The organism is Allobosea sp. 01N443 (assembly GCF_056399325.1).
In genome coordinates this window covers 1-57,337 of the sequence record NZ_JBFTRC010000012.1, presented here as the reverse complement: position 1 = coordinate 57,337, position 57,337 = coordinate 1, and the positions used below count along the sequence as shown (strand labels likewise).

Genomic DNA, 57,337 nt, shown 5'->3' with positions numbered 1-57,337 from the left:
TCTGCAGGCCGACGAATTCGGGGCCTCCGCCGATCTTCCAGTCATGGCCCGACATATAGAGCGTGAACAGCCACGGGAAGACGATCACCCCGAGGATGACCAGCACGGCGGGCAACGAGAACAGCCAGTAGCGCGGCGTAAAATCCGCTGAATGTCTCGCAGGCAGCACCTTGGGCGTCGCGAGATCCGCTGGCATGGCGGTTGAGTTGGTCATGCTCTGCGCTTTGCTGAAAACGGTTTGTCATGCCCGCCCTGTGGCGGGCATTCGCGTCGTGAACATCGCCCTCCCCGAACGGGGAAGGCCATCATGGCCAGGGCATGCCCGGCCATGATGGTGATGGTCGTCAGCCCTGTTCGCTCTTGACCAGGACCGGCGCGAAGGTTTCGGTCGCCTTCTTCAACTCCGCAGCGACATCGGCACCGCCGAGCGCATTGGTCAGCGCCACGCCGAAGACATCGCGGAATTCGGTCACCGGAACGATCTGCGGCAGCGCAGCGCGGGCGACCTTGGCTGAACCCAGCAGACACTCGAAATATTGCTTGCCGAATTTCGACTGCGAGATGGTCTCGGTGTCGAGATAGGCCGAGGCACGCCCGGGCGCTCCGGCGCCGGCCTTGAGCATCGCGATCTGCTGCGCCTTGCTTGTCATGAACTGGAGATAGAGCCACGCGGCCTGCTTCTTCTGCGAGCCGCGCGAAATGCCCATGCCATCGGCGAACATCCCGGCATGATGCGCCTTCGGCCCGGGCGGCGTGATGCCATAGCCGACCTTGCCGACGATACGCGACTTCGTCGGGTCCTCGAGCGGCGTGGCAAAGCCGATGCCGTCGAGCCACATCGCGGCGCGACCCTGCATGAAGGTGGTCTGGCATTCATTCCAGTTGAAGCCGACCTGACCGGCCGGGCCGGTCTCCTTGTTCAGCTTCTTGTAGAGTTCGCCGGCCCAGGCCGCCTCGGGCGTATCGGTGAGCAGCTTGCCCTGGGGCGAGGTGGTCTCGATGCCCTGGCCCAGCAGCAGGCTGGCCCAGACCGGGACGTTGGCGTTCTTCAGGCCGCGCGAGACGAAGCCTGCGATGCCCTTGGCCGGATCATGCAGCTTGGCCGCGACCGTGGCGATCTCGTCCATCGTCTTGGGATAGGCCACGCCCTTCGCGTCGAAGAGCTCCTTGTTGTAGTAGATCATCCAGTAATCGACGAAGAACGGGATCGTATCGAGCGATCCGTCGGCCTGGCGCGCATAGGCGACCGGTCCCGCGCCAAAATCATCGAAGTTGAAGTCCGGCGAGGTCAGCGAGGCGTCCTTGATGAAGGGCGTCAGATCCTCGAACCACTTGCCCTTGGCGGCCATGCGCTTCTGCACATGCAGCGAGATGCCGCTGACGTCGAAGCTCGGCTTGCCCGAGGCAAACTCGATTACCGCCTTCTGGCGCTGCTGCTGCTCCGGCACCTGTTCGGCCGAGACCTTGATTCCGGTGAGCTCGGTGAACTCCTTCTCGGCCGCCTGCATCAGGTCGGAACGCGGGTTCTTCACCAACAGCACATCGATCGTCGTGCCGGCAAAGCGCTTCCAGTTGAAGGCGGCCTGCGCATGGGCTTCGCGCAGAACCATCGGCGAACCGACGGCGCCCGCCGCGCCCAACGCTGCGGCCCCGCGCAGAAGCGCGCGCCGGCTCGGCTTCAGAATGCTGTCTGTCATGACTGTCCTCCCTGTGGACGCGGATTGCGGCCCGTTGACGAGCCTGCCTGTTTATCCGGCTGTGCGCCGGTCCCGTCGAGACTTTGCCCTTCGGATCCGGCGCTGACGCTAATCGCGTTCGAGGTCGGTTGCAAGCTGACATGTTGGCGTGCACATAGTCACTGCAGCACATTCCTGGACCCGCATCCATGCCCGCAATTGCGCCGCCCCTCCCCTCGCGAAACCTTGGCCGCACCGGACTGAAGGTCTCGATACTCGGCTTCGGCGGGGCGCCCCTCGGTGATCTCTATGCACGGCTCGACGAGGCTCAGGCCGTCGCAACGGTAGAGGCTGCCGTCGCCAGTGGTGTCACTCTGATCGATACCTCGCCACTCTATGGTCACGGATTGTCCGAGCATCGCATCGGTGCGGCATTGCGCCGGGTCGACCGCGAGAATGTGCTGCTCTCCAGCAAGGTTGGCCGCGTCGCACAGCCCTTCATGGGGCGCGGCAACGGCTCGGGCTATCTGGGCGGCCTGCCGCATGGCATGCGTTTCGACTATTCCTATGACGGGACCATGCGCTCGCTCGAACAATCCGCCCTCCGGCTGGGCATGGACCATATCGATATCGTCCTGATCCATGACGTCGACATCTGGACCCATGGCGCGGACGCCATCGAGAACCGGTTCTTCGAGGCAATGGCCGGCGCCTACCGCGCGCTCGACAAATTGCGGGCGGCCGGTACGGTCAAGGCGATCGGAGTCGGGGTCAATGAAGCGGAGATGTGCGAGCGCTTTGCCCATGCCGGCGACTTCGACACGATGCTGCTGGCCGGCCGCTATTCGCTGCTGGAACAGCCGGCGCTCCTATCCTTCATGTCGATCGCGCAGAAGAAGGGCATTGGCCTGATGCTCGGCGGCGTCTTCAATTCCGGCATCCTGGCCACCGGCCCCGTCGCTGGCGCCAAGTACAATTACAAGCCGGCTCCGCCCGAGATCCTCGCCCGGGTTGCCGCCATCGAGACGATCTGCCGGCGCCATGAGGTGCCACTGCGCCGTGCGGCGCTGCAGTTCCCGCTGGGCCACCCCGCCGTTTCCAGCGTCGTCATGGGAGCGGTCTCACCCGCGGAGGTCGCCGACCAGCTTGCCGAAATCGCCGCGCCGGTTCCGTCCGAGCTCTGGAGCGCGCTCAAGGCCGAAGGCCTGCTCGGCGCTGACGTTCCTGTACCGGAATAGCCCGATGCGGATCGACGCCCATCAGCATTACTGGCGGCTCTCACGCGGCGACTATGGCTGGCTGACCCCGGCACTGGGCCCGATTCATCGCGACTTCGGTCCACCGGACCTGGCGCCGCTGCTGGCACGGCACGGCATCGCGCGCACCATCCTGGTCCAGGCCGCGCCGACCGAGGCAGAGACGGCATTCCTGCTCGGCATCGCAGAGCACGACCAAAGCGTCTCCGGCGTCGTCGGCTGGTGTGATTTCGATGCGCTCGATGCGTCCGAGCGGATTGCCCGCCTGAGCGGCAATCCGCTGCTGGTCGGGCTCAGGCCCATGGTCCACGACATTCCCGACGAGAACTGGCTGGCCCGCCCTTCCCTTGCGCCCGCCTTCGCAGCGGTGGCAGCCCATGACCTCGTCTTCGACGCGCTGCTGCGACCGCAGCACATTGCGCCACTATTGGCCGTTCTCGATCGACATCCGACGCTCGCCGTCGTTGTCGACCATGCCGCCAAGCCGGATCTCATCAGTGGGGAGATCGCGAATTGGCGCGAGGATATCGCCGCAGTCGCCGCGCGGCCCCAGACCTTCTGCAAGATCTCCGGCCTCGTCACCGAAGCCTCGGCCGGCTGGACGACCGAGACCCTGCGCCCGGCCGTTTCGCATCTGCTCGCCGTCTTCGGTCCCGATCGCCTGATCTGGGGCAGCGACTGGCCCGTCGTCACCTTGCGAGCCGACTATTCCCGCTGGTTCGAAACCGTCGCGGAATTGCTGGCGCCCCTGCCCGAAGCCGATCGCGCCGCGATCATGGGCGGCAATGCCCAGAGGCTCTATCTCTCCCACCGAGGACGCAACTGATATGCTGAAGGGCATCGACCCTCTCTTGAGCGCCGATCTGCTCTGGGTTCTGGCCGCGATGGGCCATGGCGACGATCTGGCCATTGTCGATGCCAATCATCCGGCCGATACCGTTGCCAGCGCGACCGCCAGCGGAAGGCTGATCCGACTGCCCGGCCTTTCGATGGCCCGCGCGACCCGCGCCATCCTCTCCGTCCTGCCAATCGACGATTTCGAGCCCGGCTCGCTGCGTCGCATGGAGGTTGTCGGCAAGCCTGACGAGATCCCGCCGGTCCAGGCCGAGGTTCAGGCCGAAATCGACCGCGCCATGGGAGAGCCCGTGCCATGCCTCGGCATCGAGCGTTTCGCCTTCTATGCCGCGGCGAAGGCGAGCTTCGCTGTCGTCCAGGTCGGCGACCCCCGGCCCTATGGCTGCTTCCTGCTGCGCAAGGGCGTCATCGCGGGGCTTCCAGGCTGAGCCCGCACGAGGGTTGGCAAGCACGCCTGCACCGCTCAGGATCGTGACGCCGTCGGCGCAGCTTCGACAGACTGCGCTGACGTGCCTGGAGGATGGCTTCATGGCCCTCGCGAACGCCCATATCGGCACGACGAATTTTGCGACGACGATCAGAATGGGCGGCCGGACGCTGGTTGCCGACGAACCGGCTGCCTTGGGCGGAGCCGATGCCGGGCCAGCGCCCTATGACCTGCTGCTCGCCAGCCTCGGCGCCTGCACGGCCATCACCTTGCGGATGTATGCCGAGCGCAAGCAGTGGAGCCTTCAGGCTGTCGATATCGATCTGCACCACGTCAAGGTCGAGAATCGTTCGAAGATCGAACGTGTCATCACGCTGACGGGCGATCTGTCTGAGGATCAGCGGATGCGCCTCGCCGATGTCGCCGAGCGTACACCCGTGACCCTGACGCTGAAGGCCGGCGCCGATATTGCGACAAGACTGTCGGACGGTTGACACCCTCGTTTGTCCGTTTCCGTTCCGGCACCCACGCCGCTAGAAGAACCACGCTGAGCGATCGGTCACGCCCGTGCGCCCATGGCACGATCCGATTCAACCGAGCCCCKCCTGCTGCGAGCCTGCCCATGCCTGACACTCTCCTCTATCTCGCCGAAGCCGACATCGCCGGGCTCGAACTCGATCCGGCGCTCGCCCGCGCGGCGGTGAAGACGATCTTCAAGGCTCATCACGACGGCCAGACGCTGAGCAAGCCCAAGCTTGCGCTCGATATCGGCCCCGGCCACGCCTTCCAGTCGCTTTGCGCGGCCTCGCCCGCGATCGGCATGGCAGCGACGAAATGGCTCGGCATGGCGCCCGCCGCGAATGAAGCGGGCACGCCCGGCATCCACGCCATGATTGCACTCAACGACTATGCATCCGGCACGTTGCTGGCCATCCTCGATGGCAACCTCGTCACGGCGATCCGCACGGCGGCCATGTCCGCGGCCGCGGGCGCGTTCCTGGCACGGCCGGAAAGCCGCACCATCGGCTTCATCGGCTGCGGCCTGCAGGCTCGCTCGCATCTTGCCGCGTTCAAGTCCCTGCTGCCCGGCCTGACCGAGCTTCGCGCTTTCGGCCGAAGCCGCCGCACCACCGACGTCTTCATAGAGCACGCCCGCGACCAGGGCCTTGCGGCGAAGGCCCATGATGACGCCAGCGACGTCGTTCGCAGCAGCGACGTGATCATCACCTCCGTGCCCATGCAGCCCGGTTTCGCGCCCTTCCTCGATCCTGCCTGGTTGAAGCCGGGGGCCTTCGTTGCGGCCGTCGACGTCGCCCGCAGCTGGCTGCCGGATGGCTTGCGCAAGCTCGACCTCTTGGCCACCGACGATCACCAGCAACAGGCGGAGAGCCCACCGATCGCTCGGGATGTCGGCCCGCTCGGCACCTTCGATGCCGACCTGACGGAACTTGCCGGCGGGGTCCGGCCCGGACGCCTCGACGCGGAGCAGCGCGCCATGTTCATTTTCCGCGGCTTCGCGCTCGCCGATCTCGCCGTGGCGGCTACCGTCTATCGCGCGGCCGTGGCCAGGGGAGCCGGCCTGCGCCTCCCGCGCTGAGACTGCGTCTGCAAACAGGAAGACAAGGCAACGGAGCTCTGCTAGCGTCACATATTCATCCATAGGAATATGTGAGATCTTCAATGCTTGACCGGCGCGCCTTTACTCTCGGAGCCAGTCTGACGGCGGCGGCCCCGTTCTGCGGCGGTGCGGCACGAGCCCAGGTCGTGGCGCGGGCCGGGCTCGGCAAGGCCGAGATCCTGGTGCTGAGCGATGGGGGCTTCCAGCTGCCGCTCTCGATGATCGCGCGCGATACGCCGCTGCCCCAGCTCGAGGCGATGACCGGCAGCAAGGGGCCAGCCGAGACCGTGCTGAACGTCACCTGCCTGAAGCGCGGCAGTGAGACGATCCTGTTCGATTGCGGCGCCGGCGCGCACTTTCTTGCCGGCAGCGGCAAGCTCGCGGCAAGCCTGGAGGCCGCCGGTAYCGCGCCCGACAGTGTGAGCCATGTCGTCTTCACCCATTTGCACCCGGACCATCTCTGGGGGGCGCTCGACGAGTTCGACAGCCCGGCATTCCCGAATGCGACCTGGCTGGCGGCCCGCGACGAGGTGGCGTTCTGGACTGATGCCAAGGTCTATGAGCGTCTCTCCGAAGACCGGCACGCCTTTGCAGCCGGCGCACAGCGCGTCCTGAAGGGTCTCCAGGACGGGCTGAAGACCTTCGCCGCAGGCGAGGAAGTGCTGCCGGGAATCGCGGCTGTCGCGACGCCCGGCCATACGCCGGGACATGTCTCCTTCGAGATCAAGGACGGCAGCGACAGGCTGCTCGTGCTGGGCGACGCGGCGACGCATCCGGTCGCATCCTTCGCACATCCGGAATGGCGCCCAGCGTCCGATCATGACCCGGATCAGGCGGTCCAGACCCGCAAGACCGTGCTTGGCCGGGCCGCCGACGAGAAGCTGCGGGTGATTGGCTATCATCTGCCAAAGGGCGGGATCGGTACGGTCGAGCGCACCGGGCAGTCCTTCCGCTTCATCCCGTCCGCGGCCTGATCGGCGGAAGAACGCTCAATCGCAGCGACGGCGGCGCGCGAAGCGTTCGGCCAGCATCTCGCGCACCGAGCCCTCGACGAGAACTGCGATACCGATGCGGGCGCCGAGCATCATGCCGGCGACCGCCAGCGGCCAGGACAGCGCCATCAGCGAGCCGGCCGTGACGCCCTGCCCGATGGTGCAGCCCCCGGCGAGAATGCCGCCGAATCCCATCAGCGCACCGCCCGCCAGATGGCGGCGCATCTCGTGGTGATCGTCGAAGGCCTCCCAGCGGAACTCGCGATCGTAGAGCGCCGAGGCAAAGGCTCCGAGCATCACCCCCAGAATGGTGCCGACCCCGAAATCGAGGAACCCGATGGGGTGGGTCAGGACCGCGTAGAGCGCCCGGCCGATTGGCGAGACGAAGGTCAGGCTCTGCGGGCGCGGAAACGCGGCGAATTCGTCGATCGCCACACCTGTCGCCCACCAGCCTGCAACGACGCCGAACCCCAGCGTCAGCCCGGCCAGCAGCAGCCGCGGCGAACGCCGCAACCGAGGGTCAGCGAGCACAGCCAGTATCAGCACCAGGGCGGCGACGAGAACGATGGCAAGCCGCCAGTCGCCGAGACCGAACCAGGCGAGCAGTGAAGGCAGATCACCCTGCACTCCACCAGGTATCGGCAGGGCGACCGTCTCGAGCACATCGATTCGAAAGGAAGCCAGCATGCCGCGGAGCGTGGCATAGGCGACGGCACCGAAGACCATCATCACGATMAGGCTGCGCAGGTCGCCGCTGCCGAGACGAACGAGAGAGCCAAAGCCGCAGGTGCCGACCAGCGCCATGCCGATCCCGAAGACCGTGCTGCCGAGCAGGATCGAGAGCCAGGGCAGGGCCGAAGGCACATAGGTCGAGAGCCGGGGCGAAAGCCAGCCGAAGCCGACCAGAAGCTGCGTGCCCACGAGCGCAACGGCGAGCGCAAGCCCGAAGATGCGCAGGCGGCGCGTATCGCCACCCATCCAGGCGTCCTCGATCGCCCCGAAGGAGCAGAGCCGGGCACGCCGGGCAGTGAAGCCGCAAGCCGCGCCGATGACGACGCCGATCAGCGTCACGGCCCAGGTCGGCAGAGGTTCCATGATCGTCAGACGCCCCTGCCGGCCCCCATTTCAATCACGCAAGCGGTCCGTGCTCTCGGGACGGTTGCAGAAGATGTCGTAGATCACCGAGATGACCTGACGCACATCGTCATTGGCGAGGCTGTAATAGATCGCCTTGCCGTCGCGGCGGGTGGTGACCAACTGGTCGAGCCGCAGCCGCGCCAACTGCTGCGAAACCATCGGCTGGCGCAGCGAGAGGATGTTCTCAAGTTCCGTTACGGTGCGCTCGCGCTCGGCCAGCAGACAGAGCAGCAGGAGCCGGTTTTCGTGGGACAGGGCCTTCAGGAAATCGCTGGCCTTGCGGGCCTTGCGCATCAATTGATCGAGCTCGGCCGAGAATTCGGCACCGTCGCGCAGCTCGGCTTCAAGGGCCTTGGAGACAATCGCGCTCATTTTCGTTCCATTGTCGCGGACTGGCCGCGGGTTCGATGGCTGGGACTGTCCATGCCAGCAAGCATCTTGCCAAGCAAACCCCAGAATGCGTCGTCGCCGATATAGCCGGTGATCCGGCCGACCTCGCGCCCTTCATCCATCAGGACGAAGGTCGGCGTGAAGCGGACCGGTGCAGCAAGTCCAGGCTCATCAGCGCGGGTGGAACCGAGATCGACCCGCCTCAGCGGTGCTGCCTTGCCCTCCGGCGTGTTGGCATAGACAGGCGCGACCTCCCGGTCCCAGCGGGCGCACCAGATGCAGCCGTCGCGTTCAAACATCACCAGCTCTGCCGCCCGCAACGGCAGGGTGACAAGCGCCAGCCCCACCAGTGCTGCGAGGCCGGCATGCCAGCTCAGCCATTTCGCGATTGCTTTCATCCGACAAACATAGTCGTATTCATATGTTTAAACAATTGGCGGGTTGAACCTTGTTCGACATCTCGATCGCAGGGGCTTTCGCAGCAGGTCTGCTCTCCTTCCTGAGCCCCTGCGTGCTGCCCCTGGTGCCGCCGTATCTCTGCTTCCTCGCGGGTGTCGGCATCGGCGAATTGTCCGGCTCGGACGGCGCGCTGACGGCCGCGCAGCGTCGCCGCATCATCGCCATGGCCGCCGTTTTCGTGCTCGGTTTCGCCACCGTCTTCGTCGCACTCGGCGCCACCGCCTCGACCATCGGGACCTGGATCACCGCGCATTTCGACACGCTGTCCATCGCCGCCGGTGCAATCATCCTGGTCATGGGCCTGCATTTTCTCGGATGGCTGCGGATTCCTCTGCTCTACCGGGAGGCCCGTTTCCAGACATCCGCACGTCCCGCCGGCCTGCTCGGCGCCTATCTCGTCGGGCTTGCCTTCGCGTTCGGCTGGACGCCCTGCGTCGGGCCTGTGCTGGCGACGGTGCTGATGGTCGCGGGCGCCGAGGGCAGCGCCTCGCGCGGCGCGCTTCTGCTCGCATCCTATGCGCTCGGCATCGGCCTGCCCTTTCTGCTGGCGGCGGTCTTTGCCGGTCCCTTCCTGACCTGGCTCTCCCGCTTCCGCCGGCACATGGCCGTCATCGAGAAGACGATGGGCGCCGCACTCGTCGTGACAGGCTTGCTGTTCATCACCGGAATGATGCCGGCGCTCGCCGGCTGGCTGCTACAGACCATCCCGATCCTCGGCACGATCGGCTGAAGGGAGAGTTTCCATGCTGACCCGACGCAGGCTTCTCGGCTCTGCCCTCGCCGTCTCCTTCGCGCCTCAGACCCTCGCCGCCGCCAGACTCGGCGAGGACGGGCTCTACCAGCAGGACTGGTATCTCGAGAGCTTCCTCGACCTTTCCGAAGACATCGAGACCGCGACCCGCAACGGCAAGCGCCTCGCGATCATGTGGGGTCTCAAGGGCTGCCCGGCCTGCCGGCGAATGCATGAGGTACATCTCGCCGATCCCAAGATCGAAGGTTACATCAAGGCCAATTTCGAGGTGCTGCACCTCAACCATATCGGCGCCCGCGAGGTCACCGATTTCGACGGACGCAAACTGGGCGAGAAGGCGCTGGGCGAGGCCTATGGCGTGCGCTTCACTCCGACGATCCAGTTCATGCCCGAGAGCGCGGAAGGACTTGGCCAACGCAAGCCGCAAGCCCGCGAGGTCGCCCGCATGCCGGGACTGCTCGAACCACGCGATTTCCTCGCCATGTTCCGCTTTGTGCGGGAGAAGGGCTATGAGACAGCGCCCTTCCCGGAGTGGCTGAAGCGGCAAGGCGCCTGACGTTGGTCACCTCCAAACGCAATCATCCCGGCCACGGAAGAACCGAGGCCGGGATGACGTTTACTGCCGCTGGGCCTTGCCGCTACTTGTTCACCGGCGATTCCGGGTCGAACAGATAGGCCATCACGTCCTTGATCTGCTGTTCGCTCAGCACCTTGTTGGTGCCGAAGCGGGGCATGTTCGAACAGGGCACCACGGCCTGTGAATTATAGATCTTCGTGTAGGCGTCCTTGATCGCCTCGGCGTCGTATTTCCGGTCCTTGCCATAGGCGGCGAGGCTCGGGCCGAGCGTGCCGTAGCTCAGCTCCTTGGGATCGAGCTGGTGGCAGGCGAAGCAGTTGCCGCCGGCAATAGTGTCCGGTGGATCGGAGAACTGACCGCCGCGGCCGTTATTGGCGACCTTGTAGCCTTCCTTCCAGTTGCCGAGGAATTTGCCGTCGGCGGGATAGCTGACCCTGGCGAGTTCGCGCTTGGTGATGGCCTCCGCATCCGCGGACGAAACCTGATTGCGATGGACGTTGCACGCCGCCAGCGATTCATCCGGCGTGATGCGCGCCTGCCATTCCGCCGGCGCCTTGCCGAAAGTGGACTTCACATAGGCCTCGATCGTCGCCTGGCTGGGCTTGGCCGGCTTGTCCTGCGCAAGGGCTGGCGCACAGAGCACGAAGCTGCCCAGGGCGAGGGAGGCGAAAGCTGATCTGATCATCGGTTCAGTCCCCTCAGCGCTTGATCGAAGGCACATTGAGTTCACCGCCGGCCGCCTGCTTGTTCAGGAAGACGGTGAGCGCGGTCAGACTATCCGAGCCAAAATCCGGCACCGGCCAGCGCTGCTGCCGATAACAGTCCCAAAGGCGGTGCTGCATCGTGCGAAGCGCGCTCTGGGAGACCCGATAGGTCGGCCAGGTCGCCATCGTCGCCTGGGCAGYGGCCCCCGGCACGGACAGGTTGGGCAGGCCCTGAAGGCGGATGCGCTTGCCTTCCTCGGCGTGGCAGGTGGCGCAGGAGAAGTCCATCACGCCGCCGCGGCGATAGAACAGCTCCTCGCCGACAGCCGCCATTTCAAGTTCCTTGGCGTGCTTGAGCTGCGGCTCGAGCTTCATGCCGTTCGACTTGTTGGCGATGAAAGCCGTCAGGTCCTCGAGATCGGATGCCTTTCCGGGAGAGGAGAAGCGTCGCGACAGCACGTCCTTGGTGTCGAGCCCCTGGACCTTGTCCATGCACCAGAGCAGGCGCTGCTCCAGATCCATGACCTTGTCGGCATCCGCGAAATGGCGCGGCAGCCGCGCATAGGCTCCCTCCAGCTTGCCGGCGCCCTCGCCGAGATCGCAACCTTCCAGCGAGACATTCTTGGTGCCGCGCTTCGTCGTCCAGATCTCTTCGCCGCGATCGACTGCGAGATAACCCGGGTTGGAGAATGGGTCCGAGAGCATCTGGCGATAGCGCTCGATCTCCTTCTCGCTATCGTCCTGCGGCGGCGATTGTGCGGTCAGATGCCCGGCCGCGAGCGTCATGGCCGCGGCAAGAACTGCCGCGCCGATCACAGTGAGCTTCATGCCCTGCCCTTTCGTTTCCCCAGCCGGCCGCTTCATGCGACCTTCATTCCCGGCTTTCTTGATTTGAAAGCCTTTACATTCACAAAAAACAATATCACGATATGTCGAAATGATGTGCGACGGACGGTCGCGTCGTCAARAGCTAACCAGAATAATTCCAGGGAGGATGTCCGAATGGATTTTCAGCAAGCGGGGCTGTCGCGCCGTCACGCTCTCAAGGCGGGTGCCTTCGCCGCCGTGGCCAGCCTTCTCGGCGCCAAGCTCGCCTTCGCGGATGAAAAGACGGTCGCGGACGAACTGAAGAAGCTCTATGGCGACAAGCCCTTCGCCACGGGCAAGATCAAGCTCGATGTTCCCGAAATCGCCGAGAACGGCCTGGTCGTCCCGATCAATATCGAGATCGAAAGCCCGATGACGGACGCCGACTACGTCAAGGCCGTGCATGTCTATGCCGACGGCAACCCGCTTCCCGGCATCGTCAGCTACAGCTTCACGCCAGCCTGCGGCAAGGCCTCGGCCGCGACCCGCATGCGCCTCGCCCAGACCCAGAACATCGTCTGCGTCGCCGAGATGTCGAACGGCGCGCTGCATATGGCCAAGGCCAATGTGAAGGTCACGATCGGCGGTTGCGGCGGCTGAGACCTGCGCGTTCCAGCCCCGACAACGACAAGATCACGGTGAGGATACCCCATGAGCACCAAGCCCACCCCGCGGGTCCGCGTTCCCGCCAAGGCCGCCGCAGGCGAGATGATCGAGATCAAGACGCTGATCTCGCACGAGATGGAATCCGGCCAGCGCAAGGACGCCAAGGGCGAGACGATTCCGCGTAAGATCATCAACAAGTTCAGCGCGAGCTTCAACGGCAAGCCGGTTTTCTCCGCCGATTGGCATCCCGCGATTTCGGCCAACCCGTACCAGTCCTTCTTCTTCAAGGCGACGGAATCGGGTGAATTCACCTTCACCTGGAAGGATGATGACGGTTCCGAATACACCGCCAAGAACAAGCTGACGGTCGGCTGATGTCTCGCCGGCCGCGACCCGGCCGGTTGCTCGCATCGAACGGACAAGCGGGGCGAAACGTCCCCGCATGAGGGCGGCTGCGCGCCGCCCAAGGGTGGATCATGATCTCACGGCGCGATTTTCTTCAGGCAACATCGGCTGCTGCGGCCATCACGCTGGCTTCCGGATTGGGCCCGCTCGGCCGCGCAGCCGCGCAGCAGCGCCTGTCCCAGGCCGACATCCTGCGCTTCGACCCGCTCGGCACCGTGACGCTTCTCTACGTCACCGATATCCACGCCCAGCTCGTGCCGCTGCATTTCCGCGAACCCTCGATCAATCTCGGCGTCGGCGAGGCCAAGGGTCAGCCGCCGCACCTGACCGACGCGGAGTTCCGGGAGCATTTCAAGATCGCCACGGGCTCGGCCGACGCCTTTGCCCTGACCTCCGACGACTTCACCTCGCTTGCCCGTCAGTACGGCCGGATGGGCGGGCTCGACCGCATCGCGACGCTGGTCAAGGCGATCCGCGCCGAACGCGGAGACGATAAGGTTCTGCTGCTCGATGGCGGCGACACCTGGCAGGGCAGCTGGAGTTCGCTCCAGACCAGGGGCCAGGACATGGTCGACGTCATGTCGGCCCTGAAGACCGATGCCATGGTCGGCCATTGGGAGTTCACGCTCGGCGCCGAGCGCGTCAAGGAGATCGCGGAGAGCGCATCCTTTGCATTCCTCGCCCAGAACATTCGCGACAAGGAGTGGAACGAACCCGTCTTCAAGCCGCGCAAGGTCTTCGAAAAGGGCGGCGTCAAGGTTGCGGTGATTGGCCAGGCGCTGCCGCGTACCGCCATCGCCAATCCGCGCTGGATGTTCCCTGACTGGGAGTTCGGCATCCGCGAGGAGGAGATCCAGAAACAGGTCGAGGAGGCCCGTGCCGAGGGCGCAGCCATCGTCGTGCTGCTCTCGCATGACGGTTTCGACGTCGATAGGAAACTGGCCGCGCGGGTCAAGGGCCTCGACATCATCCTGACCGCCCACACCCATGACGCGATGCCCGGTGTGGTGCGCGTCGGCAATACCGCCCTCGTCGCCAGCGGCTCGCATGGCAAGTTCCTGTCGCGGCTCGACATCGCGGTGAAGGACGGCAAGGTCGCCGATATCCGCTTCAAGCTGATGCCGGTCTTCTCCGAAGCGATCACCCCCGATACCGAAATGGCGGCGCTGGTCAGGAAGCTCCGCGAGCCCTTCGCCGCCGACCTCGCCCGCGAGATCGGACGGACCGAGTCGCTGCTCTACCGGCGCGGCAACTTCAACGGCACCTTCGACGACCTGATCTGCGACGCCATGATGAGCCAGCGCGACGCCGAGATCGCACTCTCCCCCGGCTTCCGCTGGGGCGGGACGCTGCTTCCCGGCGAGCCGATCACCTGGGAGGCGATCACCAACGCGACCGCGATCACCTATCCCAACTGCTACCGCATGGAGATGACCGGCGCCCAGCTCAAGGAGATCCTCGAGGACGTCGCCGACAATATCTTCCACCCCGATCCCTATTTCCAGGGCGGCGGCGACATGGTCCGCATCGGCGGCATGGGCTACGCCATCGATATCGGCAAGCCGATGGGCAGCCGCATCTCCGGGCTGACGCATCTGAAATCCGGCAAGCCGATCGATGCGTCCCGGAAATACGTCGTCGCCGGCTGGGCCAGCGTCAACGAGGGCACGCAAGGGCCGCCGATCTGGGACGTGGTCCGCGACCATGTCGCCCGCACCAAGACCGTTTCGATCACGCCAAACGACGCCGTCAAGGTGACCGGCGCCTGACCCGCGCCATCCTCCCTGAACCCTCCCAATCCAGAGGAATCTGCCGCCATGACCTCCCCCCGCAACCGCGAAAGCCTGAGCAGGCGCCGCTTCCTCGGCGCGGCCGGAATGGCTGGCGCGGGGCTGGCCGCCTCGGCTACCGGTGCCCGCGCCGGGGCTCCCGACCCGCTGATCACCGACGTCCAGGACTGGAACCGCTATCTCGGCGAAGGCGTCGACAAGCGGCCCTACGGAATGCCCTCGCGCCATGAGAAACATGTCATGCGCCGGGACGTCTCCTGGCTGACGGCATCCCCGGAATCCTCGGTCAACTTCACGCCACTCCATGAACTCGACGGCATCATCACGCCGTCCGGCCTGTGCTTCGAGCGCCATCACGGCGGCATCGCCGATATCGAGCCGGCCAATCACCGCCTGCTGATCCACGGCCTGGTCGAAAAGCCGCTGGTCTTCACCATGGAGGACATCCGGCGTATGCCGCGGCAGAACCGCGTTTACTTCCTCGAATGCGCCGCCAATTCCGGCATGGAATGGCGCGGCGCGCAGCTCAATGGCTGCCAGTTCACCCACGGCATGGTCCATAACGTCATGTATACGGGCGTGCCGCTGAAGGCCCTGCTCGAAGAAGCGGGTGTGAAGTCGACCGCCAAATGGCTGATGCTGGAAGGTGCGGATTCCTCCGGCATGAACCGTTCGCTCGCGCTCGAGAAGGCGCTGGGTGACGTGCTCATCGCCTTCGCCATGAACGGCGAGGCGCTGCGGCCCGAGCAGGGCTATCCGCTGCGCGCCGTCATCCCCGGCTGGGAAGGCAATCTCTGGGTCAAGTGGCTGCGCCGCATCGAAGTCGGCGACAAACCCTGGATGGCGCGCGAGGAAACCTCGAAATATACCGACCTTCTTGCGGATGGCCGCTCGCGCCGCTTCACCTTCATCATGGACGCCAAATCCGTGGTGACCAATCCCTCGCCGCAGGCGCCGCTGAAGCACAAGGGGCGCAATGTGCTGTCCGGGCTGGCCTGGTCGGGACGCGGCACGATCAAGCGTGTCGACGTCACGCTCGACGGCGGCAAGAACTGGCAGAGTGCCCGCATCGACGGCCCCGTTCTCGATAAGTCGCTGACCCGCTTCTATGTCGATTTCGACTGGGCCGGCCAGGAACTGCTGATCCAGTCCCGCGCCATGGATTCCACCGGCTATGTCCAGCCGACCAAGGACGAGCTGCGCAAGGTGCGCGGCGTCAATTCCATCTACCACAATAACGGCATTCAGACCTGGCTCGTCCGGGCGAATGGGGAGACCGAGAATGTCGAGATCGCCTAAGCTCGCCCTGCTTGCGGGTTTCGCGGCGCTCGCCGTCGTCGCAGCCGGCCCGTTGATCGCGCAACCTCAGAAGCAGGCCCAGCCCAAGCCCGTGCCGCATGCCGCCGGCCAGCCCGCGCACGCGAAACTCAATCTCGGCCGCCTGGCGCTGCCGGAAGAGATCAAGGCCTGGGACATCGACGTGCGGCCCGACGGCATGGGCCTGCCGCCCGGCAAGGGCACGGTGAAGCAGGGCGACGAGATCTTCCAGACGCAATGCGCGAGCTGCCATGGCGAGTTCGGGCAGGRCAATGGCCGCTGGCCCGTGCTGGCAGGCGGCCAGGGCAGCCTGACCTCGGACCGTCCGGAGAAGACGATCGGCTCGTTCTGGCCCGATCTCTCCACCGTCTACGACTACATCCGCCGCGCCATGCCCTATGGCAATGCGCAGTCGCTCTCACCGGACGAGATCTACGCCCTGACAGCCTATCTGCTCTACCTCAACGACATCGTGAAGGACGAGGAGTTCGAGCTGTCCGATAAGAATTTCACCAGCGTCAAACTTCCGAACGCGTCGACCTTCTATGACGATGACCGCGAAACCACCGAGAAGGCGTTCTGGGGCAAGGAGCCTTGCATGAAGGACTGCAAGGCCGAGGTAAAGATCACCGGGCGGGCCGCCGTGCTGGATGTGACGCCCGATTCCAAGACCGCCCCCAAGGTGGATTGATGGGGACAGGCTGCGCCACCGCAAAGTGCGCATCCCGGGTGGCCCTGGCCGCCCTGGTCGGTTTTGCGGCGCTGATCCCCGTGATGTCCTGCGCACAGGCGGCCGGCGATCGCGCGCTCGGCGAGTATCTTTCGTCGGAATGCACYGCCTGCCACCAGACCAGCGGGCGCCATGATGGAGGAATTCCTGCCATCGTCGGCGTCCCCGTCGACCAGTTCATCGCACTGATGAACAGCTACAGGGACCGGCAGCGAGAGAACCAGGTGATGCGCACCATCGCCGGGCGCCTGAGCCAGGAAGAGGTCGAGGCGCTGGCAAGCTATTACGGCAGCCTCAAACCAGCTCCATAGACCGGAAGCCGGCGAAACCCGAGGGAGGGCCAAATGTCACATTCATTAGCGGACGCCACTCGTCGCAGCATGCTTCTCGCAGCGGCCTCCGGCCTTGCCGCAGCAGCAACACAAGCAGGGGCAGCGCCGCGTGACCTCAAGCTGACCGACCTTCAGAAGGAAGCCGATGTCGCCTGTGTCTATCATTGTGATTTCGGCGATCCGCAGCGCTTCGTTCAGATGCTGACCAACATCGCAAACCATTACTCTGCCTATGGTGCCGATCCGTTCGCCCTGCAGTTGGTCGTCGTCGCGCATGGACAGGGCGTGAAGTTCTTCCTGAACGACCTTACCGACACCAGCTGGCGCGACGAGGCCATGGTGCCCAAGATTTTCGAGCGGATCGAGGATGTCGCAAAGAACGGTCTCAAGGTTCATCTCTGCGAGATCACCTTCGATCGGCTGAAGCTCGACAAGGCCAAGGCGCGCGATGCCGCGTTTATCAGCTTCGTGCCGTCGGGCGTGGCAGCCGTGGCTGCGCTGCAGGCCAAGGGCTTTGGCTACATGAAGGTTGGATAGGCCCGCAGAAGGCCTGCCGGGATCAGGGATCACCGGGTTCACTGACGATAATGGGGAGAGAGAGATGCTGATCGATCGCCGTTCATTGGTTCTGTCCGGGCTGGCGCTCTCCGGAGCGACAACCCTTGGCGCCCCCGCAGTGCTCGGCCAGGCGAAGCCGCGCGTCGTCGTGGTCGGTGGCGGCGCGGGCGGTGCGACTGCAGCCCGCTACATCGCCAAAGACAGCAATGGCGCCATTGCGGTGACGCTGGTCGAGGAGAATGAGCGCTACCAGACCTGCTTTCACTCCAACCTCTTTATCGGCGGGTTCAAGAGCTATGACGAGCTCGTCCATGGCTATGACGCGCTGACGAAGAACAACGGCATCACGCTTGCGCGCGCCCGCGCCACCGCGATCGACCGCGACAAGAAAGAGGTCGTGCTCTCCACCGGCGAGCGCCTGCCCTATGATCGGCTCGTGCTCTCCCCTGGCATCGACCTCAAATATGATTCCGTCCCGGGCTGGTCGAAGGAGGCCGAGGAAGCGATGCCGCATGGCTGGAAGCCCGGCCGCCAGACCCGGCTGATCAAGGAGCGGCTCGATGCGGTGCCGGATGGCGGCCTGATCGTGATGATCACCCCGCCCAATCCCTATCGCTGCCCGCCAGGTCCCTATGAGCGTGCTTCGATGTTCGCCCATGTCCTGATGCAGACCGGGCGCAAGCAGGCGAAGATCGTCATCCTCGATCCGAAGGAGAGCTTCTCCAAGCAGGGCGTCTTCCAACCCGACTGGGAGAAACGCTACGGCACGATGATCGAGTGGCTCGGCCCCAAGGTGCATGACGGCATCAAGTCGGTCGATCCCAAGACCAACACCGTGGTGACCGGCTTCGAAACCTACAAGAACTGTGCCTTCGTCAATGTCATCCCGGCCCAGATGGCGGGCGCGATCGCGCGCGAGGCTGGACTTGCGCCCGCCGGCGGCTATTGCGCCATCGATCCCGCGACGATGAAGTCGGCAGCCGATCCCGCCATCTTCGTCCTCGGCGATGCCTGCATCGCTGGCGACATGCCGAAATCCGCCTTCTCGGCCAACAGCCAGGCCAAGGTCGCGGCCATGGTCATCCGCGGCGAATTGTCCGGGTCGCGCACCTTCCCGCCGCGCTACGTCAACACCTGCTGGAGCCTGGTCGACACCGACGACGCCATCAAGGTTGGCGGTCGATATGAGCCGAAAGACGGCAAAATCGCCGCTGTCGAGACCTTTGTCTCGCAGCCCGACGAGAGCGACGAGCTGCGCAAGCAGACCCAGGCCGAGAACATCGGCTGGTATGCCGGCATCACCGCCGACATGTTCACGTGATTGGCCCAGGCGCCGATTAGAAGCATTCTGAATTTCCCGCCGCGCGATTCCGTGCGGCCCGCTGCCGATGAAGGAACCATGATGAAAGCGATTGCCTGCGCCACGATCCTGATCGCTGCCGCGATCTTCGGGAATTCAGCCCAAGCCCAGGACGTCGCCGCCGGCGAGCGCTCCTGGAACAAGTGCCGCGCCTGCCACCAGCTTGGCGAAAGTGCCAAGAATACGGTGGGGCCCATCCTGAACGGTCTCTTCGGTCGGCATTCCGGCTCCGTCGAGGGCTACAGCTACTCCAACGCCAACAAGAACTCCGGCATCACCTGGGACGAGACCGTCTTCGCCGAGTACATCAAGGATCCGCGGGCCAAGATCCCCGGCACCAAGATGGTCTTCGCCGGCATCAAGAACGAACAGGAGATCAAGGATCTCACCGCCTTTCTCAAGCAGTACGACAAGGACGGCAAGAAGATGTGAGCTGAGGCCAGCCTCGATCAGGCCGGCCCACGCCTGCGCGACGACGGGATCAGCCCTGTCGTCGCGTTGCTTGTTCCGTCAGGCGTATTTTGGCATGAGCGCTCGCAAGCGTTCCGAGCCCGGAACGGATTCTCTGCTCGCAAGCCAAGGCTCCCGCCATGTCGGACACGAAGCGCCCCCGCATTGCCATCACCTACTGCACGCAGTGCAACTGGCTGCTGCGATCGGCCTGGATGGCCCAGGAACTGCTCTCGACCTTCGGCCCCGATCTTGGCGAAGTCGCGCTCCTGCCGGGTACAGGCGGGACCTTCCGGATCCATTATGACGACGTGCTGATCTGGGACCGCAAGAATGATGGCGGCTTCCCCGACGTGAAGGCGCTGAAGCAGCGCGTGCGGGACCGCCTCGACCCCGGCCGCGACCTCGGCCATCTCGACCAGAGCCACGGCTGAGCGATCCTGCTCGAGCGAGCCTCACGATCCCGGCGCCCGGCCGGGTATCACCTGTCGGGCGCGCTCTTCCTCTGCCCCGCCCTACCGACCGGAGCCCGGCAAGTTGAAGCTCAGGACCGCGAGCTCTGTCCTGTTATGCGCACCGAGCTTGCGCATGACATTGCGGACATGAACCTTGACGGTGCTTTCCTTCAGGTCGAGTTCATAGGCGATCACCTTGTTCGCCTTTCCATGCTGCACGGCCTCGAGCACTGCCGCCTGCCTGGGTGTGAACATCTGCCGGGGCCCCACCGGGTCTCCCGGCTTGCCGGCGCGACGCGACAACAGACTCCCCGACGGAATGAACACTCCGCCCGAACGCACCAGGCTCATCGCGCCGCGTGCCACGTCGAGGCTAAGCGTTGTCGGGATATAGCCTTTCGCGCCGGTCGCGATGGCCTCCAGCATCTCGTCGACGTCCTCGGTATCCGAAAGCAGGACCAGCGAGACATCGCCATCCGCGGCAAGGTCCTCGATCTCCCGCTCGATCTCCTTGCGGCAGCGCGGACCGCTCACATAGCGCAAAACCACCGTTCCCGGTCTCGGCGGGCTCGACCGCTCGCGACGCCATTCCGCCAGCGACGAAAACGTCTCGACCTCGTAATCACGACTTTGAGAGAGCAGGGATGAAGCCAGGCAATCACGGATCAATTGCCTGGCTTCGATGATGACGATGGCGGCAGGCTGCTCTCGGAGACGCGAAATCTCTTCGGCTCCCGAGCGAGTCAAGGATGGCCGCCGATCGGCCATGAGCGGCAGATTCTCACGTATATTTTCGAATATCATAACAATATCCTTGAATTAAAAGCGCATCGCCCCATAATTTTGCCAGAAATAAGTCTAAAAGGAGAACTGCCGCCGCTTTCTCCATGTATTAAATTTTACATCAATTCTAAGCCAGCCAAAGAAAATTATTCGGCGAACCAAACAAATGTTACCTTTTCAGCTCACCCTCCAGGACAAAAAATCGTGAAGACCTCATCAGAGGACTGTCTCTGCCTCTGCACCATTGACGGAGAGACCAGCCATACGGCGTAGCCGCTCCATGTCGTAAATGCTGAACTGGCCGGTCGCGAAGGACATCACCCGCTCAGCCTGCAGGAATTGCATGACGCGATGCAGGTGAACCCCGGTGACCCCGCAAGCCTCCGCCAGGTGGCGTTTCCCGAGCGGCGTCTTGAAGCCCCCGTCATGCATCAGCCCCCGGATCTGCAGGCGATCGTGCAACGTCACGACGAAATGGGCGAGCGCACGAGACGTCCGCCCCGCACCGAGCGCGGTCAGCGAATCCACGAGGCGGCGGCGCCCGGCAACCGCAGCACGCGTGATACTCCGCATGAAGCTCTCGTGCCGGAACATCTCGTCGACTCTCGCAGCAGCGAAACTGCACAGCATGACGGGGGTCAGGGCAATGATCGTGCTCTCTGAGGGGCCCGCCATCACCGTATCGAGACCGATCAGATCCCCGGGGAGGAGGATGGCGACGAGCTGACGCTCGCCGGACCCCAGAGCCCGGTACTCTGCAGCCCAACCGGAGAACAGCGTGAACAGGCCCGGCCGCGCGCCTCGTTCCAGGATCACGCTACCGGCTTCCGCAAACCTTTGCCCCTGCTTGAACTCTTCCAGGGTCGTAGCCTCCGCATCCGACACGCCATGGAGCGCGGGGATCTGCCGCAACGGGCATGTCAGGCACCACACGCGTTCCCGCGCGACGCCCGCATGGTTCGATGCCACGGCCGACTGGATGCGATGCATTACCCCCTCCGCCAAGGCCGCGCGATGGCCCGAAGGGTTAACTTATGTTAACCGCCAATCCCCGATAAGCTGCATTTGTCGGACCCAGTTTCAAACGTTTCATTGTACTTTGGCGCCCCAAAGGACTCCCCCACCGGGAAACTGCGCGTGGTGACGATCAACGGCTTCACGCATCGGCCGCGTGGACGTGCCGCTCCTCGCAGCACCGGATAAGAGCGGAAGCGACCCGCGCCAGCTGGGGTGTGACAAGTTCCGGGAAGATCGGCAGCGAGAGAAAACGCCGCGCCAGCCGCTCCGAGACTGGAAAGTCGCCGGGCACGTAACCCAACCCGGCATAGGCCGGCTGCAGATGAACCGGGCGGGGATAGTGGATGCCGGTCGAAACCCCCGCCTTGGCGAGTTCCGTCCGCAGCCTGTCCCGCTCTTCGCTCTGGATCGCGTAGACATGAAAGACGTGTTCCGCACGCCGGGCCGGAGCCGGAAGCTGCAGCTCAGTGTCGCCCAGCAGCCGCTCATAGGCCGCAGCGATCCGTCTGCGCTTCTGTGTCCAGCCATCGAGATAGGGCAGCTTGACCTGCAGCGCCACGGCCTGGATCGCGTCGAGGCGCAGATTGAAGCCGGGCCTGACGTGATTGGATCGTCCCTCCTGTCCCCAGTCGCGCAAGCTGCGCAGCAGCTGAGCGGCCTTGGAATCGTGAGTAACCACCGCGCCCCCCTCGCCGCAGGCCCCGAGATTCTTGCCGGGATAGAAGCTGAAGCAGCCATATGAGCCGAAGGCGCCTGCCCGCATGCCATCGCGCTCCGCGCCATGGGCCTGGGAAGCATCCTCGATCACGGTGATGCCGTAGCGATTGGCGATGGCGCCGATCGCCGCCATATCGGCAAGCCTGCCATGGAGATGGACGGGCACGACGGCACGGGTCGCCGGCGTGATGGCAGCCTCGAAGGCTTCCGGCGACATGGTGAAGCTGTTGGGATCGACATCGACCAGAACCGCCTTCGCTCCCGCATAGTGGATCGCGGCCACCGTTGCGACGAAGGTCATTGGTACCGTGATCACCTCGTCCCCGGGTTCGACACCGGCCGCGAGCAGGGCCAGGTGCAGGGCTGCCGTGCCGCTGCTCACGGCCACGGCTTCCCCGACACCGCAATATTCAGCGAACGCGCGCTCGAAGGCCGCGACCGGTTCGCCCAGGACATAGTTGCCGCTGCGCAGGACGGAGAGGACGGCCGCCTCGAGCGGCTCCTGCACCGTCTTGAACTGAGCCTTGAGATCGAGAAATGGGATCATGAGGTTTCCCCCAGTACGGTTTCAAACAACCTGGGCGCAGTGGCATTGGCTCCGGCATGGCCGATGACGCTGGCCGGGACCCCGGCGACCACCGCGCGGGCCGGCACATCACGCATCACGACTGCGCCGCAGCCGACCACGGCGTAGCTTCCAATCTCGACCCCGCAGCCAATGGTGGCATTCGAGCCGATCGACGCCCCTCGGCGCACGACCGTGGCCTCCTGGGCCCATGCCTGCGCCTCTCGCGATCCCCCCGGCCTGACCGCGCGCGGCATGCGGTCATTGGTGAACATCACGCCATGGGCGATCATGACCTCATCCTCGAGCACCACCCCCTCGCAGATGAAGGAATGCGAGGATATCTTGCAGCGCCGGCCGATGCGGCTACCGCGCTGGATCTCGACGAAGGGGCCGATCCGTGTGCCCGAGCCGATCGCACAGCCATAGAGATTGACGAGATCGGGGTGGCTGACGACGACATCATCACCGAAGTCCACGTCGATGATGGGCATGGCGCTCCCCTTCCCTGCTCCGGCAGAACGCTAGCGTGCAAAAGCGGAACCGGAACGATGGGAATAGGGCGCGCCTCGTTCGGATGAAGCCTATAGGCGGATCGCCCGGAGCAGTAGGCTCCCTACACCTTCCGACGAATTGCTTCTCCTCCCGTGGCAGCAGGACCTTGCAGGCCGCGCCACCAAGGTCTGCCGCGCCCCCGCCCGACGCAGCGCCTGACAATCGCCGGGGAAGGCCGGAGGCGCCGGCCTGGCGCACTGCCGCGGGCAGGATCCTTTCGATTTTTATTCGTGAATGAGCCGCCTGGCCGGCCGTCGCAGAGCAGATCCGCGCTCTCGCTCAGTGGACCGTTATCGCCAGAGCTCGACCCTGTTGGACAGAGGGGCCTCCGCTTTGGCAGATCGGCCCTTCCGGTTCAGTGAACGTATAGGTGACGGCGACGCATGATCCGGTCGAAGGCAGCGGCGCTCCGACGCGACCGGGTCGCCGCTCTCATGGTCGCCCGGCATCCAGGAAGCTGCGGACCAGAGCGACGGTCGCCGCAGGATTCTCCTCCATGATCCAATGTCCGCTACCGGGCACAACCGCGCCCTGGACGTTCTCGCCTGCGAACTTCATGACCGCAGCCATGCCCAGTCCGAAGGATTTCTCCCCCCCGATCGCCAGCACAGGGATCGTCAGCTTGCCCTTTGCCAGGAAGGCCTTGTTGTCGACAGCATCCTGATCGAAGGCGGCGAACTGGGCAAAGCCCGCGCGCATCGCCCCCGGCCTGGCGTAGAGCGCCGCATAATGCTCTCGCGCAGCTTCGCTGAACCGGCTGGGGGTCGCCGAGAATTCATTCCAGAAGCGATCGAGATAGATGCGCTCGCGGCCGGCGACGAGCCGCTCCATGTCGGGGCCGCCGAAGCGAAAATGCCAGAGAAGCGGATTCTTCAGGATCTCCTCCCAGGGGCCGACGCCCGGCAAGGGGGCATCGATCAGCACGAACTTCGTCACGCGATCGCGATACCCGGCGGCAAGCGCAAATCCGACCATGTTGCCGATGTCATGGGTCACCAGCTCCGCCCGGTCCACCTTCAGGGCATCGAGGACGCCGGCAATGTCGGCGGCCTGGTTCTTCTTGTCGAAGCCCTTTTCGGGGATGGCCGAAAGGCCCATGCCACGCAGGTCGGGAACGATCACGGTCCGGTCCCGCGCGAGATCGGCCGCCATCTCGCCCCACATGTCGCCGGTTTCACCATAGCCGTGCAGCAGGACGACCGCCGGCCCCTGTCCGCCGACCCGTACGTGCAACGTCGTGCCGTTGGCCGGGATCTCCTGCGTGCGGAAACCCGCCGGAAACGGAACAATCTGCGCCAACGCGGGGGCAGCGAAAAGAAGGGCGCCAGTAGCGGCGGCCAGGAAGCGAAGCATCGCGATCTCTCCTCATGTCTGGCCGGGCACTCCAGGGCACGGCCTTGCTCTCGACGAGATGATGGCGCTGCGCCATTGTCTGGAGTAGCCGCCAGAAAGCGAAACTGGTTTCCGGAAAGAGCGAACAATGATGAAGCTCGACGGGGTCGCGGCATTCGTGATGGTAGCGGAAGCCGGATCGATCACCGCTGCGGCCCAGCGCATGGGACTGGCCAAATCCGTGGTCAGCGAACGGCTGGCGGAGCTGGAGCGGCTGGTCGGCACGCGACTTGTGCAGCGAACCACCCGCAAGCTGTCGCTGACCGAAGGCGGCACCGCCTTCCTGGAGCGCGGCAGGCGCTTGTTGCGCGAGGCCGAGGAGGCCGTGGCAGAGCTCGCCGAACGGCGAAGCGAGCTGGTCGGACCACTGCGGATCTCCGGCCCCGTCAGCTTCGGGGTCCTACATCTCGGCCCGGCGATCTTTTCCTTCCTGGCGACCAACCCCAAGATCGAGCTGGCACTGGAGCTGGAGGATCGCTTCGTCGATGCGGCGGCCGATGGCTACGATGCCGTCATCCGCCATGGCCCAATCCATGACACGCGACTTGTCGCGCGGCACATTGCGAGCAGCCGCCGCGTCCTCGTCGCCTCGCCTGCCTATCTGGATGCCTGTGGCAGACCGGGGACGCTGATCGAACTCAGGCAGCATCGCGCGATCCTCTACATGAACCGGGACTCGGACTGGCGGTTTCACAGCGAGAGCGGCGCAGTCGTGGTGCGAGCGCAGCCGGCCGTGCGCGTCAATAACGGGCTGATGATGCGCGACGCCGCCCTGGCAGGGCTTGGCATCACCTTGCTGCCGACCTTTGTCGTCCATGAGCAGGTCGCCCGCGGCGACCTGCAGATCGTCGATGTCGGGATCGAGGCCGAAGGCGCTGAAGTCCACGTCGCCCATCCCCGCGACCGCGCAGCCTCCGTCAAGGTACGCTCCTTGACGGAACATCTGCGCCAGAGCTTCGGGAATCCGCCCTATTGGGAGACAGCGGTCGCCCAGGCCTCGCCGATGTCGTGAACACGACACATTCTCGGCACCGCACTGCGCCGCCGAGGCATTGGATGCATCTGCGCTCAGACCGAGCGGCTGTAGCTGCGCCCCGGCTGAGCGAGATAGGCATCGAAGACCGAGGCCACCTTGCGGACAAGCAGGCGCGAATCCTCCGGCATCAGCACGCGACTGCCGTCGAAGTGAATGACCCCGTCCTGCGCCAGCGCCTTCAGTCGCGGGAAGGATGGCGCCAGATCCTCCGGGTTCGCCTTGTGCCTGGCGCAGACGGCGCCGATATCGACCGTGAGATCGCACATCAGGCGTTCGATCAGCTCGGCACGCAGCCGGTCGTCAGCACTGAGCCGGAAGCCTTTGGCCGTGGCCAAGGCCCCGCTCAGCACACGCTCGGCATAGCGGCCGATGACGACCTCGTTCTGGACATATCCGCCGGGAAGGCGGCCGATCGCCGAGGCGCCGAAGCCGATCAGCGCCTCGGCGCCGTCAGTGGTGTAGCCCTGGAAATTGCGGCGCAGCACGCCGTCTGCCCCCGCCTGCCCCATGCTATCGTCCGGCAAGGCAAAATGATCGAGGCCGATGCGGACATAGCCGGCGGCGACCAGCGCCTCGGCCATTGCCTCAGCCTGCTCGTGACGTTCCAACCCGTCAGGCAAATCCGCCTCGTCGATCCTGCGCTGATGTTTCTTGAAGCCGGGCACATGARCATAGCCGAAGACCGAGAGGCGGTCCGGCCGCAACGCGACGCAGCGCTCGACCGTCTCGATGCAGGACCGGAGGGTCTGCTTCGGCAAGCCGTAGATCAGGTCGAAATTCAAGCCGCTGATGCCGGCAGCTCTGAGCCCGGCGACGACGCCTGCCGTCTGCTCGACGCTCTGGATGCGGTTGATGGCCGTCTGCACCACCGGATCGAAGCTCTGGACGCCGAGGCTCGCCCGATTGACGCCGGATGCAGCCAGCGCCTCTGTCACCGCCCTTGTCAGCCTGCGGGGGTCGATCTCGACGGCGATCTCGGCCGAGGGGGCGATGACAAAGCGCTCCCGCAACAGCGTAACCAGACGAAGGAAATCGTCCGGCGCGATGATCGTCGGCGTACCACCGCCAAAATGGACATGCTGGACCTGGAGCGGCGCAGCGAGCCGATCGGCAACGAGCGCGATCTCGCGGCGCAGGACTGCGAGATAATCGACGATCGGCTGGTCGCGCAGGGCAACACTGGTGTGGCAGCCGCAATACCAGCACATCGAGCGGCAGAACGGGATGTGGACATAGAGCGAGGCCTTCGTTCCGGGCCTCAGCGCCTGCAGCCAATCGCCATAACTTTCCGCACCGATCTCGCCCGTGAAATGTGGCGCAGTCGGGTAGCTGGTATAGCGCGGCAGGCGCTCGTCGAAATACCGCGCCCGGACATCGGTCATGACACGTATCCCTGTCTTGCCAGAGTCGATTTCAATGGCCCGTGTCTAGCGCGCCCCGGCGAACGATCCTTGATCCAGGACAAATGCCGCCCCGATCGATGGGGCGTGCTACCGACTCGAGAGGATTGGCCTCTGCGCGCGACCGCCATGGCTCCCAACGCAGTTCCGCCCATCGCTCAGAGCTCTTGCCAAGCACGGGCTCCTCTTCTGGAATACGCCACGCGCCGCCTGCGCTGTCGTCGCAGGTTGCTGCCGAGGCAAGCCCTCTGGGGTGCCGCGGCAGTTGCGTGCACGAAAATGGGGAACAGACCACACATGACGAAAACGCGGTTCGATATCTGGCTCGACCAGCATCACGCTGAGTTCACGGCGATCCGGCGCGACATCCATGCCCATCCGGAGCTCGGCCTGGAAGAACACCGCACGGCCGCGCTGGTCGCGGACAAACTCCGGGAATGGGGCGTCGAGGTGACCGAAGGCGTCGGCGGAACCGGCGTAGTCGGTGTCATCCGTGGCCGCCGGCCGGGCCAGGGCGCGATCGGACTGCGCGCCGACATGGACGCGCTTGCGCTCATCGAGGAGACAGGGCTGCCCTATGCCTCGCAGAATCCGGGCCGCATGCACGCCTGCGGCCATGACGGGCACACGACCATGCTGCTCGGCGCAGCGCGCTACCTCGCCGAGAACCCCGATTTCGCCGGCAGTGTGAATCTGATCTTCCAGCCGGCGGAGGAAGGACGCGGCGGAGCGCTCGCCATGCTGAAGGACGGGCTATTCGCGCGCTTCCCCTGCGATGCGATCTACGGGCTGCATAACTCACCAGGCATGCTGGCCTCGTCCTTCGGCACGTGCAACGGCCCGATGCTGGCTGCGGCCGATAGCTGGCAGGTGATCTTCCGCGGAGTCGGTGGGCATGGAGGTTCACAGCCTCACCTCTCGACCGACATCACCTATGCCCAGGCCCATTTCGTGCTCGGATTGCAGGGCATCATCGGGCGCAATGTCGCGCCGCTCGACACCGCCGTGATCAGCGTCGGCTATGTCCATGCCGGCTCGGCGGAAGMCAGCAATGTCATCCCGGCAGAGCTCGTCATCGGCGGTACGGCGCGCACCTACGCGCCGGAAATCCGCGATCTGGTCGAGCGACGGATTGCTGAACTTGCCGCGGCAACCGCGCAAGCCTGGGGCTGCACCGCGGAGGCCTCCTATCGGCGCGGACCGAGCGCCTTGCGGAACCAGCCGGATCAGGTCGCAGTCGCAGTGGCCGCCGCGTCCACTTCGGTCGGCGCCGCCAATGTCAATGGGGCGATCCGGCCGGGAACCGGGGCCGAGGATTTCGCCGAAATGATGCAGATCAAGCCGGGCGCCTTCATGCGCATCGGCAATGGCGTCGAGGCGGACGGCTCCTTCAAGGGGCTTCACACGCCGCTCTTCGACTTCAACGACGAGATCATTCCCGACGGCATTCGCTACTGGGTGAACATCGTCAGCGAAGAGCTTGGCGAGGATCTGCGGGCAGCCGCGGCCTGAGGCTACCTGCGCCACTTTCCCGCGCCGCCGGAAGCGGCGCGGGACCATACTCTGCTGTCGAAGGGGCGCAGCCTGTCCGCCCTCTTGCCGTTACGGTTACAGGCAACAGTTCCAGGCGCGCAAAACTTCGCCACGCTGGCAGTATGCCCTGCAGATGCGGGCCCTCAGTGCTGCGGCCGGAGGCTGCCATGGAGCAGGCGCAAAAGCGTGGACTGACGAGGCTCTTGCTGCGCTGGCCAGAACGGCGCGCGCAGCTGCGGGAAAAATTCGCCCGCGACCCCGGCTTTGCAGAGCTGTGCGAGGCTTATGAGGCAGCCTGCGAGGCCGAGTCCTATTGGACGAAATCGACACTGCCTGTGGGCCCGGCTCGAGCCAGGGAATACGACGCCCTCGTCTCCGCGACAGAACAAGATATCTTGATCCGGCTAGGTCTTTCTTAAGGGAGCCGACCCGGATTCTGGCGGAATTCATCGAATACTGTCTTGATCCATGCTGGCTCGCAGGGCATCATCGGGCTTTCAAGAGCTAATTACGGGTTTTCTTCAGTCCTAGCTGTCGAGGCGAGTGATGGGCGGGCGCATTGCAAGGCTGCATGACGGGAACCCTCCTCCCCAACTCATCCTTGCAGCGTTGGACACTCTGCTGGCGCACGAGGCCTTGCGCCTTTCCGAGCGCAACCGGCGCTTCCTCTCTTTTGTCGTCACGCAAACCGTTGCGGGCCATTCCGACCGTATCAAAGCCTACTCGATCGGCGTCGATGTCTTCGGCCGCGACGACAGTTTCGAGCCTGGCACCGACCCGATCGTGCGGATCGAGGCGACACGCCTGCGCTCGGCGCTGGCAACCTATTACGAGACGGCGGGAGCAAGCGCTCCCGTCAGAATCGCGATGCCACCCGGCAGCTACGTTCCATCCTTCACGTGGCAGCCGTCAGGAAATGGAGCCACGAGACCCGCTTTCGCTGCCGAGCCAACAGGGATCACGACCTCCGGCGCCAGCCTGCCGACAATCATCATCAAGAACCTGACGGACCGCGCGGCCCGGCTTGCGGCAGTTCATGGCGACCTGCTTATCGAAACCATCATGAAGCGGCTCGTCACAGCCGGCTTCAGACTGTTCGCGATGCCGTCTGCCGAGCGCAGAGCTGCCGCGATCGCGATCAGCAAACTCCTCCTGCACCCCGACGAGACTTACGCGCTCGATATCGCGGTCCATCCGATGTCGACCTGCCTGCGCTTTTCCTGGTGCGCCACCGATCTGCGCAGCGGAGAGATCATCTGCTCCGACTTCGTCGATGAGACCGAACGCGACGTGCCTTGTGCGAGCACCATCGACATGATCGCTGCGCAGGCAGTCCAATCGGTGTCAGAGGCTCTCGCCGACTGAACTGGTCGCCCGCCGCGCTCTTAGCTTACCGTAACTGTTACAGGCTTAAGCCCTTGCCGACCCCATGCGACCGTCGCCCGGCGCGCATGGGCCGCGTCCGACGGCTGTCGGGCTGGCCCGGAGCGTCGATCCGGCACCGGGAGTGATTCATGGAACGCCACAAACTCATGGCCGCCGCAGCCTTGGCACTGACGCTAGGGTTATCCGGCAAAGCCGTGCAGGCCCAGACGGCCCCGCCCCCCAAACCCAACATCCTCGTCATCTTCGGCGATGATGTCGGCCAGTCGAACCTCAGCGCCTATACGCACGGGCTGGTCGGGTACAAGACGCCGAACATCGACCGCATCGCCAAGGAAGGCATGTTGTTCACGGACTATTATGCCGAGAACAGTTGCACGGCGGGGCGTTCGACCTTCATCACCGGCCAGTCCTGCCTGCGCACCGGCCTGTGCAAGGTCGGCATTCCAGGCGCTCCGGTCGGACTGCAGAAGGGCGACATCACCATCGCCCAGGCGCTCAAGGCGCAGGGCTACGCCACCGGCCAGTTCGGCAAGAACCACCTCGGCGACAAGGACGAGTATCTGCCGACCAATCATGGCTTCGATGAGTTCTTCGGCAATCTCTACCATCTCAACGCCGAGGAAGAACCAGAGCGGCCCTATTGGCCGAAGGATGACGCCGCGTTCGTCAAGGCGATGTCGCCGCGCGGTGTGCTCAAGACCTCAGCCGACGGCAAGATCGAGGACACCGGGCCGCTGACCCGCAAGCGCATGGAAACGGTCGACGACGAGACCACCAGCGCCGCGATCGATTTCATGCAGCGCCAGACACGGGCCAACAAGCCCTTCTACACCTGGATGAACTTCACCCGCATGCACATCTTCACGCATGTGCGGCCGGAGTTTCGCGGCAAGAGCGGCATGCCCGGCAACGAATATGCCGACGGAATGTGGGAAATGGATCAGAACGTCGGCAAGCTACTGAAGACGCTTGACGATCTCGGCATTGCCAACAACACGATCGTGGTCTTTACCACCGACAATGGTCCCAACCTGTTCACTTGGCCGGACGCGGCGACGACGCCGTTCCGTTCGGAGAAGGACACGAACTGGGAAGGCGCGTTCCGCGTACCGGCGATGATCCGCTGGCCGGGCCAGGTCAAGGCCGGCGAGGTCAACAACGGCATCGTCTCCGGCCTCGACTGGTTCCCGACATTGCTCGCCGCCGCCGGCGACAAGGACGTKAAGGAACGCCTGCTCAAGGGCTGGCAGCCGCAGGGCAGCGCGGTCAGCTTCCGCAACCATCTCGATGGCTTCAACCAGCTCGATTTCATCACCGGCAAGACCGATAAGAGCGCGCGCAACGAGTTCTACTACTTCAACGATGACGGCGGCCTCGTCGCGATGCGCTCCGGCAACTTCAAGTTCGTCTTCGAAGTGCAGGAGCAGCGGGGGCAGATGGATATCTGGGCGCATCCTTTCACGCCTCTGCGCTTGCCCAAGATGTTCAACCTGCGGATGGACCCCTACGAGCATGCCGATATTTCCGGCAGCGGCTACGATCAATGGCGGGTCGAGAACGCGTACGTGATCGGCCTCGCGCAGATGAAGGCGGGCGCATTCCTGGAGACTTTCACCGAGTATCCGCCCAGCCAGCGGCCGGCGAGCTTCAACGTCGAAGGCATCCGCCGGGCGGTCGACCGGAAGATCGACGAGTCCTTCAAGAAGCGCGGCCTAGAGTGAGCCTGTCGCTCTGATATGTTGCCGGCCGGCGCCGCGAGGCGCCGGCTGAACTTCTGAACATGGTTCTAGAGCTGGGAACGGGCATGAGCGTGGGGACAGAAGCGCCGAGGCGGCGTCGCAGCGCTAGCGCGATCCCGGATCGCCGGTCCTTGATGCTATGCTCGCCCTGCCAGCTGGCTTGCTGTTCCTCTCGGGTACGGCCGCGCTGATCCTCCAAGTCATCTGGATCAGGCAGCTCTCGACCGTGGTCGGGGTCGAGGTCTATGCCGTGACGACCGGCGTCAGCGCCTTCTTCGCCGGCCTCGCGATCGGCGGCCTGATCTTTGGACCGATTGCCGACCGCAGCCTTCAGCCCTTGCGTCTCTACGCCGCTCTCGAAGGTGGCGTCGCGATCCTCGCCATGGCTGCGACCATCGGCCTGTCGCAGGCAGCTCCACTCTTTGCCCGACTGGAAGTGACGACACCGCTGCTCGCCTGGGCGATGGTGTTCGCGCTCGTCGGCCTGCCCGCCGTCCTGATGGGCGGCACGCTGCCAGCGCTGACGCGTTTCGCCGCCACCCGGCGCGACGATGTCGGTCAGGTCGGCGGCGGGCTCTATGCGGCCAATACAGCGGGCGCCATCACCGGTGCACTGCTCGCCTCGTTCCTTGTCATTCCCGCGGTCGGCATGCGCGGCTCGGCGCTCGTGGCCGCCGCAATCTGCCTGGTTGCGGCCCTCGCGGCGCTTGCAACGAACGCTAAGGCAGGCGTCGCAAGCGTCGACGCGGTCAAGCCGACCGATAGCGGCTTCTCGCCTTCGGCCGTGCTGGCCATCGCCCTCTACTCGGTCGCAGGCGGCATCGCGCTGGGTTACGAGGTGGTGTGGTCGCAGACGATCGTGCCCTTCATGAGCACGCGCAGCTTCGCCTTCTCCGTCCTGCTCGCAACCTATCTCACCGGGCTCGCGCTGGGGGCTGCCATTTTCGCGCGCTGGGCCGATCGCGTCACGAAGCCATGGAGTGTCTTCGGCCTGCTCATCGCGGGGGCCGGCCTGTCGGCCGCTCTGGCCATCGCCGTGCTCGGCCCCTGGCTGAGCCAGCTCCAGGGCCTGGTCGAGGCAGCAGTGCTGAATCTGACGGGCAGCGCCTTTGCCGGCATGTCCGCCCGATTTGCCGTCGCCGCGATCTGCGTCGTCCTTCCCAGTACCCTGTTCCTGGGCGCGGCCTTTCCAGCGGCGTTGCGCCTGATCGTCGCCCCCCGGCATATCGGCCGCGGTGTCGGCATGATCGTCGCGTTGAATACCCTCGGCGGCATTCTTGGCACGGCCATCACCGGCTTCGTCCTCATTCCGGCGCTCGGGCTCGTCCAGAGCCTCGCAGTGCTCGCCGTTGCCGCCGCGCTGGTGGGAGCCGTCGCTGCCTTGCGCGAACGGCGCGCCGGCTCAAAGGCCTGGATCGCGGCACTCGCCATCAGCGCCGCCACATGCGCGACCGCCATCCTCCTGCCATCCGATCGCCTCGCCACGCTGATGCCCGGCGCCCGCGGCGCGAGCCTTACCTTCTATGACGAGAGCCTGGGCGGCACGGTCGCCGTCGTCGAGCGGAGCTCGGGCCGAAACCGCTTCCGCCGTCTCTACATCCAGGGCGTCTCCAATTCCGGCGATGCGATGCCATCCCTGCGCTACATGCGGATGCAGGCATTGCTGCCGCTGATCATTCACAATCGCGAGCCGAAATCGGCTTTGGTGATCGGCTTCGGTACCGGCATCACGGCGGGAGCCTTGCTGACCTATCCCGGCCTCGACCGGCGCGTCGTTGCCGAATTGCTGCCGAGCGTCATCCGCGCGGCGCCGAATTTCGAGGGTAGCTTCCGGGCCGCAACCGACCCGCGTCTCGAGATCCGCCTGCGCGATGGACGCCGCGAGCTCCTGCGCAACCCGGATCGCTACGACCTGATCACGCTCGAACCGCCGCCGCCCTCTGCTACGGGCGTCGCCAACCTGTATTCGAGCGATTTCTATGCTCTGGCTCAATCGCGCCTTGCCGAGGGTGGCCTCGTCGCGCAGTGGCTGCCCCTGCCGACCCAGAACGACGAAGACACGCGGTCTCTGGTGCRCAGCTTCCTCGACGTCTTCCCGCATGCCACCCTCTGGACCACGGAGCTGCACGAGATGCTGCTGATCGGCTCGCAAGAACCGGTTTCGCTGGATCTGCAGAGGATCGCCGGCCGCTTCGCACAGCCGGAGGTGGCAAAGGCTCTGAGTGATGTCGGCATCGATTCCCCTGCGGCTCTCCTCGCGACCTTCGTCACCGATCGGCAGGGGCTGGAGCGCTATGCAAGTTCTGCTCGCCCCGTGACGGATGACGATCCGCGCATCGAATATGCAGGCTGGGTGCGGCGGCTCGAACTGGCGCGGACCTTGCCCATTCTCCTGGAGATGCAGGGAGAACCGCCGGTCATCGGTGCCGACGATGCATTCCGGGCCGATCTTGCAAATGAGCGCAGCAGACTCGTGACATTCTACGATGCCGGCCTTGCCGCCTATGTCGGCGACCGGGCGCGCTGGGCGCGGCAGATGCGGCGCGTGATCCAGGCCGATCCCGCCAACCCCTATTACAACTGGTTCACAGGGGGCCCTCGCGAATGAGCGAGCGCGGAAGCATTCTGCGGAATGCCCGCCCCCGGAAGCCCGACATTGAGAAGGAGAACCCGGTGCTGAACGTTCGAGCTGCCCTGGCCGTGTTGTTCCTGGTCTCATCCTGGGCGTGGAATGGCGCCGTCCTCGCCCAATCCGACCCTCTGCCATCCTGGAACGACGGCAAGGCAAAGACCGCCATCGTCGAATTCGTCAGAAGGGTAACGCAGGAGGGCGGCCCCAATTACGTCAAGCCGGCGGAGCGCATCGCCACGTTCGACAATGACGGCACGCTCTGGGCCGAGCAGCCGGTCTATTTCCAGCTTCAGTTCGCCTTCGACGAGGTGAAGCGGCTCGCTCCCCTGTATCCGGAGTGGAAGAGCAAGGAACCCTACAGGTCGGTCCTTGCCGGCGACATGAAGGGGCTGGCGGCCTCCGGAGAAAAGGGCCTCCTGCAGATCATGGCGGCTGCCCATTCCGGGATAACGACACGGGAATTCGAGCGATTGGTCGCCAGCTGGCTCAACACCGTACGGCACCCGACGAAGAAGCGCCCCTATACCGAGATGGTCTACCAGCCGCAGCTGGAGCTGCTGACCTATCTGCGCGCCAACGGCTTCAAGACCTTCATCGTCTCGGGCGGTGGCGTCGAATTCATGCGCGTCTTCGCCGACAAGGTTTATGGCATCCCGCCCGAACAGGTGGTCGGCTCCGCCGGTGCAGTGACATTCAGGCTGAGCCCGAGCGGCAAGCCCGAACTGTTCAAGGACGCCAAGGTCGAGTTCATCGATGACGGCCCCGGCAAGCCTGTCGGGATCAACCGCTTCATCGGCCGGCGACCGATCCTGGCCTTCGGCAATTCCGACGGCGACCTGCAGATGCTGCAATATACGACGGCCGKCGATGGGCCACGCCTGGCCCTCATCATCCATCACACCGATGCCGAGCGCGAATGGGCCTATGACCGCAAGTCGCCTATCGGTAAGCTCGACAAGGCTCTCGATGAGGGCCAAGCCAACGGCTGGACCATTGTCGACATGAAGTCGGACTGGAAGGCTGTCTTTCCGCCGGAGCCGTAGCGATGAACAAGGAAGACGTGGTCAAGCGCTTCAGGATCACGGACGGCGACAAGTTTCGGCTTTCCGACGTCGACCCCGCCGATGTTTGCGGTTTCGACATTGAGAAGGACGACGCCAAGGAGTTGCTGGCAGCCGGGGTCAAGCGTCTGCACGCGCTGCAGGAGCGGCTCTACGCCGAAGGGCGCTGGTCGCTCCTCGTCATCTTCCAGGCAATGGATGCGGCCGGCAAGGACGGCACGATCGAGCACGTCATGTCGGGCATCAACCCGCAAGGCTGCGAGGTGACGTCCTTCAAGGCTCCAAGCACCATCGATCTGCGGCACGATTTCCTGTGGCGCACCACCTGCGCACTGCCGGAACGCGGTCATATCGGGATCTTCAACCGTTCCTATTATGAAGAGGTCCTGGTCGCGCGGGTCCATCGCTCGGTGCTCGAAGCGCAGAACCTCCCGCCGAAGCTGATCACAGACGATATCTGGCGCGAGCGTTTCGAGAGCATGCGCGATTTCGAGCAGCACCTTTCGCGCAACGGCGTCGCGATCCTGAAATTCTTCCTGCATGTCTCGAAGGACGAACAGCGGCGCCGTCTCCTCGCCCGGATCGACGAACCGGACAAGAACTGGAAATTCGACTCAAGGGATCTGGCCGAGCGCGGTCATTGGGACGAGTATATGGGTGCCTATGAGGATGCGATCCGGGGCACCGCGACGAAGAGCGCGCCCTGGTACGTCATTCCCGCAGATCACAAATGGTTCACGCGGCTCGCCGTGGCGGCAGCCATTGGCGAAAAGCTCGAACAGCTCGACCCACAGTTTCCGACGGTCGACGACGACATGCGCAAGGCCATGGCACAGGCGCGCAAGGTATTGGCGAGCGAGGAGCGGTCCGAGCGCGCCAAGGCGGATTGAACAGCAGCGGAGGCCCGACGACCATGACGGATGGCGCGGTACTGGACAGGATCGACACGTTGAGCGGCATGATCCGCATTCCCGGCGGAACCTTCCGCATGGGCTCGGACAAGCACTATCCGGAGGAGGCGCCGAGCCATCGCGTCACGGTCGATGGTTTCTGGATCGACGCGACTCCGGTCACCAATGCGCAGTTTCGCGCCTTCGTCGAAGCAACCGGCTACGTCACCTTCGCCGAGATCCCGCCGGACCCAAAGGACTATCCCGGCGCCCTGCCCCATATGCTGCGAGCAGGCTCGCTGATGTTCAACCCACCGACCCATGCGGTCGACCTGCGCGACTGGTCGCAATGGTGGAAATTCCAGTTCGGCGCGACCTGGCGCAAACCCTATGGGTCGGGGTCGTCGATCAAGGGGCTCGACGACCACCCGGTCGTGCATGTCGCCTATCGCGATGCCGAAGCCTATGCAGCCTGGGCCGGAAAGGCCGTGCCGACCGAGGCCGAATGGGAATTCGCCGCACGTGGCGGGCTTGAGGATGTCGAGTTCGCCTGGGGCGACGAGTTGACGCCTGGCGGGCGTCATATGGCCAACACCTGGCAGGGCAATTTCCCCCACGAGAATACGCGGGAAGACGGGTTTGCACGCACCTCTCCTGTCAGCGCCTTTCCCGCCAACGGCTATGGCGTCCAGGACATGATCGGCAATGTCTGGGAGTGGACAACGGATTTCTGGTCGACGCGCCATCAAGGCGATGCACCCAAGGCCTGCTGCGTGCCGCAAAATCCCCGCGGCGGCCCCGAGGCCGACAGTTATGATCCGCGTCAGCCTGCGATCCGCATTCCGCGCAGAGTCCTGAAGGGCGGCTCGCATCTTTGCGCACCAAGCTATTGCCGGCGCTATCGCCCGGCCGCCCGCCATGCCGAACCGGTGGATACCTCGACGAGCCATGTCGGCTTCCGTTGCGTGGTCCGGACCGAGCCCGCCCCCCCGACCTGAATGCAGCTGTAACGGTTACGTTGCTGACTGGAGCGCCGCTTCGTTCAGAATTCCGGCGAAAGCCCCACTCGCATTCCGGAGGGAACAGGCTGATGAGCGACGGCAGGGGATCGGCGGCTCGGGACGCGGTCGTCGATCTGCAGAAGCGGATCAACCATGACATCATCGGCCAGGAACGCGTCGTCGAACGGCTCGTCGTCGCACTGCTTGCCAATGGCAATGTCCTGCTCGAGGGCCTGCCGGGTCTCGCCAAGACCCGCGCCATCAAGAGCCTTTCGAATAATCTCGAATCCGACTTCAGCCGCATTCAGTTCACGCCGGACCTTCTCCCCTCGGACGTCACCGGCGGCGAGATCCTGCGCGGCGACGGTCAGTTCGAGTTCCGCAAGGGACCGATCTTCGGCAACCTTGTCCTGGCTGACGAGATCAATCGCGCCCCGCCCAAGGTCCAGTCGGCGCTCCTCGAAGCGATGGAGGAACGGCATGTGACAGTCGCCGGCAAGCGCTACGACCTGCCCGACCTCTTCATGGTGCTCGCGACCCAGAACCCGATCGAGCAGGAGGGAACCTATCCTCTCCCGGAAGCGCAGATGGACCGCTTCCTCATGCATATCCGGATCGACTACCCCACCGATGCCGATGAGGTGAAGGTGATGCGGCTCGTTCGCGGGGAAGCTGCTGAGCCGACGGGTGCTGCCGCGCAGCCTCCGCCGAAGATCCCGCAGAAGCTGATCTTCGAGGCGCGCTCCGAGATCGACCGGGTGACGACGAAAGCGGTCGTCGAGACCTATATGGTCGCCCTTGTCGCCGCGACGCGCAGGCCCGCCGAATTCGGCGACAAGTTGAAGAACTGGATCGCAGTCGGGGCAAGCCCGCGCGGCTCGCTCGCACTCGATCGCTGCTCGCGCGTCTATGCCTGGCTCAACGGACGCGATTATGTCACGCCCGAAGATGTCCAGGCGATTGTCCATGACTGCCTGCGCCATCGCCTGTCGCTCAGCTACGAGGCCGGCGCCGACGGCGTGAATGCGGACGGTGTGCTGGACGAGATCATGAAACTGGTTGCGGTCGCGGCCTAGGGCGGAGCGGCTCATGGCGTTGATGCGGGAAAGACAGGGAGCAGGCAGCGCCGTTCCGGAAACTGGCGCGCGCGTCTTTGTCTCGCTCGATGATCTGCTGCGGCTGAAGCACCGTGCAAAGGGTTTCAGCTTTCTGCCTCGCCAGCCGGTTCACAGCCTGCTTGCCGGCCGGCATGCCTCACGCCTGCGGGGACGCGRCCTGAACTTTGAGGAGTTGCGCCACTATTTCGAGGGGGACGATACCCGTTCGATCGACTGGCTGGCGACGGCTCGTCTCGGCTCTCCTCATGTCCGCGTCTATTCGGAAGAGCGCGATCGGCCGGTCCTGCTGATCGTCGACCAGCGCAGCACGATGTTCTTCGGCAGCCAGCGGGCGATGAAGTCAGTCGCAGCCGCCGAAGCCGCGGCACTCAGTGCCTGGCGCGTCACCTCCCTCGGCGACCGCATCGGCGCGGTCGTCTTTGGCGATCGGCAGATCGTCGACATCAAGCCGCAGGGACGCGATATCGGCGTGATCCGCGTGCTTTCGGAAGTGGTGAAGCAAAATCACGCCCTAGGCCAGCCAGAACCGACGTCGGCGGCGGCCCAGCTCAATGAAGCCCTTCGCCATGCGGTCCGCATGGCGACGCATGCCTGGCTGGTCTGCCTGATCTCCGATGCCGCCGGCGAGGATGAGGAAACGGCGCGGCTGATCACCCGCCTTTGTGCTCACAACGATGTTCTGGCCGTCTACGTTCACGATCCGCTCGAGCGCGACCTGCCGGATGTCGGCCCCGCCGTTTTCAGCTCCAGTCTTGGCCAGATCGAAATCGATTCTTCCTCTCAGGATCTGCGTAGCCGGTTCGCGCGCGAGCATGCAGACTGGCGCGCACGACTGGCGGATCTCTCCCGCCATCGGGCGATCCCGATTCTTCCGATCTCGACAAGCCTCGATGTTGCGGCACAGTTCCGCGAACTCATTGGCAGACGCAGGGAACGCCGGGCCGCGGCAGCGCAAGGGCGGCCGCTGCGATGAGCGACGATCCCGGGAGCCTGGCCAATCTTCGCGACCTGGTGCTGCCCCCGGACATTCCGTTCTGGCCGCCCGCGCCGGGTCTCTGGATCGTCGCGGCAACTTGCCTCGCGATGCTCGCGGTTCCGGCCTGGCGCGCAGTCCAACGCTACCGCGCCGCCGCCTATCGTCGCGCGGCGATCGCCGAACTGGAGACCATATCGGCTGGGGTAGAGCAGAACGATCCCGACGCCGTCGCGCGCATCTCCGCGGTGATGAAGCGCGTCGCCATGATCGAATACGGCCGCGACAAGATCGCCTCGCTCAGCGGCCCCGCTTGGGCCGATTTCGTTGCACACGAGGCAGGCACGGGCTTCGATCCGGCCACGATACATCGGCTGCTCACCGAGGCCTTCGATGGCAGGACCAAGCCGGATCCGTCTGAACTACGGCTTCTCATCGGGCATGCCGAGCTTTGGGTCCGCGCCCACCGCACGCCTCCCGTCGCGGAGGCCTGAACATGCTGACCTTCGCCTATCCCTGGCTGGCCCTGATCACCCCCCTGCCGATAGCCGTCTGGCTCCTTCTGCCCGCCCATGCCAGCAATCGGACAGGCTTGCGCGTTCCGTTCTTCGACCGTCTTACAGCGCTCAGCGGTCAAACTCCGCATCTCGGAGGGGTGATCGCGCCACGTCGCACTCTTCCCTTGTTCGTCCTGATTCTCTGCTGGCTGCTGGCTGTGGCTGCGCTCGCGCGCCCACAATGGATCGAGCCGCCCCTTCATCAGGACCGCCCAACCAGGGACCTGCTGCTTCTGGTCGACCTGTCCGGGTCGATGGACACGAAGGACTTCGTCGACGCATCGGGCAAGACCGTCGACCGACTGACGGCGGTCAAGCAAGTGCTCGACGAGTTCCTGTCGCGACGCAAGGGCGACCGGGTCGGCGTCGTCGTCTTTGGCGATGCGCCATTCGTCCTCGTGCCGTTTACGACTGATCTTGAACTGAGCCGCGCGTTGCTGCGCGACACCGTCGTCGGAATGGCCGGTCCGCGCACGGCCTTCGGTGACGCGATCGGCCTCGGCATCGGGCTCTTCGACCGCAGTACCGTCAAAGCGAAGACGATCATTGCTCTGACCGACGGCAACGACACCGCCAGCAAGGCCCCCCCCGTAGAGGCCGCAGGTGTCGCGAGGGACCGGGGCATCGTCATCCATACAGTCGCCGTCGGCGACCCCACCGCGGCCGGAGAAGACAAGCTTGACGAGAGCGCTCTCAAGGAGATTGCCAGTACGACGAAGGGAGGTTTCTTCCGCGCGCTCGACCGATCCCAACTCGCCGAGATCTACCAGCGGCTCGACGAGATCGAGACCCGCAAGATCGATACGGTGAGTTTTCGCCCGAAGCGCGATATTTATTGGGTGCCCTTGGCCGCGGGCCTGAGCCTGTCGCTGCTGCTGCAGGCGCTGCGAATGCTGCGACGCCGACTGCCGCGCGCTGCGCTTCGAACCAACGATCTCGCGATCTCGAAGGGGGCGCCATGATCGAAACCCTTTCCGCGTTCCACTTCCAGCGCCCACTTTGGCTGTTCGCCTTCCTTCCGGCCCTTGTCCTGGTGCAGCTTGAATACCGGGCCGCTGATACAGCCGGCCGGTGGCGCCGCATCATCGATCCCGAGTTGCTGAAATATCTTCTGGTCGACAATGGCCCCGTGTCACGCATCACCCCCAATGCCGTGCTCTTGGCGGCCTGGACGCTCGCAACCATCGCCGTCGCCGGTCCGGCCTGGCAGCGCGAACCCTCGCCCTTCGCCGATGCGAAGCCGCCGGTCGTCATTGTCCTCAAGGTCACTCCGTCGATGATGACGGAGGATCTCGCCCCGACCAGGCTGGACCGGGCTCGCCAAAAGCTCTCCGACCTGCTGAGCCTCCGCGAGGGGGCAGCAACCGGTCTCATCGCCTATTCCGGCTCGAGCCATCTTGTCCTGCCACCAACCCAGGACAGCACGGTGGTGCTGGATCTCGCCAAGGCCCTGTCGCCCGCGATCATGCCCAAGGAGGGCGACGACCTTGCCAATGCACTCGCCTTGGCGCAGCGGGTACTGGCCGGCAACGGGCATGGCGGCTCGATCCTGGTGATGGCCGACACGGTCGCGAGTGATCAGCTTGCCCGACTGGGCGAGACCGCCGCAGTAGCCGCGACCACCATCCTGTCTCTACTACCGGCCAATCTGGATGCAGCCAGCACCGGAGAGGCAGCCCGCGCGCTTCGCGCGACCGTCGTCGCGACCACGCCGGATCAGGTGGACATCACCGCGATTGAGCGCAGGCTCGATCGCGTCGGGCGCACCGCCGACGTCGCTGGCGAAGGACAGCATTGGCAGGAGGCAGGATACTGGCTGACGCCCCTCTTTGCCCTGCTCGCGCTGCTCTGGTTCCGCCGTGGATGGGTGCTGACATGACCCGGCCGATCGTCAAAATGTGTGCCCCCTATGCGCTCATCGCGGCCGTCGCCGTCCTCCTGCTAGCGCTCCTCGCCCAACGCATCGGCTGGCCCAACCTGTTCCTGACTCCGGACCAGCGCGGCCGCATCCTGCTCGATAATGGCCGACCTGCCGACGCAGCCAATGCCTTTCGCAATCCGATCTGGCGGGGCGTTGCCCTCTTCCGCGCGGGAGATTTCAAGAGTGCAGCGCAGGCCTTTGCCGCGGTCGACAGCGCCGAGAGCGCCTATGACCAGGGCAATGCCCTCATCATGCTCGGCCAGTACGATGACGCCATGCAGCGCTACGACCGGGCGCTGACCTTTCGGCCCGGCTGGCCGGAGGCCGTTACCAACCGCGAGATCGCCCGCATCCGCGGCGAGCGCAAGAAGGCGGAAGGCGGGGTCAATGACAACACCGAGTCCAAGCCCGATGAAATCGTCTTCGACAAGACGAAGAAGGGCGGCGAGGACACGACAATCGAGGACCCCGCCCAGGCGATGTCCGATGAGGCCGTGCGCTCGCTCTGGCTCAAAAGGGTTCAGACCCGGCCCGCGGATTTCCTGCGCGTGAAGTTCTCCTACCAGCTTCAATCGCCCGCCTCAGGGACGCAGCCATGATGCGCCATGTGGCGGCTGTCGTCGTTGCGCTCGCCATGGCTATGGCCCCGGCACTGGCGCAAGCCCCCGCTGCGACGCCGCTGGTTCGGACGACGATCGCACCCTCGGAAGGTATCGTGATCGGCCAGCCGGTGCAGCTGCATGTCGAGGTGCTGTTTCCCAGCGAGATGCCACGGCCGCCGCTGGTCAAACTCGCGGAGGCTCCAGGAGCCCAGACCCTGCGTTTCGAAACTCAGGCGATCACGATTCGGGATCGCATCGGCGATCAGGATTATGTCGGTCAGAGATTCGAGTTCGTGATTTTCCCAAGGCGCGGCGGCGATATCCAGGTGCCGGCAGCCGATGTCACCCTTCTCGACCGAGCCGGCGATCCCGTTGGATCGGCCAAGGGACAACAGATACATTTCTCGGTCACCGTTCCACCGGGTATCGACCCTTCCGGTCCGGTTCTTGCCGCATCCGACGTCCGCGTCAGCGAGACCTGGTCTCCCGATCCGGTGTCGTCTCCCTTCAGGGCCGGGAGTGCGATCACTCGCGCAATCCAGCGCAAGGCCACGGGCGTCCCGGCGCTCGGCATGGTCGATTTTCGCTTTACCGCGCCCGAGGGCGTGCGTGTCTATGTCGATCCGCCGGTCGTCGACGACAAGGTCGACCGCGGCTCCGTCGAGGGCTCTCGAACCGACAAGGCCACCTATGTCTTCGAGAAGCCTGGCAGCTATGTTCTGCCGGGTCTCTCGCAGCCCTGGTGGGATACCGACGGCAGGCAAGCCCGGACGGAGACGCTGGCCGGGGTCACGTTGAAAGTCGCCGCGACGGCGGCCGCCCCGTCACAGCAACCGCTCTGGCGCAACGCCATTGCGAACTGGCGCAAATTCGTCATTCCGGTGCTCGGCGCCGCGCTGGTCCTGCTCGCATGCGCCATGCTCTGGCCCTGGCTGAGCTCCCGATGGCGCAGGCGCGAGCAGAGACATTTCGCCTCGGAGACCTTTGCCCGAAAAACTCTGCGCCGGATTGCCAGCACCGGGGATGCTCCGGCGAGCTATCGTGCGCTCGCGACATGGCTGGAGCGATTGCCCCCAGACGGCAAGGACGCCGCGCGACGGGACAGCCGCTTGCAATCGTTGATCACGCAGCTCGAGCACGCCCTGTTCGGAACGGGCGGCAGTTGGTCAAAACAGAACGGAGCGGAGTTGGCAGAACTGGTCGCACACTTCCCTACGCTCAAGAAGGGCGGCCTCGTCCACGTCTCGCCACCCCTCCCTCCGCTCAATCCGCCCCCTCCGTCGCGGCGCCCTGCGTCTCAGGAGAGTGCATGACTGCGCAATGTAGTGCCGATCATGCCAGCGCCCAGCGTCTCATCGGAAATATCTCGCGGCGGCTGGGCTCCACGCAACCGCACGACAATTCGCCCCGACGGTTCGGAGCCATCGCTCCCATGTGAAATTTCCATGCGATTTCAAAGCGAAGACTGACATGCAGCATCCCCTCAAGGCCCGGTTCCAGCACACGGTCGCCCTCATTGCGACGGTGACCCTCCTTCTCCCGCCGCCCACCATCGCCCTGGCCCAAACCCCGCGAACGGCAGCCGCCTCGACAACCGCGCCGCAGGCAAGCCCGACCCAGTCCTGGCCGCGCACCGTCGCGGATGCCGCGGAGGACATCACCATCTATCAACCGCAGATCGAGAGCTGGCGGGGAGATATCCTCGAAGCCCGCTCGGCCGTGTCGATCCAGCGTCCCGGCAGCCAGGCGCCGACGCTGGGCGTGATCTGGATGAAGGCGAGAACCTCGGTCGACAAGGAAAGCGATCTCGTCTCGCTGGATGGCATCGAGCTCACCAGGGCGAATTTTCCCTCGGACACCGCCAATTCCAACGCCTATCTGACGACGTTGCGCGAGCATGTCCCCGGTGGCCTGCGCACGATCTCGCTATCTCGCCTGCAGGCCAGTCTTGCCGTCTCCGAGGCCGAGACCGACCAGACGCAGGCTGTGCGCAACGAGCCCCCCAAAATCGTCTACAGCGAAACACCGGCCCTGCTCGTCCTGATCGACGGCAAGCCCCAGCTACGCCAGGTTGCCGGCAGCAAGCTGCTGCGCGTGATCAACACACCCGCCCTGATCCTGTTCGACGAGGCTGCCGGCGTCTACTACCTGCGCGCGCTGAAGACGTGGTGGAATGCCAAGGCGCCTGAAGGTCCCTGGGCCGTGGCGCCACAGCCTCCGGCCAGTCTGGCCGGCGCGTTGAAGGCAGCCGGGACCCAGGTCAATCTGATGGACACGCCGCCAGTGGACATCGAGGCAGCAGTTGCAGGCGGCGCGATCCCGACCCTGCATGTCAGCCTCGGACCGGCGGATCTGATCCAGACGGCGGGTCATCCGGAATATCTGCCGATTCCGGATACGCAGCTGCTCTATATCAAGAACACCAGCAGCCATGTCGTCATCGACGTCGCCAGCCAGGAGAACTATGTCCTGATCTCCGGGCGCTGGTTCAGCTCCAAATCGCTTTCCAACGGCCCCTGGAGCTTCGTTGCGGGCGACAAGCTGCCAGCGGATTTCGCCAAGATCCCCGACAGCCACCCGAAGGGCGCCGTGCTGGCCTCAGTGAGCGGCACGGTCCAGGCCCAGGACTCCCTGATCGACAATCAGATCCCGCAGACCGCGACGGTCGACCGCAAGAAGGCGAAGGTGAGCGTTCGCTATGACGGGAAGCCAGAACTGAAACCGATCGAAGGCACCAGCCTCGAATATGTCGCCAATGCCGCGATACCGGTGATCAAGGCCGGCAGTTCCTATTATGCGGTCCAGAACGGCGTCTGGTTCGTCGCGAACAGCGCGGCCGGCCCCTGGGCTGTCGCGACCGAAGTCCCGGCAGCGATCTACGCTATCCCGCCGAGTTCGCCCCTGCATTTCGTGACCTATGTCAGGGTCTACAGTTCCACCCCCGAGACCGTCTATGTCGGATATACACCGGGCTATTACGGTACGGTCGCCGCGCCCGGCGGGGTCGTCGTCTACGGCACCGGCTATGTCTACCCGGCCTGGATCGGATCGGCCTGGTATCCGGCACCTCTGACCTATGGATATGGCACGGCTTTCGCCTGGGGCGCGGTGTCCGGGTTCACCCTGGGGGCCATTGCCGGCGCGGCCTGGGCCGGTGGCGCCTGGGGCTGGGGCGGCGGCGGGGGTTGGGGCCACAACAATGTGGTGATCAACAACTTCAATACGTTCAACCAGTTCAACTTCAACCACGCCAACATCTACAACCGCTGGACGAACAACTCGGTGCATAGCCGCATCGACACCCGCATCGCCAACCGGGGCGGGCTCACGCCCGGCCAGCGCGCCAATCTCGGTAACGCACGCGCCAATCTGAATGCGCAGGGCGGCCTGGGCGAGCGAGCTGGCAATCTGCGCCTGAATGACGGGAACATCCGTCAGAACGCCGGCGACATCGCCCGCAACCACCCACGCGCGAATGACCACTACGCGGGTCGCAACGGTGAGGTCTTCCGCCGCGGGAGTAATGGCTGGGAGCAGCATCAGAACGGTCGCTGGGCCAATGCCGGTGGCGGAGAGATCCGTAATCTCGACCGTGAGCAGATCGGCCGGTTCCATGGCGAGCGGATGGAAAACTTCCGAGGAGGCGGTGGATTCGCGGAGGCTGGCGGTTTCCGTGGCGGTGGCGGCTTACACGGCGGCGGCTTCACCGGCGGCGGTGGGTTCCATGGCGGAGGAGGTTTCCGTGGCGGCGGATTCCACGGCGGTGGCGGCGGATTCCATGGTGGTTTCCGTCGCTAGCGGAGACGCCGGTGCGGCTACGGCCGGCCGCATCCGGCCATTGCGCCTCCACGCATCGCCCCCAGTCCCGTTCGCGGCAAGCTGTTTGCTTGTCGCGTCCGGCATGGCAGGTTGCCATCCGCCGGACAGGGAGATGCGACGCGATGGAGCTGAAGTGGCTGGAGGACTTTGTGAGCCTCTCGACAACCTTGAGTTTCTCGCGCTCGGCCCGGGAGCGCAACGTCACGCAATCTGCCCTGAGCCGCCGCATCCGGCAGCTCGAGAGCTGGCTCGGCCTGTCCTTGTTCGACCGCAGCAGCTACCCGATCGGCATCACGGAGGAGGGCAAAATCTTCCTGCCGCGGGCGCGTGAGATCCTGAAGCTGGTCCAGACCTCGCGACAGGAGGCGCGCCAGCAGCATGAAGACACGGCCGAAGTGCTGGTCTTCGCCACGCTCAACACCTTGTCCCTGACCTATTTCCCCGGCTTCATCAGGCGCATCGAGGAGCGGCTTGGGTCGGTGAAGACCCGTTTCTGCGACCAGTATTCGTCCTATGACGGCAATGTCGCGGTCCTGAACCAGGGCGAATGCGATTTCCTGCTGACCTATGCGCATGAGACCGTGCCGCTGCTGCTCGATCCCGCTCGTTTCATCTATCGCCGCCTTGGCTCCGAGCGCGCGATCCCGGTCTCGATCGCCGGCGCCGATGGCAGGCCGGTGCATGCTCTCCGCCCCACAGGAGAGCCCGTCCGAATGCTCAGCTACGGCAGCTGCTCGTTCTTTGCCCGTCGTCTGGCCAAGCTCTTCGCCGATCGGCCCGCCCCTCACGTCACCGTCTACGAGAACCCGATGTCGGTCGGCCTCAAGGCGATGGTTTTGGCTGGGCGCGGCATGGCCTGGATCCCGGAAAGCCTGATTACCGAGGAGCTGCGCAGCGGCGTGCTCGTGCCGGCGGCCGATCCCTCCTGGGAGCTGACCGCCGAAATCCGCCTTTACCGTGCCGCATCGCCAAGCCGGCACGGTGCCGAGCTTTTCTGGGCCGCCGTCGATGAGAACATGCCCCTGAGTGCGCCGGACGCACCTGTGCGCCCGATGCCGGGCAGGCTCTCCTATGCGCGGCCCSTCGCGACCAATGCGGGGGACAGGAAGTTGAGATTGGCTGCTGCGTCGATGTCGGCGAGCTGATCATAGAGCGTCGCGATCTCGGCCTCGTTCATCGCGGCCGCACAGCAATCGAGGAATTTCGACTCGCGATCCATGTCGTCGAAAGGGTCCACAATCGAGCCCTTGGCCTCGGAGCGTTCGACGGTCAGCGTTCGCCCGTCCGCAAGCCGCACGGTCACACGATGCGGCAGGCGCCCGGCAGCGGCCTCCTCGCTCTTGTCATAGGCCCTCATGACGGTGCGGGGCAGAAGTTCGCGCACGGCCTGGCGCTGCACCGCCTCGGACGTGAAATCGGCCAGCGACAAGCGGTCCTGCAGGAGCGCGAGCGCGACGCAGTAATGCATCGAGAAACGTGCCTGCATCTCGTCTTCGGGGTCGGGATAGGCGAGGTTACGCGCATTCGCGATACCGACCAGCGTCTCCACCGCAAGCACGTCCCCGCTCGTGAAGCCATGTTCGGCCTTCAGCCCGAGAATCGCGTCCACCGTGTAATGCGTGGAGCCGCAGCAGGGATGGCGCTTGGGGATGAGGCCCTCGCTCTCGATGACATGCGGCTCGGCAATGGCCATCCCGGCCCATCCCGCCGCGCTCGCATCGCCGAACAGCTCGGCCACCCCCATCGGGCATTCCAGAATGTCGAGACGACCGGTCATGCCAGCCGCCGCAAGCGCAGCCGCGTCAACGGCATTGCGGGCGGCAAGCCCCGCATGCAGCGGCTTTGCCGGGGTCCCGAACTGCCCCTTGGGCCCGGCCGCCATGCTTGCCGCTACGCTCATGGCGCGCGCGATGCCCGCCGCATCGAGCCCCATCAGCCAGGCCGTGCCTGCTGCAGTTCCGATAGCCCCCACCGTCGAGGTCGCGTGCCAGCCGAGCGTGTAATGCGCCGGATTGATGCCTCGCCCGACTATCGCCTGCGCCTCGAGCCCGACGAGATAGGCGTCCACGAAGCTGCGCCCGTTCGCGGCTCGACCATGCGCGACGGCAAGCAGGGCCGGCACGAGCACCGCCGAAGCATGGGTGATGCCCGGCCGGAAATTGTCGTCGTAATCGAGAGCATGCGCCGCCGTGCCGTTCACCAGGGCGGCGACGGCTTCCGGTGCCCTGCCGCCACCAATGACGGCGGCTGCACCGGACGGCCCGATGCTGACGGCGAAAGCCGCACGCACCGACTGCGTCGCCTGATCGTCGGCGCCGGCAATCATGCAGCCGATCGTATCGGCGATCGCATGACGCGCACGCGTCCGCGCCAGAGGAGCGAACCCAGGTCCGGACCGGCTCCAGGCCGCAATGCGTTCGATGGCACTCGACATAGGCTCTCCAGATCTGCGACGAGTACGACGAGAAGGGCCAGCGCGTCCGTCAGCCCACGCGCGCGTCGAGGATGTGGCGCAGCAGGCGCCCGAAGGCGAAGCGGTTGACCTCCTCGCCCTTCTTGTCGGTGTTGACGCGGTGCACGATCACAAGGTCGAGCGAGGGAATGACGAGGCAGTACTGCCCGCCGACGCCCTGGGCGCTGTAGCTGCCATCCGGCAGCACGACGCCCGGAAAACCAGCACCGGACCGCGACACCCACCACATATAGCCATAGCCGCCACGCGGGCCTGCATCCGAGAGCGGCAGGACACTGGTCGCCACCCAGTTGGCCGGCACCACCTGCCGGCTGCGCCAGCGGCCTCGCCGCAGGAACATCAGGCCGAAGCGGGCGAGATCGCGCGTCGACATCCGGAACGGATAGGCCGGGTGCACGGAGCAGTCGTCCGGCTCGATCCAGCCGTCGCGACGTTCCTCGTCGAAGCGGAAATCCTGCATGCCGAGCGGCCCGGCGATGCGCCCCTGGAAGTCATCATGGATGCCGGCACCGGTGAGCGCGCCGAAGATCGTGCCGAGAGCGTTGAAGTCCCAGTTGTTATAGGACCAGAAGGCGCCCGGCGCGTGCGAATGGCGCGGCTCCTTGATCGACTTCATCCAGGCCGATTCATACCCGGCCGGGTGAAAGATGCCCGAGCGCGCAGTTAGCAGGTCGTAGATCGTGGCCGCCTTCTCGCGTTCGCTCAGGCCGTCCTTGTCGTCGACTCCGAGCTGCGCCAGGCTGCGCGACAGGTCGATCGTGCCTTCGTCCTCATGGATACCGATGAGAGCGCTGAGGAAGCTCTTGCGGATCGAATGGCACTGGTAACGATGGGCGAGATCGCCGCGGCTCGCGACAACCCGGCCGCCCTGCACGATCATCAGCGTCGCAGTCGCGATCGTGTCGGCATAGCTCCAGACGCGGTCGAGGCCATCCGCGGACCAGCCCGCATCAGCGGGGTTTACCGCACTCCAGTCCTCATTCGGCCAGGCCGCATCCGCAACCTGTCCGTCCCCCGAAACGTCTTTGCGCATGGAAAAATCGCCTCCCCTGAGGATTGCAGTCACGAGGCCGGCCGGTACCCCGTGCTCGCCTCCAGGAATTCCCGCGTGTAAGGCTCGGCGGCGCGGCCGGCGCGCACGTCCTCGGCGCTCATCTCCTCGATGATGCGTCCTTCGCTCATCATGCCGACGCGCTCGCACAGATGCGTCACCACCGCGAGGTCGTGACTGACCATCAGATAGGTCAGGTCGCGGGCACGCCGGAGCTGCTTCAGCAGGTTGAGGATTTCGGCCTGGACCGAAACATCGAGCGCCGAGGTCGGCTCGTCGAGGAGCAGCAGTTCGGGCTCGATGATGAGTGCGCGTGCGATCGCGACGCGCTGGCGTTGGCCGCCCGAAAGCTCATGCGGGAAGCGATAGCGGAACGATGGCCCGAGCCCGACGGCGGACAGGATTTCGTCGATACGCTCCTGGTGCCGGTCGAACCCGTGAATCCGGAGGGGCTCGGCCAGGACGTATTGCACCATCTTGCGCGGATGAAGCGAGGCATAGGGGTCCTGGAAGACCATCTGCACCCGGCGAAAGAAGCTCTTGTCGCGCTGGTGCGGCACCACCGTGTCGCGGAACCTGATCGTGCCCTCGTAGTCGCGGTTGAGGCCGACGAGCGCACGCAGGATCGTCGACTTGCCGCAGCCGGACTCGCCGATCAGCCCGAAGGCTTCGCCGTGCCCGAGCGTGAAGGAGACATCGTCGACCGCGGTCATCGCGGCTGCGCCGCTGCCGAAGATGATGTTGAGATGGCTGACTGCGAGGGCGGTTTCCTGCGCAGCCCCAGAAGCGTTCGTGGCCGGAGCACTCATGTCGCCACTCCGCTGCGGATCGTCGGGCCGTCGAGCCAGGCCGGGTCGCGGCTCGGGACCTGGAGCATGTCGGTGGCGCGGTCGAGCCGCGGCAGGCTGTCGAGCAGCGCGCGCGTATAGGGGTGGCGCGCATTGCGCAGGTCGCGCGCGGYGATGTCCTCCATGATCCGGCCGGCATACATGACCAACACGCGGTCGCAGAAATCGGCGACGAGGTTGAGGTCATGGCTGATGAACATCAGCCCCGCGCCACGCCGCGTGACGAGCTCGTCGAGAATGGTCAGGACCTGCCTTCGCACCGTCACGTCGAGGGCCGAAGTCGGCTCGTCGGCAATGATCAGGTCCGGTTCGGGAATGAGCATCATGGCAATCATGATGCGCTGCCCCATGCCGCCCGAAACCTCGTGCGGGAAGAGCTGGTAGACGCGGTCGGGATCGCGAATCTTCACCGCCTCGAGCATGGCCAGCGCCCGCGCTTCGGCCTCGCGCCGGCCGACCTTGTGATGCAGGCGGTAGGCTTCGGTGATCTGCTGGCCGACTCGCATCAGCGGGTTGAGCGAGAATTTCGGGTCCTGCAGGATCATCGAGATGCGGTTGCCTCGAATGCTCCGCATCTGCCGCTCGCTGGCGGCGAGCAGGTCGATGCCGTCGAAGGAGAGCCGCCTGGCGTCGATATGTGCGGCCTTCGGCGTCAGCTTCAGCACCGTGCGCCCGGTGAGCGACTTGCCCGAACCGGACTCGCCGACGATACCCACCTTCTCCCGGCCGACGTTGAACGAGATGCCCCGGACCGCCTGGGTGGTGCGATGAGCCCCCTTGAAGGACACGAAGAGGTCCTCGACCTCGAGCAGCGGCTTAGCCATGACGCGGATCCAGGATATCGCGCAGGCCATCCCCGAAGAGGTTGAAGGCGAGGCTGGTGATCAGGATGGCGGTACCGGGAATAGCCGCGATCCAGCCATTGGTCAGGATGAACTCCCGGCCGGAAGCCAGCATGGCGCCCCATTCCGGGCTTGGCGGCTGCGCACCGAGGCCGAGGAAACCGAGCCCCGCCGCGGTGAGGATGATCGCCGCCATGTTGAGCGTGAGGCGCACCACGACAGAGGGAATGCACATCGGCACGACATGGCCAAGGATGATGCGCAACGGCGAGGCTCCCTGCAGCCGCACGGCGGCAATATAGTCCGACTTGCGGATCGACAGGGTTTCCGCGCGAGCAAGCCGGGCGATTGGTGGCCAGGCGGCGAGCGCAATCGCGATGATGGCGTTTTCGATGCCCGGGCCGAGCGCGGCGACGAAGGCGAGTGCCAGCACCAGGCTCGGGAAGGCCAGGAAGACATCGACCACGCGCATCAGCACGATGTCTACCCAGCCGCCGAGATAACCGGAGGTGGTGCCGATGATCAAACCGAGCGGCGCGACGATGATCGCCGTCAGCAAGGCAATGTAGAGCGTGATGCGGGCGCCGAAGACGAGCCGGCTGAAGATATCGCGGCCGAGTTCGTCCGTGCCGAGCCAATGCGCCGCCGACGGCCGCATCAGCCGCTTGCCGAGATCCTGGGCATAGATGTCATGCGTCGCGATCAGCGGCGCAAACAAGGCCGCCAGCACGATGAGTACGATGACGGCCAGCCCGAACAGCGCCGACGGGTTGGCCTTGAGCCGCCACCATTTCAGGGACAGCTGCTGCATCCGCGCCTGGAATGGCGAGGCCGGAACGGGGGCCGTAAGCCAGGCCTTGAGGCCTGTGCCGGACGTTTCAAGAGGGGGAGCGGACATGGCGTGCCTTCACCGGGTGCGCGGGTCGAAGACCCGGTAGAGCAGGTCGCAGAGCAGATTGAGCGTGACGAAGATGACGCCGACGAGCAGCGTGCAGCCGACCACGGCATTCATGTCGCCCGCGAGCAGGGCATTGGTCAGATAGCGGCCGAAACCGGGCCAGGCGAAGACCGTCTCCGTGAGCACCGCCCCTTCCAGCAGGAAGGCGTAGGAGAGCGCCACGACGGTCACGACCTGCACGGCGATATTGCGAAAGGCATGGCCCCAAACGGTGCGCGACCAGGACAGCCCCTTGACCCGCGCCGTCACCACATATTCCTGGCTCAGCTGCTCGATCATGAAGCTGCGTGTCATGCGGCTGATATAGGCGAACGCGCCGAAGGCCAGGATCGAGGCCGGCAGGATGATGTGCGAGAAGGCGTTGCCGAACATCTCCCAGTTGCCCGCCATGGCACTGTCGATGAGCAGGAAGCCGGTCACATGCTCGAGGTCGAACTCATAGGTGAAGTCGATGCGCCCCGGCCCCGCCACCCAGCCGAGCGTGGCGTAGAACAGGACGAGCCCCATCAGGCCGAGCCAGAAATTGGGGGCGGAATAACCGATCAGCCCGACGACGCGTGACAGCTGGTCGATCCACGTATCGCGGTACATGGCGGCGAGCACGCCCATCGGAATGCCGAGCCCCGTACCGATGATGATCGCCACGCTGGCGAGCTCGATCGTCGCCGGGAAGACGCGGGCGATGTCTTCCATCACCGGTTTCCCGGTGGTCAGCGCCGTCCCGAAATCGAGATGCAGGATGCCCCAGACATAGCGCGCGAACTGCACCCAGAGCGGCTGGTCGAGACCGAGCTGCCGGTACATCGCGTCATAGGCTTCCTGGGTCGCGTTGTCGCCGAGCACCGCGGCAACGGGATCAAGCGGCAGCAGGCGACCGATGAAGAAGGTGAGCGCCGCGAGCCCGAACAGGGTCACGGCAACGGAAATGATGGTCCTTCCGGTTGCCCAGACCCAGGACGGAAGACCCTTCCGCCCTGGACTCGCAAACCGACGGGAGCCGACCTCGGCGACTTCGGACACCGGCCAGCCTTACTTGCTGGTTCGGGCGTAGTAGGTCTTGAAGCCGGTCCAGCTCCAGTCCYTCAGGTCCTTGCGGACACCCGCGATGTTGTACATCTGGAACATGAAGGCCATCGGCCCCTTGGCCATGACGTCCTTCTGAATCTCGGCGTAGAGCGCGTCGCGCTTGGCCGTGTCGGCTTCCAGCAAGGCTTCGTCGATCTTGGCGTTGAGCGCCAGGTCCTGATACGACGAACGCCAGCTCGGATATTGCGTCTGCTTCGCCTCGGCCCGGTTGTCGGGATTGAAGACGAGGCGCGAGGCATTCCCATGCGCATCCGGCACGCCGGTCTGCCAGGCCAGCATCGCCGACTGGAATTCGCGGCCGCGAACCTTGCTGAACAGCTGGGCATTGGCCATCCGCTCGAGCGACAGCTTCACGCCGATCTTGGAGGCGTTCTGCTGCACGCTTTGGGCGATCGGCGCCGAATGCGGCAAGGTGCCGAAGATCAGGCTGGCTTCGAAACCGTTCGGATAGCCCGCCTCGGTCAGGAGCTGCTTGGCCTTGTCGAGGTCGAGCTTGAAGGGCTGGCCCTCCTTCTCGTCCAATGCGCCGACCGCTCCAAGCTGCGCGAAGCTCGCCCGCGGCACCCCGAGATAGGTCATGATCGTCTTGCCGAGACCGTCATAGTCGATCAGGTAGCGCATCGCGAGGCGCACCTTCTCCTTGGAGAAGGGGCCGTCCGCAACGTTGAAGTTCCAGAAGAACAGCTGCGGCCGCAGAACCTTGAGGATCGAGACATCCTTCGAGGCTTCGAGGTCCTTGACGTCCTCGGGCGTCAGGTCACGCGCGACGTCGACGTCGCCCTGCCCCAGCAGCAGGCGCTGGGTGCCGGCTTCCGCGACATGCCGGATCAGCACGCGCTTCAGCGCCGGAGCCTTGCCCCAATAGCCCTCGTTCGCCTCGAGCACGATGGACTCGCCCGCGTTCCAGCGCGTCAGCTTGTAGGGGCCGACGCAGGCCGTGCGGGTGCCGAGATACTTATTGCCGAGATCACCATTCTGCTCATTGGCCATGATGGTCTTCATGTCCATCACGGCAGCGACGCGGTTGGCGGCGATCGCCTGCAGGATCAGCGTCGTCGGATAGGCCTTGTCGAGCTTGAACACGACCGTATTGGCATCCGGCGCCACGATGCGCTGATCGACCGTGTCCTTGGTGAAGCCGTATTCGGTCAGGGTCGCGGCATTGCCGAAATTGAGTTTGACCACGCGGCGCAGCGACCAGAGGACATCCTCAGCGGTCACCGGATTGCCGGACGGGAACTTGGCGCCCTTGCGCAGGTGGAAGGTGATCTCCTTGCGATCCGGCGAGACGTCCCAGCGCTCGGCGAAGAGCGGGACAACCTTGCGCTCGTCGGCCGGGTCGAAATCGACCAGCGTGTCGCAGGTGTTCTGCAGGATCTCGTTGGTCACGACCTCGCCGACCTGGGCCGGATCGAAAGTGCTGATCGCATCGATATTCCACGCCATCACCAGGGCGTTCTTCGGCGTGGCGGCGCCGGCCGTCGTGGCAGCAGCGCAAACGGCCGCCGCAGCGGCGACGCTGGAGAGAAGATACCGCGCGGCGCGAGGCGCGCGCGTCTCCGTCGACTGGTCTTGCTTGGCCATGGTCAGTTCCCGCTCTCGTGATTGTTCTTGGTCAAGACTTGCTGTGGTCGCTAGGCCTGCGCTGTGTCTCCCGCGCAGGCCCGGCTGAAAGGCTCAGGCGGCTTCGGGCCGCGGCTGGATCGGCGGCTTCACCTCGGCCGGGATCGGGCAGATATAGGGCGTCCTGGTCGTCCGCTCCTGGTGATCCTTCTTGGCGCGCGCCAGCAGCGTCTCGTCGCTCATCACGTCGACGGCCGTACCGGCCATGATCTTGGCGGCATGAACCATGCCCTTATGCGCGGCCGGGGCCTTGCCTTGCGCCGTGATCTGCCAGGAATGGCCGGGCGTGCCGATGGCATGCGTCGCGACGCGTGCCTGGATGGTCGGCACCTTCCAGCTGACATCCGCGACGTCGGTCGAGCCGACCATCGGCACGCCTCTGGCATCCCTGGGGATCACGAAATCGCAGAGCGGGGTGTTCTCGCGCGGCGCGACGCCGGTGCGGCGATAGTCGTTCAGGATGTCGGCCTCGCTCAGCGTCGCCTGGATCTGGGCGGCGTAGGCGCGGTCGGCATCGTCGAACGGCACGGGCCCGAGGCGCTGGATGTTCTGGAACATCGCCTCTTCGAGCGGCGTATTGCCGAGCATGTTGGAAACCGCGCTCATGATCGAGATCGAGACCTTGGTCTCGGTCATCAGCGCCGCCCCCTCGGCGACTTTCTTGACCCGTTCATTGAGCTCCAGCATGCCCGCGAGATCGCGGGCGCGGATCGCATAACGTACCTTTGCCGAAGCCTGCACGACGTTCGGCGCGATACCCCCGGAATCGAGCATGGCATAGTGGATGCGGGCATCCGACGGCATGTGTTCGCGCATGTAGTTGACGCCGACATTCATCAGCTCGACGGCATCGAGTGCGCTGCGTCCCAGATGCGGCGCCGCCGCCGCGTGCGAGGCGCGGCCGGTGAAGTGGAAGTCCATGCGCGTATTGGCGAGCGACAGCGCCTCGTCGACCCGCGTCATCGACGCCGGGTGCCAGGTGATGGCGACATCGACATCGTCGAAGGCGCCGGCACGCACCATGAAGGCCTTCGCTGCGCCCCCCTCTTCCGCCGGGCAGCCGAAATAGCGCACCCGCCCGGGGCGCCCCGTCTCGGCAAGCCAGTCCTTGAGCGCGGTCGCGGCCAGCAGCGCGGCCGAGCCGAGCATGTTGTGGCCGCAGCCATGGCCATGTCCGCTACCCTCGACCGGGCGCGGCTCGGCGATATTCGCCTCCTGGCTCAGGCCGGGCAACGCATCATATTCGCCGAGGAAGGCGATCACCGGGCCGCCCTCGCCCRCTTCGCCCATCACCGCAGTCGGAATGCCGGCGACATTCTCGGTCACGCGGAAGCCCTGTTCCTTCAGCATCGCCGTATGCTCGGCGACCGAGCGGTACTCGGTATAGGCGATCTCGGGCATGCCCCAGACCCGGTCGCTCAGCGCCTCGAAGGGCTGCCGCTTGGCATCGACCAATTGCCAGATCGTCTCTGAATTACGCATGGCGTCCTCTCGTATTCCAGATGCTGTCACAGATGCTTACGCAGAAAGCGTGCGACGGCCCCGAAGACCGTGCGCCGGTTCTCGATCCGGGCGAAGCCATGGCCCTCATGCGGGATGCGGACATACTCGACCGGATGGCCGCGGCCGCGCAGCACCGAATAGATCATCTCGCTCTCGCCGGGAGGCACACGCGGATCGTCGAGCCCCTGCGCGATAAACAGCGGCGCGCGAATATGGCCTGCCTTGTGGATCGGCGAGAAGCGGATCAGGTCGTCCCGATCGGCAACGAGATCGCCATATTCGACCGCGCGCAGATACTTGCGCCACGGCCCCGTGGTTTCGAGCATCGTCAGGAAATTGGCGATGCCGTAGAACTCGACGCCGACCTTCCACAATTCGGGTTGTTCGGTCAGCGCGGCGAGCACCATGAAGCCGCCATAGGAACGCCCATAGACCGCGACGCGCTCGTCATCGACCTCCGGTTGTTCGCGCAGCCACAACCGCACCGCCTTGAGGTCCGCGACACTGTCCATGCGCAGATGCTTGTCGTCGAGATGCTGGTAGG

General features: G+C 65.0%; 57 protein-coding genes and 1 pseudogene (1 of these 58 cut by a window edge). 36 read left to right on the top strand and 22 right to left on the bottom strand.

Annotated elements, in window-relative coordinates:
* Together AC1DRP_RS05815 and AC1DRP_RS05810 are read right to left on the bottom strand one after the other, a co-directional pair.
* Positions 1-196 carry the start of a carbohydrate ABC transporter permease gene (locus AC1DRP_RS05815; RefSeq protein WP_441488347.1) on the bottom strand. It extends 719 nt beyond the left edge of the window, so only the first 196 of its 915 coding nucleotides appear in the window; it begins with the start codon at positions 194-196; the stop codon falls past the left edge of the window.
* 148 nt (positions 197-344) lie between these two features.
* Positions 345-1,697, bottom strand: coding sequence for an ABC transporter substrate-binding protein (locus AC1DRP_RS05810; RefSeq protein WP_441506969.1), 1,353 nt, complete (start codon positions 1,695-1,697; stop codon positions 345-347).
* Between the two features lie 188 nt (positions 1,698-1,885).
* On the opposite strand from AC1DRP_RS05810, the gene AC1DRP_RS05805 reads away from it, so the two are divergent.
* From AC1DRP_RS05805 to AC1DRP_RS05780, 6 genes are all read left to right on the top strand, one after another.
* On the top strand, positions 1,886-2,914 hold the full coding sequence (locus AC1DRP_RS05805; protein WP_476768054.1) for an aldo/keto reductase: 1,029 nt from the start codon (positions 1,886-1,888) through the stop codon (positions 2,912-2,914).
* 4 nt (positions 2,915-2,918) lie between these two features.
* Entirely contained in the window at positions 2,919-3,758 is an 840-nt protein-coding gene (locus tag AC1DRP_RS05800) for an amidohydrolase family protein (protein WP_476768053.1), read from the top strand.
* Position 3,759: 1 nt separating this feature from the next.
* Positions 3,760-4,215, top strand: a complete 456-nt coding sequence (locus AC1DRP_RS05795) for an RbsD/FucU family protein (RefSeq protein WP_476768052.1) — start codon at positions 3,760-3,762, stop codon at positions 4,213-4,215.
* Between the two features lie 100 nt (positions 4,216-4,315).
* Positions 4,316-4,708 (top strand): OsmC family protein, encoded by a 393-nt coding sequence (locus tag AC1DRP_RS05790; RefSeq protein WP_476768051.1) that lies wholly within the window; start codon positions 4,316-4,318, stop codon positions 4,706-4,708.
* Between the two features lie 128 nt (positions 4,709-4,836).
* A complete protein-coding gene (locus AC1DRP_RS05785) occupies positions 4,837-5,811 on the top strand; it encodes an ornithine cyclodeaminase family protein (RefSeq protein WP_476768050.1) in 975 nt (324 codons plus the stop codon).
* 83 nt (positions 5,812-5,894) lie between these two features.
* Entirely contained in the window at positions 5,895-6,806 is a 912-nt protein-coding gene (locus tag AC1DRP_RS05780; protein WP_476768049.1) for an MBL fold metallo-hydrolase, read from the top strand.
* Positions 6,807-6,821: 15 nt separating this feature from the next.
* On the opposite strand, the gene AC1DRP_RS05775 is transcribed toward AC1DRP_RS05780, so the two are convergent.
* The 3 genes from AC1DRP_RS05775 to AC1DRP_RS05765 are packed head-to-tail and all read right to left on the bottom strand — an operon-like array spanning position 6,822 to position 8,749.
* Entirely contained in the window at positions 6,822-7,919 is a 1,098-nt protein-coding gene (locus AC1DRP_RS05775; protein ID WP_476768048.1) for a YeeE/YedE family protein, read from the bottom strand.
* Between the two features lie 30 nt (positions 7,920-7,949).
* On the bottom strand, positions 7,950-8,333 hold the full coding sequence (locus AC1DRP_RS05770) for an ArsR/SmtB family transcription factor (RefSeq protein ID WP_043238549.1): 384 nt from the start codon (positions 8,331-8,333) through the stop codon (positions 7,950-7,952).
* Positions 8,330-8,749 (bottom strand): thioredoxin fold domain-containing protein, encoded by a 420-nt coding sequence (locus AC1DRP_RS05765; RefSeq protein WP_441506962.1) that lies wholly within the window; start codon positions 8,747-8,749, stop codon positions 8,330-8,332. The genes AC1DRP_RS05770 and AC1DRP_RS05765 overlap by 4 nt, the downstream gene beginning before the upstream one ends.
* Before the next feature lie 50 nt (positions 8,750-8,799).
* On the opposite strand from AC1DRP_RS05765, the gene AC1DRP_RS05760 reads away from it, so the two are divergent.
* Positions 8,800-9,540 carry a cytochrome c biogenesis CcdA family protein gene (locus tag AC1DRP_RS05760; protein WP_441488157.1) on the top strand — a complete coding sequence of 247 codons (741 nt, stop codon included), beginning with the start codon at positions 8,800-8,802 and terminating at the stop codon, positions 9,538-9,540.
* 13 nt (positions 9,541-9,553) lie between these two features.
* Positions 9,554-10,117: a thioredoxin family protein gene (locus AC1DRP_RS05755; protein WP_441488156.1), complete on the top strand. Its 564-nt coding sequence runs from the start codon at positions 9,554-9,556 to the stop codon at positions 10,115-10,117.
* 82 nt (positions 10,118-10,199) lie between these two features.
* On the opposite strand, the gene soxX is transcribed toward AC1DRP_RS05755, so the two are convergent.
* Positions 10,200-10,823 carry a sulfur oxidation c-type cytochrome SoxX gene (soxX, locus tag AC1DRP_RS05750; RefSeq protein WP_476768047.1) on the bottom strand — a complete coding sequence of 208 codons (624 nt, stop codon included), beginning with the start codon at positions 10,821-10,823 and terminating at the stop codon, positions 10,200-10,202.
* A 13-nt stretch (positions 10,824-10,836) separates the two neighbouring features.
* A complete protein-coding gene (gene soxA, locus AC1DRP_RS05745; RefSeq protein WP_476768057.1) occupies positions 10,837-11,628 on the bottom strand; it encodes a sulfur oxidation c-type cytochrome SoxA in 792 nt (263 codons plus the stop codon).
* A gap of 216 nt (positions 11,629-11,844) precedes the next feature.
* On the opposite strand from soxA, the gene soxY reads away from it, so the two are divergent.
* The 10 genes from soxY (at position 11,845) to AC1DRP_RS05695 (ending at position 19,691) form a co-directional block, all read left to right on the top strand.
* Complete coding sequence (gene soxY / locus AC1DRP_RS05740; protein WP_441506959.1) at positions 11,845-12,309, top strand: thiosulfate oxidation carrier protein SoxY; 465 nt, start codon at positions 11,845-11,847, stop codon at positions 12,307-12,309.
* Between the two features lie 51 nt (positions 12,310-12,360).
* Positions 12,361-12,690, top strand: coding sequence for a thiosulfate oxidation carrier complex protein SoxZ (gene soxZ / locus AC1DRP_RS05735; RefSeq protein ID WP_043238560.1), 330 nt, complete (start codon positions 12,361-12,363; stop codon positions 12,688-12,690).
* Positions 12,691-12,791: 101 nt separating this feature from the next.
* Positions 12,792-14,489 carry a thiosulfohydrolase SoxB gene (gene soxB, locus AC1DRP_RS05730; RefSeq protein ID WP_441488153.1) on the top strand — a complete coding sequence of 566 codons (1,698 nt, stop codon included), beginning with the start codon at positions 12,792-12,794 and terminating at the stop codon, positions 14,487-14,489.
* Between the two features lie 48 nt (positions 14,490-14,537).
* Entirely contained in the window at positions 14,538-15,809 is a 1,272-nt protein-coding gene (soxC, locus tag AC1DRP_RS05725) for a sulfite dehydrogenase (RefSeq protein ID WP_476768046.1), read from the top strand.
* Positions 15,793-16,518, top strand: a complete 726-nt coding sequence (locus AC1DRP_RS05720) for a c-type cytochrome (protein ID WP_476768045.1) — start codon at positions 15,793-15,795, stop codon at positions 16,516-16,518. Before soxC ends, AC1DRP_RS05720 begins: the two co-directional genes overlap by 17 nt.
* Before the next feature lie 38 nt (positions 16,519-16,556).
* A complete protein-coding gene (locus tag AC1DRP_RS05715) occupies positions 16,557-16,868 on the top strand; it encodes a c-type cytochrome (RefSeq protein ID WP_441488150.1) in 312 nt (103 codons plus the stop codon).
* A gap of 33 nt (positions 16,869-16,901) precedes the next feature.
* Positions 16,902-17,426, top strand: coding sequence for a DsrE family protein (locus AC1DRP_RS05710; protein WP_476768044.1), 525 nt, complete (start codon positions 16,902-16,904; stop codon positions 17,424-17,426).
* Between the two features lie 64 nt (positions 17,427-17,490).
* Positions 17,491-18,768, top strand: a complete 1,278-nt coding sequence (locus AC1DRP_RS05705; RefSeq protein ID WP_441488148.1) for an FCSD flavin-binding domain-containing protein — start codon at positions 17,491-17,493, stop codon at positions 18,766-18,768.
* Between the two features lie 78 nt (positions 18,769-18,846).
* Positions 18,847-19,239: a c-type cytochrome gene (locus AC1DRP_RS05700; RefSeq protein WP_441506955.1), complete on the top strand. Its 393-nt coding sequence runs from the start codon at positions 18,847-18,849 to the stop codon at positions 19,237-19,239.
* 158 nt (positions 19,240-19,397) lie between these two features.
* On the top strand, positions 19,398-19,691 hold the full coding sequence (locus tag AC1DRP_RS05695; protein ID WP_476768043.1) for an Rdx family protein: 294 nt from the start codon (positions 19,398-19,400) through the stop codon (positions 19,689-19,691).
* 81 nt (positions 19,692-19,772) lie between these two features.
* On the opposite strand, the gene AC1DRP_RS05690 is transcribed toward AC1DRP_RS05695, so the two are convergent.
* From AC1DRP_RS05690 to AC1DRP_RS05670, 5 genes are all read right to left on the bottom strand, one after another.
* Positions 19,773-20,459 (bottom strand): helix-turn-helix transcriptional regulator, encoded by a 687-nt coding sequence (locus AC1DRP_RS05690; RefSeq protein ID WP_441488146.1) that lies wholly within the window; start codon positions 20,457-20,459, stop codon positions 19,773-19,775.
* A 252-nt stretch (positions 20,460-20,711) separates the two neighbouring features.
* Positions 20,712-21,485 (bottom strand): Crp/Fnr family transcriptional regulator, encoded by a 774-nt coding sequence (locus AC1DRP_RS05685; protein WP_476768042.1) that lies wholly within the window; start codon positions 21,483-21,485, stop codon positions 20,712-20,714.
* A gap of 166 nt (positions 21,486-21,651) precedes the next feature.
* A complete protein-coding gene (locus AC1DRP_RS05680; RefSeq protein WP_476768041.1) occupies positions 21,652-22,776 on the bottom strand; it encodes a DegT/DnrJ/EryC1/StrS family aminotransferase in 1,125 nt (374 codons plus the stop codon).
* Positions 22,773-23,288, bottom strand: coding sequence for an acyltransferase (locus tag AC1DRP_RS05675; protein ID WP_476768040.1), 516 nt, complete (start codon positions 23,286-23,288; stop codon positions 22,773-22,775). Before AC1DRP_RS05675 ends, AC1DRP_RS05680 begins: the two co-directional genes overlap by 4 nt.
* A 493-nt stretch (positions 23,289-23,781) precedes the next feature.
* Positions 23,782-24,702 carry an alpha/beta fold hydrolase gene (locus tag AC1DRP_RS05670; protein ID WP_476768039.1) on the bottom strand — a complete coding sequence of 307 codons (921 nt, stop codon included), beginning with the start codon at positions 24,700-24,702 and terminating at the stop codon, positions 23,782-23,784.
* 127 nt (positions 24,703-24,829) lie between these two features.
* On the opposite strand from AC1DRP_RS05670, the gene AC1DRP_RS05665 reads away from it, so the two are divergent.
* Positions 24,830-25,753 (top strand): LysR family transcriptional regulator, encoded by a 924-nt coding sequence (locus AC1DRP_RS05665; protein WP_476768038.1) that lies wholly within the window; start codon positions 24,830-24,832, stop codon positions 25,751-25,753.
* A gap of 56 nt (positions 25,754-25,809) precedes the next feature.
* On the opposite strand, the gene hemN is transcribed toward AC1DRP_RS05665, so the two are convergent.
* The gene (gene hemN, locus AC1DRP_RS05660) at positions 25,810-27,159 is read right to left on the bottom strand and encodes an oxygen-independent coproporphyrinogen III oxidase (protein WP_476768037.1); all 1,350 of its coding nucleotides are present in this window, start codon (positions 27,157-27,159) and stop codon (positions 25,810-25,812) included.
* Positions 27,160-27,474: 315 nt separating this feature from the next.
* Between hemN and AC1DRP_RS05655 the strand changes: the two genes are divergently transcribed.
* The 17 genes from AC1DRP_RS05655 to AC1DRP_RS05575 all read left to right on the top strand — a co-directional run bounded on the left by AC1DRP_RS05655 (position 27,475) and on the right by AC1DRP_RS05575 (position 47,554).
* Entirely contained in the window at positions 27,475-28,689 is a 1,215-nt protein-coding gene (locus AC1DRP_RS05655) for an amidohydrolase (RefSeq protein WP_476768036.1), read from the top strand.
* Between the two features lie 188 nt (positions 28,690-28,877).
* Positions 28,878-29,129, top strand: coding sequence for a hypothetical protein (locus AC1DRP_RS05650; protein WP_441488138.1), 252 nt, complete (start codon positions 28,878-28,880; stop codon positions 29,127-29,129).
* Positions 29,130-29,256: 127 nt separating this feature from the next.
* Positions 29,257-30,075, top strand: a complete 819-nt coding sequence (locus AC1DRP_RS05645) for a hypothetical protein (RefSeq protein WP_476768035.1) — start codon at positions 29,257-29,259, stop codon at positions 30,073-30,075.
* Positions 30,076-30,224: 149 nt separating this feature from the next.
* Positions 30,225-31,817, top strand: a complete 1,593-nt coding sequence (locus AC1DRP_RS05640) for an arylsulfatase (RefSeq protein WP_476768034.1) — start codon at positions 30,225-30,227, stop codon at positions 31,815-31,817.
* Between the two features lie 157 nt (positions 31,818-31,974).
* Positions 31,975-34,443 (top strand): fused MFS/spermidine synthase, encoded by a 2,469-nt coding sequence (locus AC1DRP_RS05635; RefSeq protein ID WP_476768033.1) that lies wholly within the window; start codon positions 31,975-31,977, stop codon positions 34,441-34,443.
* Between the two features lie 68 nt (positions 34,444-34,511).
* Complete coding sequence (locus AC1DRP_RS05630; RefSeq protein ID WP_476768056.1) at positions 34,512-35,510, top strand: HAD family hydrolase; 999 nt, start codon at positions 34,512-34,514, stop codon at positions 35,508-35,510.
* 2 nt (positions 35,511-35,512) lie between these two features.
* A complete protein-coding gene (locus tag AC1DRP_RS05625; protein ID WP_476768032.1) occupies positions 35,513-36,418 on the top strand; it encodes a polyphosphate kinase 2 family protein in 906 nt (301 codons plus the stop codon).
* A gap of 23 nt (positions 36,419-36,441) precedes the next feature.
* On the top strand, positions 36,442-37,416 hold the full coding sequence (locus AC1DRP_RS05620; protein WP_476768031.1) for a formylglycine-generating enzyme family protein: 975 nt from the start codon (positions 36,442-36,444) through the stop codon (positions 37,414-37,416).
* A gap of 92 nt (positions 37,417-37,508) precedes the next feature.
* Positions 37,509-38,495 carry an AAA family ATPase gene (locus AC1DRP_RS05615; protein ID WP_476768030.1) on the top strand — a complete coding sequence of 329 codons (987 nt, stop codon included), beginning with the start codon at positions 37,509-37,511 and terminating at the stop codon, positions 38,493-38,495.
* A gap of 13 nt (positions 38,496-38,508) precedes the next feature.
* Positions 38,509-39,510 carry a DUF58 domain-containing protein gene (locus AC1DRP_RS05610; RefSeq protein ID WP_476768029.1) on the top strand — a complete coding sequence of 334 codons (1,002 nt, stop codon included), beginning with the start codon at positions 38,509-38,511 and terminating at the stop codon, positions 39,508-39,510.
* Positions 39,507-40,004 carry a DUF4381 domain-containing protein gene (locus AC1DRP_RS05605; protein ID WP_476768028.1) on the top strand — a complete coding sequence of 166 codons (498 nt, stop codon included), beginning with the start codon at positions 39,507-39,509 and terminating at the stop codon, positions 40,002-40,004. The genes AC1DRP_RS05610 and AC1DRP_RS05605 overlap by 4 nt, the downstream gene beginning before the upstream one ends.
* Positions 40,005-40,225: 221 nt before the next feature.
* A complete protein-coding gene (locus tag AC1DRP_RS05600; protein ID WP_476768027.1) occupies positions 40,226-41,029 on the top strand; it encodes a VWA domain-containing protein in 804 nt (267 codons plus the stop codon).
* Entirely contained in the window at positions 41,026-41,946 is a 921-nt protein-coding gene (locus AC1DRP_RS05595) for a vWA domain-containing protein (RefSeq protein ID WP_476768026.1), read from the top strand. The genes AC1DRP_RS05600 and AC1DRP_RS05595 overlap by 4 nt, the downstream gene beginning before the upstream one ends.
* Positions 41,943-42,587, top strand: a complete 645-nt coding sequence (locus tag AC1DRP_RS05590; RefSeq protein ID WP_441488127.1) for a tetratricopeptide repeat protein — start codon at positions 41,943-41,945, stop codon at positions 42,585-42,587. Before AC1DRP_RS05595 ends, AC1DRP_RS05590 begins: the two co-directional genes overlap by 4 nt.
* On the top strand, positions 42,584-43,903 hold the full coding sequence (locus AC1DRP_RS05585) for a BatD family protein (protein WP_476768025.1): 1,320 nt from the start codon (positions 42,584-42,586) through the stop codon (positions 43,901-43,903). Before AC1DRP_RS05590 ends, AC1DRP_RS05585 begins: the two co-directional genes overlap by 4 nt.
* A 157-nt stretch (positions 43,904-44,060) precedes the next feature.
* Positions 44,061-46,388, top strand: coding sequence for a hypothetical protein (locus AC1DRP_RS05580; protein ID WP_476768024.1), 2,328 nt, complete (start codon positions 44,061-44,063; stop codon positions 46,386-46,388).
* A 143-nt stretch (positions 46,389-46,531) separates the two neighbouring features.
* Entirely contained in the window at positions 46,532-47,554 is a 1,023-nt protein-coding gene (locus AC1DRP_RS05575) for a LysR family transcriptional regulator (RefSeq protein ID WP_476768023.1), read from the top strand.
* On the opposite strand, the gene AC1DRP_RS05570 is transcribed toward AC1DRP_RS05575, so the two are convergent.
* From AC1DRP_RS05570 to AC1DRP_RS05530, 9 genes and pseudogenes are all read right to left on the bottom strand, one after another.
* Positions 47,479-48,843 (bottom strand): MmgE/PrpD family protein, encoded by a 1,365-nt coding sequence (locus tag AC1DRP_RS05570; protein WP_476768022.1) that lies wholly within the window; start codon positions 48,841-48,843, stop codon positions 47,479-47,481. The genes AC1DRP_RS05575 and AC1DRP_RS05570 overlap by 76 nt on opposite strands.
* Before the next feature lie 49 nt (positions 48,844-48,892).
* Complete coding sequence (locus AC1DRP_RS05565) at positions 48,893-49,915, bottom strand: serine hydrolase domain-containing protein (RefSeq protein WP_476768021.1); 1,023 nt, start codon at positions 49,913-49,915, stop codon at positions 48,893-48,895.
* 29 nt (positions 49,916-49,944) lie between these two features.
* Positions 49,945-50,742: an ABC transporter ATP-binding protein gene (locus AC1DRP_RS05560; RefSeq protein ID WP_476768020.1), complete on the bottom strand. Its 798-nt coding sequence runs from the start codon at positions 50,740-50,742 to the stop codon at positions 49,945-49,947.
* Positions 50,739-51,527 (bottom strand): annotated as a pseudogene (locus tag AC1DRP_RS05555) (ABC transporter ATP-binding protein); the annotation flags it as partial. The gene AC1DRP_RS05560 and the pseudogene AC1DRP_RS05555, both read right to left, overlap by 4 nt.
* A 70-nt stretch (positions 51,528-51,597) precedes the next feature.
* Positions 51,598-52,521 (bottom strand): ABC transporter permease, encoded by a 924-nt coding sequence (locus AC1DRP_RS05550; RefSeq protein ID WP_441504495.1) that lies wholly within the window; start codon positions 52,519-52,521, stop codon positions 51,598-51,600.
* Positions 52,522-52,530: 9 nt separating this feature from the next.
* Positions 52,531-53,601 carry an ABC transporter permease gene (locus tag AC1DRP_RS05545; protein ID WP_476768019.1) on the bottom strand — a complete coding sequence of 357 codons (1,071 nt, stop codon included), beginning with the start codon at positions 53,599-53,601 and terminating at the stop codon, positions 52,531-52,533.
* A 9-nt stretch (positions 53,602-53,610) separates the two neighbouring features.
* Positions 53,611-55,251 carry an ABC transporter substrate-binding protein gene (locus AC1DRP_RS05540; protein ID WP_476768018.1) on the bottom strand — a complete coding sequence of 547 codons (1,641 nt, stop codon included), beginning with the start codon at positions 55,249-55,251 and terminating at the stop codon, positions 53,611-53,613.
* Between the two features lie 93 nt (positions 55,252-55,344).
* Positions 55,345-56,772, bottom strand: coding sequence for a M20 family metallopeptidase (locus tag AC1DRP_RS05535; RefSeq protein WP_476768017.1), 1,428 nt, complete (start codon positions 56,770-56,772; stop codon positions 55,345-55,347).
* Positions 56,773-56,798: 26 nt separating this feature from the next.
* Positions 56,799-57,337, bottom strand: a 539-nt coding sequence (locus AC1DRP_RS05530; RefSeq protein WP_476768016.1) for an alpha/beta hydrolase family protein, incomplete at its 5' end; no start/stop codon positions are given.

Bases quoted from the DNA above. Each gene is read 5' to 3' on its own strand.
- AC1DRP_RS05700 (WP_441506955.1), top strand. From the start codon at position 18,847: ATGATGAAAGCGATTGCCTGCGCCACGATCCTGATCGCTGCCGCGATC.
- soxX (WP_476768047.1), bottom strand. From the start codon at position 10,823: ATGATCAGATCAGCTTTCGCCTCCCTCGCCCTGGGCAGCTTCGTGCTC.
- soxY (WP_441506959.1), top strand. From the start codon at position 11,845: ATGGATTTTCAGCAAGCGGGGCTGTCGCGCCGTCACGCTCTCAAGGCG.
- AC1DRP_RS05685 (WP_476768042.1), bottom strand. From the start codon at position 21,485: ATGCATCGCATCCAGTCGGCCGTGGCATCGAACCATGCGGGCGTCGCG.
- soxC (WP_476768046.1), top strand. From the start codon at position 14,538: ATGACCTCCCCCCGCAACCGCGAAAGCCTGAGCAGGCGCCGCTTCCTC.
- AC1DRP_RS05675 (WP_476768040.1), bottom strand. From the start codon at position 23,288: ATGCCCATCATCGACGTGGACTTCGGTGATGATGTCGTCGTCAGCCAC.
- AC1DRP_RS05695 (WP_476768043.1), top strand. From the start codon at position 19,398: ATGTCGGACACGAAGCGCCCCCGCATTGCCATCACCTACTGCACGCAG.
- AC1DRP_RS05765 (WP_441506962.1), bottom strand. From the start codon at position 8,749: ATGAAAGCAATCGCGAAATGGCTGAGCTGGCATGCCGGCCTCGCAGCA.
- AC1DRP_RS05615 (WP_476768030.1), top strand. From the start codon at position 37,509: ATGAGCGACGGCAGGGGATCGGCGGCTCGGGACGCGGTCGTCGATCTG.
- AC1DRP_RS05710 (WP_476768044.1), top strand. From the start codon at position 16,902: ATGTCACATTCATTAGCGGACGCCACTCGTCGCAGCATGCTTCTCGCA.
- AC1DRP_RS05810 (WP_441506969.1), bottom strand. From the start codon at position 1,697: ATGACAGACAGCATTCTGAAGCCGAGCCGGCGCGCGCTTCTGCGCGGG.
- AC1DRP_RS05590 (WP_441488127.1), top strand. From the start codon at position 41,943: ATGACCCGGCCGATCGTCAAAATGTGTGCCCCCTATGCGCTCATCGCG.
- AC1DRP_RS05770 (WP_043238549.1), bottom strand. From the start codon at position 8,333: ATGAGCGCGATTGTCTCCAAGGCCCTTGAAGCCGAGCTGCGCGACGGT.
- AC1DRP_RS05560 (WP_476768020.1), bottom strand. From the start codon at position 50,742: ATGAGTGCTCCGGCCACGAACGCTTCTGGGGCTGCGCAGGAAACCGCC.
- AC1DRP_RS05705 (WP_441488148.1), top strand. From the start codon at position 17,491: ATGCTGATCGATCGCCGTTCATTGGTTCTGTCCGGGCTGGCGCTCTCC.
- AC1DRP_RS05565 (WP_476768021.1), bottom strand. From the start codon at position 49,915: ATGCGCAAAGACGTTTCGGGGGACGGACAGGTTGCGGATGCGGCCTGG.
- AC1DRP_RS05585 (WP_476768025.1), top strand. From the start codon at position 42,584: ATGATGCGCCATGTGGCGGCTGTCGTCGTTGCGCTCGCCATGGCTATG.
- soxB (WP_441488153.1), top strand. From the start codon at position 12,792: ATGATCTCACGGCGCGATTTTCTTCAGGCAACATCGGCTGCTGCGGCC.
- AC1DRP_RS05755 (WP_441488156.1), top strand. From the start codon at position 9,554: ATGCTGACCCGACGCAGGCTTCTCGGCTCTGCCCTCGCCGTCTCCTTC.
- AC1DRP_RS05800 (WP_476768053.1), top strand. From the start codon at position 2,919: ATGCGGATCGACGCCCATCAGCATTACTGGCGGCTCTCACGCGGCGAC.
- AC1DRP_RS05595 (WP_476768026.1), top strand. From the start codon at position 41,026: ATGATCGAAACCCTTTCCGCGTTCCACTTCCAGCGCCCACTTTGGCTG.
- AC1DRP_RS05645 (WP_476768035.1), top strand. From the start codon at position 29,257: ATGGGCGGGCGCATTGCAAGGCTGCATGACGGGAACCCTCCTCCCCAA.
- AC1DRP_RS05650 (WP_441488138.1), top strand. From the start codon at position 28,878: ATGGAGCAGGCGCAAAAGCGTGGACTGACGAGGCTCTTGCTGCGCTGG.
- AC1DRP_RS05550 (WP_441504495.1), bottom strand. From the start codon at position 52,521: ATGTCCGCTCCCCCTCTTGAAACGTCCGGCACAGGCCTCAAGGCCTGG.
- AC1DRP_RS05665 (WP_476768038.1), top strand. From the start codon at position 24,830: ATGATGAAGCTCGACGGGGTCGCGGCATTCGTGATGGTAGCGGAAGCC.
- AC1DRP_RS05605 (WP_476768028.1), top strand. From the start codon at position 39,507: ATGAGCGACGATCCCGGGAGCCTGGCCAATCTTCGCGACCTGGTGCTG.
- AC1DRP_RS05580 (WP_476768024.1), top strand. From the start codon at position 44,061: ATGCAGCATCCCCTCAAGGCCCGGTTCCAGCACACGGTCGCCCTCATT.
- AC1DRP_RS05790 (WP_476768051.1), top strand. From the start codon at position 4,316: ATGGCCCTCGCGAACGCCCATATCGGCACGACGAATTTTGCGACGACG.
- AC1DRP_RS05620 (WP_476768031.1), top strand. From the start codon at position 36,442: ATGACGGATGGCGCGGTACTGGACAGGATCGACACGTTGAGCGGCATG.
- AC1DRP_RS05785 (WP_476768050.1), top strand. From the start codon at position 4,837: ATGCCTGACACTCTCCTCTATCTCGCCGAAGCCGACATCGCCGGGCTC.
- AC1DRP_RS05670 (WP_476768039.1), bottom strand. From the start codon at position 24,702: ATGCTTCGCTTCCTGGCCGCCGCTACTGGCGCCCTTCTTTTCGCTGCC.
- soxZ (WP_043238560.1), top strand. From the start codon at position 12,361: ATGAGCACCAAGCCCACCCCGCGGGTCCGCGTTCCCGCCAAGGCCGCC.
- AC1DRP_RS05680 (WP_476768041.1), bottom strand. From the start codon at position 22,776: ATGATCCCATTTCTCGATCTCAAGGCTCAGTTCAAGACGGTGCAGGAG.
- AC1DRP_RS05795 (WP_476768052.1), top strand. From the start codon at position 3,760: ATGCTGAAGGGCATCGACCCTCTCTTGAGCGCCGATCTGCTCTGGGTT.
- AC1DRP_RS05805 (WP_476768054.1), top strand. From the start codon at position 1,886: ATGCCCGCAATTGCGCCGCCCCTCCCCTCGCGAAACCTTGGCCGCACC.
- AC1DRP_RS05625 (WP_476768032.1), top strand. From the start codon at position 35,513: ATGAACAAGGAAGACGTGGTCAAGCGCTTCAGGATCACGGACGGCGAC.